The organism is Streptomyces millisiae, assembly GCF_031845425.1.
Taxonomy (GTDB): Bacteria; Actinomycetota; Actinomycetes; order Streptomycetales; family Streptomycetaceae; genus Streptomyces; species Streptomyces millisiae.
The window spans coordinates 57334-112890 of record NZ_JAVREM010000011.1; the positions used below are offsets into that span (position 1 = coordinate 57334).

Sequence of the window (55557 nt, forward strand, 5' to 3'; positions counted from 1 at the left end):
ATCGTCGGCACCGCCGCCGCGCTCGTCGGCTGGCTCAGCGGGCGCACCGCGGGCAGCGGCCTCACCGCCGCCGAACCGCTGCCCGAGCTGCCCGGCCTCTGACCGCGGGCCGCGCGGCTGTAGCAGACTGACGGCCATGGCCTACACCGGAAACGTCACGGTCGGACAGCCGGCCGACGCCCACGAGCTCGCCAAGCTGATCATCTCCAAGGTCGCCGTGGGACCCATGCAGAACAACGCCTACCTGCTGCGCTGCCGTGAGACCGGCGAGCAGCTGCTGATCGACGCCGCCGCCGAGCCCCGCACGCTGCTGAACCTGATCGGTGACGACGGCCTCGCCACCGTCGTCACCACCCACCGGCACGGCGACCACTGGCAGGCGCTGCGGGAGGTCGTCGACGCCACCGGGGCCCGCACCCTCGCCGGCCGGCACGACGCCGAGGGCATCCCGGTCCCCACCGACGTGCTCGTCGACGACGGCGACGAGGTCACCGTCGGCGCCTGCCGGCTCACCGCGCGCCACCTCGTCGGCCACACCCCGGGGTCCATCGCCCTCGTCTACGACGACCCCGACGGCCACCCCCACCTCTTCACCGGCGACTGCCTCTTCCCCGGCGGCGTCGGCAACACCCACGACGACCCCGAGGCGTTCGCCAGCCTGCTGCACGACGTCGAGACCAAGCTCTTCGAGCGGCTCCCTGACGAGACCTGGGTCTACCCGGGACACGGCAACGACACCACCCTCGGCGCCGAGCGCCCCAAGCTCCCCGAGTGGCGCGAACGGGGCTGGTGACTCACCAAGGTCACTGAGTGTCAGTCCCCGGCAGTAGGGTTGCGCACATGGCCGATCCCTCCAGCTACCGCCCGCAGCCGGGCGAGATCCCCGACTCGCCGGGCGTCTACCGCTTTCGCGACGAGCACCGTCGGGTGATCTACGTGGGAAAGGCCAAGAGCCTGCGCCAGCGGCTCTCCTCCTACTTCCAGGACATCGGCGGGCTGCACCCCAGGACCGCCACCATGGTCACCACGGCCGCCTCGGTGGAGTGGACGGTGGTCGCCACCGAGGTCGAGGCGCTCCAGCTCGAGTACTCCTGGATCAAGGAGTACGACCCCAGGTTCAACGTCAAGTACCGGGACGACAAGAGCTACCCGTCGCTCGCCGTCACGATGAACGAGGAGATCCCCAGGGCCCAGGTGATGCGCGGCCCCAAGCGCAGGGGCGTGCGCTACTTCGGCCCCTACGCCCACGCCTGGGCCATCCGGGAGACGGTCGACCTGCTGCTGCGGGTCTTCCCCATCCGCACCTGCTCGGCCGGGGTGTTCAAGCGCGCCGCCGCGGTCGGGCGCCCCTGCCTCCTCGGCTACATCGACAAGTGCTCCGCGCCCTGCGTCGGCCGCGTCACCCCGGAGGAACACCGCGCCCTCGCCGAGGAGTTCTGCGACTTCATGGCCGGGCGCACCGGCACCTACCTGCGCCGCCTCGAGCAGGAGATGCACGAGGCCGCGGAGGAGCTCGAGTACGAGCGCGCCGGCCGGCTGCGGGACGACATCGAGGCCCTCAGGCGCGCCATGGAGAAGAACGCGGTGGTCCTCGCCGACGCCACCGACGCCGACCTCATCGCCCTCGCCGAGGACGAGCTCGAGGCGGCCGTGCAGATCTTCCACGTCCGCGGGGGCCGGGTGCGCGGCCAGCGCGGCTGGGTCACCGACCGGGTCGCCAACATCTCCACGGCCGAGCTGGTCGAGAGCGCCCTCACCCAGCTCTACGGCGAGGAGAGCGGCGAGGCCGTGCCGCGCGAGGTCCTGGTGCCCGCGCTCCCCGACCCGCCCGAGCCGGTCGCCGACTGGCTCAGCGGGCGCCGCGGCTCCCGGGTCAGCCTGCGGGTGCCCCAGCGCGGCGACAAGAAGGACCTGATGACCACGGTCGAGCGCAACGCCCAGCAGGCGCTCGCCCTGCACAAGACCAAGCGCGCCTCCGACCTCACCACCAGGTCCCGTGCCCTGGAGGAGATCGCCGAGGCCCTCGGCCTCGACTCCGCCCCGCTGCGCATCGAGTGCTTCGACGTCTCCCACCTCCAGGGCGACGACGTGGTGGCCTCCATGGTCGTCTTCGAGGACGGCCTGGCCCGGAAGAGCGAGTACCGGCGGTTCGAGATCAAGAGCTTCGCCGGCCAGGACGACGTCCGCGCCATGCACGAGGTCGTCTCCCGGCGCTTCCGCCGCTACCTCAGGGAGCGCGAGAAGACCGGCGAGTGGGCCGTGGAGGAACCGGAGGACGAGGTTCCCGCGTCCCTCCGCACGGAGGACGGCCGCCCCAAGCGCTTCGCCTACCCGCCCCAGCTCGTCGTGGTGGACGGCGGGCAGCCGCAGGTGGCCGCCGCCCGCCGGGCCATGGACGACCTCGGCATCGACGACGTCGCCGTCTGCGGCCTCGCCAAGCGGCTCGAGGAGGTATGGCTGCCGGGCGAGGAGGACCCGGTGATCCTGCCGCGCACCAGCGAGGGCCTCTACCTGCTGCAGCGCGTCAGGGACGAGGCGCACCGCTTCGCCATCCGCTATCAGCGTGGAAAGCGGTCACAATCGATAAGGAAGGGTCCCCTCGACACCGTCACCGGACTCGGGGAGGCCCGCAAGAAGGCCCTGCTCAAGCACTTCGGCTCGGTCAAGCGGCTCCGCGCCGCCACGGTCGAGGAGATCTGCGAGGTGCCCGGCATCGGCCGCAAGACCGCGGAGACGGTCGCCGCCGCGCTCGCCGCGAGCGGCCCGGCCGCCCCGGCGGTCAACACCGCCACCGGCGAGATCGTCGACGACTGAGCCGACGGTCACGCCCGGCGGTCGGCGCCCGGCACGGGGCCCGGCCCACCACGCGACAACACCCAGGAAACGGAACAGGCGGGGGACAGCAGACATGAGTGAACAGACAAGAGGCGAAGAACAGGCCCCGTCGCCGCCCGGCGGCGACGAGGTCGTCACCATCCCCGAGCTGGTGATCATCACCGGCATGTCAGGCGCCGGCCGCAGCACCGCGGCCAAGTGCCTGGAGGACCTCGGCTGGTTCGTCGTGGACAACCTGCCACCGGCCCTCATCCCGACCATGGTCGACCTCGGCGCCCGCTCCCAGGGCAACGTGGCGCGCATCGCCGTCGTGGTCGACGTCCGCGGCCGCAGCTTCTTCGACAGCCTCCGGGAGTCCCTGAGCGACCTGGCGGCCAAGGGCGTCACCCGCCGCGTGGTCTTCCTCGAGGCCTCGGACAACGCGCTGGTCCAGCGGTTCGAGTCGGTCCGCAGGCCGCACCCGCTGCAGGGTGACGGGCGGATCGTCGACGGCATCGCGGCCGAGCGCGACCTGCTGCGCGAGCTGCGCGGCGACGCCGACCTGGTCATCGACACATCCAACCTCAACGTGCACGAGCTGCGCGCCAAGATGGACGCCCAGTTCACCAGCGGCGACGAGCCGGAGCTGCGCGCGACGGTGATGTCCTTCGGCTACAAGTACGGCCTGCCGGTGGACGCCGACCACGTCGTGGACTGCCGGTTCCTGCCCAACCCGCACTGGGTGCCGGAGCTGCGGCCCTACACCGGCACCAGCGAGGAGGTCGCCGGCTACGTGTTCAACCAGCCCGGCGCCAAGGAGTTCCTCGACCGCTACGCGGAGCTGCTCCAGCTGATCGCCGGCGGCTACCGCCGCGAGGGCAAGCGCTACGTCACCATCGCCGTCGGCTGCACCGGCGGCAAGCACCGCAGCGTCGCCATGTCGGAGCGGCTGGCCCGCCGGCTGGCCGCGGAAGGGATCGAGACGGTCGTGGTCCACCGGGACATGGGGCGCGAATAGGAATGCCGCGCAAGGGGCTCCGGCAGCGCCGGACAGCGGACGGGGTCGGTCGCGCCCGGCGCGGCGGCAGGCCGCGGGGCGGGCGCCGGGCCCAGCCCAAGGTCGTCGCGCTCGGCGGCGGCATGGGCCTGGCGGCCTCGCTGGCCGCACTGCGGCGGATCACCGGCGACCTGACCGCCGTGGTCACGGTCGCCGACGACGGCGGGTCGAGCGGCCGGCTGCGCGCCGAGCTCGGCGTGCTGCCGCCCGGCGACCTGCGCAAGGCGCTGGCCGCCCTGTGCGGCGACGACGACTGGGGGCGCACCTGGTCCGAGGTGGTGCAGCACCGGTTCAAGAGCGAGGGCGCCCTCCACGACCACGCCGTGGGCAACCTGCTGATCGTCGCCCTCTGGGAGCAGCTCGGCGACCACGTCCGCGCCCTGGACCTGGTCGGCAAGCTGCTCGGCGCGCACGGCCGGGTGCTCCCGATGTCCGCCGTGCCGCTGGAGCTCGAGGCGCTGGTCCGCGGCCACGAGCCCGGCCGCCCCGAGGAGTTGAGCCGGGTCAGGGGCCAGGTGGCGGTGGCGCTCACCCCCGGCGAGGTGCGCCAGGTCATGCTGGTGCCCGCCGCCCCGCCCGCGGTCCCCGAGGCCGTCGAGGCGGTCCTCGACGCCGACTGGGTGGTGCTCGGCCCGGGCTCCTGGTTCTCCTCCGTCATCCCGCACCTGCTGGTCCCCGAGCTGCTCGACGCCCTGACCCGCACCAAGGCCCGCCGCGTGCTCTCACTCAACCTGGCCCCGCAGCCCGGCGAAACTGATGGCTTCTCCCCGCAGCGTCATGTGGAGGTTTTGGTACAACACGCCCCTAAACTCGCCTTCGACGTGGTGCTGGCAGACCAGGCCGCCGTCCCGGACCAGGAGAGCCTGAGCCGGGCCGCCGAGCGTCTTGGGGCCAGGGTCGAGCTGGCACCGGTGGCCGCCGCCGGGGGCATGCCCGACGGGGCGGTGTCTCCCCGGCACGACCCGGAGCTGCTGGCGGCCGCGTACGACCGTATTTTTCGGATGCATGGAAGGATCGGCCCATGGCGATGACGGCTGCGGTGAAGGACGAGATCTCCCGGCTTCCCGTCACCCGCACCTGCTGCCGCAAGTCGGAGGTGTCGTCGATCCTGCGCTTCGCGGGCGGCCTGCACCTGGTCAGCGGGCGGATCGTGATCGAGGCCGAGCTCGACACCGGGATCGCGGCCCGGCGGCTGCGCCGGGACATCCTGGAGATCTTCGGCCACACCTCCGACCTGGTCGTGATGGCCCCCGGCGGGCTGCGGCGCGGCAGCCGGTACGTGGTGCGCGTCGTGGCGGGCGGTGACCAGCTGGCCCGCCAGACCGGCCTGGTCGACGGCCGCGGCCGGCCCATCCGCGGCCTGCCACCACAGGTGGTCTCCGGCGCCACCTGCGACGCGGAGGCCGCCTGGCGCGGAGCCTTCCTCGCCCACGGCTCGCTGACCGAGCCGGGCCGCTCCTCCTCGCTGGAGGTCACCTGCCCCGGGCCGGAGGCCGCCCTCGCCCTGGTCGGCGCGGCGCGCCGGCTGCAGATCGGCGCCAAGGCCCGCGAGGTGCGCAGCGTGGACCGCGTCGTCGTCCGGGACGGTGACGCCATCGGCGCCCTGTTGACGCGGCTCGGCGCCCACGAGTCGGTGCTCGCCTGGGAGGAGCGCCGGATGCGGCGCGAGGTCAGAGCCACCGCCAACCGCCTCGCCAACTTCGACGACGCCAACCTCCGCCGCTCCGCCCGCGCGGCCGTGGCCGCCGGCGCCCGCGTGCAGCGCGCGCTGGAGATCCTGGGCGAGGAGGTGCCGGAGCACCTGGCCGCCGCCGGTCGGCTGCGGATGGACCACAAGCAGGCGTCGCTGGAGGAGTTGGGCGCGCTGGCCGAGCCGCCGCTCACCAAGGACGCGGTCGCCGGCCGCATCCGCCGGCTGCTCGCCATGGCCGACAAGCGGGCGCAGGACCTGGGTATCCCGGGCACCGAGGCCAGCCTCACCGAGGAGATGGTGGGCTGACCGCGTCCCCTCCGAGGGCGCCGCGGCGATCGGCCGAGGGGTGTTCCGGCCCGGAATCACGGGCCGGAACACCCCATGGCCGATGTCATACGCGCCGGGTGGTCGCGGTAGGGTCGGAGATGGTCGGGGACATCCCAATACATCGTCGCCGGTGTCCGTTTCGCCGGCGTACCAACGAGGAGATCGGTTCGTGACGATCCGCGTAGGAATCAACGGCTTTGGCCGTATCGGTCGCAACTACTTCCGCGCGCTCCTTGAACAGGGAGCGGATGTCCAGATCGTTGGCGTCAACGACCTGACCGACAACGCGACCCTGGTGCACCTGCTGAAGTACGACAGCATCCTCGGCCGGCTGAAGCAGGAGGTCAGCCACACCGAGGACACCATCACGGTCGGCAACCAGACCTTCAAGACCCTGGCCGAGCGCGACCCGGCCAACCTGCCCTGGGGCGAGCTGGGCGCCGACCTCGTCATCGAGTCGACCGGCATCTTCACCAAGCGCGCCGACGCCGCCAAGCACCTGGCCGCCGGCGCCAAGAAGGTCCTGATCTCCGCGCCCGCCAAGGACGAGGACATCACGGTCGTCATGGGCGTCAACCAGGACAAGTACGACCCGGCCGCGCACGACGTCATCTCCAACGCCTCCTGCACCACCAACTGTGTGGCGCCGATGGCCAAGGTGCTCGACGAGAGCTTCGGCATCGTCAAGGGCCTGATGACCACGGTCCACGCCTACACCAACGACCAGCGCATCCTGGACTTCCCGCACAAGGACCTGCGCCGGGCCCGCGCCGCCGCGGTCAACATCATCCCGACCACCACCGGCGCCGCCAAGGCCACCTCGCTGGTCCTGCCGCAGCTCAAGGGCAAGCTGGACGGCATCGCGCTCCGCGTGCCGGTCCCCACCGGCTCCGTCACCGACCTGGTGGTCGAGCTGGACCGCGAGGTCACCAAGGAAGAGGTCAACGCGGCCTTCAGGACCGCTGCCGAGACCCAGCTCAAGGGCATCCTGGAGTACACCGAGGACCAGATCGTCTCCTCGGACATCGTCAACTGGCCGGCCTCCTGCACCCTGGACGCCTCGCTCACCATGGCGCAGGGCAAGCAGGTCAAGATCGTCGGCTGGTACGACAACGAGTGGGGCTACTCCAACCGCCTCGTCGACCTCACCGTCTACGTCGGCGAGCGTCTGTAAACAGGCGACGCGATTCCGTCGGAGCAGCAGGAGCTTTGGGGCCCGCGGCGCGCGCCGCGGGCCCGGGGCCTGTCTTCCGGATCTTCGCGGGCTCGCGACGGGCCCCCAGCCTGGCGGCTGGGAGGTGCCCCCAGGCATCCCGGCTGGCTGCGTTGCCGAATCGCGCGAGTACGGCCAAGTACGAGCTGCGCTGCGGCCGACATGCGGCTCCGCCGCGTGAGGCGCCTTGCCAGTCGGGCGTCAGCCGCCGCTCGCTGATCCACGAAGACCAAAAGACAGGCCCAGGCGCAACAGCCCTTCAGGAGCCGGAAGACACACCATGCAGACGATTGACGATCTCCAGGTCGCCGGGCAGCGGGTCTTCGTCCGTGCCGACCTCAACGTCCCGCTCGACGGCGAGACGATCACCGACGACGGCCGCATCCGCGCCGCCGTGCCGACGATCACCAGGCTCGCCGACGCGGGCGCCAAGGTGATCGTGGCCTCCCACCTCGGTCGCCCCAAGGGCGCGCCCGAGCCCAAGTACTCGCTGGCCCCGGTCGCCCGGCGGCTCGGCGAACTGCTCGGCAGGCCCGTCGCGTTCGCCACCGACACCGTCGGCGACAGCGCCGCCGCCACCGTCGCCTCGCTGGGCGGAGGACAGGTGGCGCTGCTCGAGAACCTCCGCTTCAACCCCGGCGAGACCAGCAAGGACGACGCGGAGCGCGGCGCCTTCGCCGACCAGCTCGCGGCCCTCGCCGACGCCTACGTCGGCGACGGCTTCGGCGCCGTCCACCGCAGGCACGCCTCCGTCTACGACCTCCCGGCCCGGCTGCCGCACGCCGCCGGCGGCCTGATCGCCACCGAGGTCGGCGTGCTGCGTCAGCTCACCGACGACGTGTCCCGCCCCTACGCGGTGGCGCTCGGCGGCGCCAAGGTCTCCGACAAGCTCGGCGTCATCGCCCACCTCCTCGAGCGCGCCGACCGCATCCTGATCGGCGGCGGCATGGCCTACACCTTCCTCAAGGCCCAGGGCCACGAGGTCGGCGACTCGCTGCTCCAGGAGGACCAGATCCCGGCCGTCCAGGGCTACCTGGAGCAGGCGAAGGAGCGCGGCGTCGAGTTCGTGCTCCCCGTCGACGTGGTCGCCACCAAGGAGTTCCCCGACCTGTCCACCAAGGCCCCGGTCGAGGCCAGCGTGGTGTCGGCCGACGCCATCCCGGCCGGTCTGATGGGCCTGGACATCGGCCCGGAGACCAGGAAGCTGTACGCGGCCAAGCTCGCCGACGCCGCCACCGTCTTCTGGAACGGCCCGATGGGCGTCTTCGAGCACCCCGACCTCGCCGAGGGGACCAGGGCCGTGGCCCAGGCCCTGGTGGACAGCTCCGCCTTCAGCGTCGTGGGCGGCGGCGACTCGGCCGCGGCCGTCCGCATCCTCGGCTTCGACGAGGCCGCCTTCGGTCACATCTCGACCGGCGGCGGCGCCAGCCTCGAATACCTGGAGGGCAAGACCCTCCCCGGCCTCGCCGCACTGGAGGACTGACCCATGGCCACCGCGTCTTCGCGCACCCCGCTGATGGCGGGCAACTGGAAGATGAACCTCAACCACCTGGAGGCCATCGCCCACGTCCAGAAGCTGGCCTTCGCCCTCTCCGACAAGGACTACGACGCCGTCGAGGTCGCCGTCCTGCCGCCCTTCACCGACCTGCGCTCGGTGCAGACCCTGGTCGACGGCGACAAGCTCAAGATCAAGTACGGCGCCCAGGACATCTCGGCCCACGACTCGGGCGCCTACACGGGCGAGATCTCCGGGCCCATGCTGGCCAAGCTCAACTGCACCTACGTCGTGATCGGCCACTCCGAGCGACGGCAGTACCACGGCGAGGCCGAGGAGACCTGCAACGCCAAGGTCAGGGCCGCCTACCGGCACGGGCTCACCCCGATCCTCTGCGTCGGCGAGCCGCTCGAGGTCCGCAAGGCCGGCACCCACGTCGAGCACACCCTCGCCCAGCTCGACGGGGCCCTCAAGGACGTGCCGGCCGGCCAGGCCGAGTCGATCGTCATCGCCTACGAGCCGGTCTGGGCCATCGGCACCGGCGAGGTCGCCACCCCGGAGGACGCGCAGGAGGTCTGCGCGGCGATCAGGGGCAGGCTCGCCGAGCTCTACGACGGCTCGCTGGCCGACCAGGTGCGGATCCAGTACGGCGGCTCGGTCAAGGCCGGGAACGTGGCCGCGATCATGGCCCAGCCGGACGTGGACGGGGCCCTCGTCGGGGGCGCCGCGCTGGACGCCGACGAGTTCGTCAAGATCGTCCGATTCCGCGACCAGTAGAATCCGCTGGATCGGCACCGCGCGGTACGCTGTCGGGGGCCGGCCGGCGCGGGCGGGTAGCCGTGCGGCCGGCCCAAGGCAAAGATCACTTGTCCGTGCGACGTTGTTGAGAGAGTTGGTCCAGTCGTGGAGACGGCGTTCCAGATCGCGCTGATCATCTTCAGCTTCCTGTTGGCCTTGCTCGTGCTCATGCACAAGGGGAAGGGCGGCGGTCTCTCCGACATGTTCGGCGGAGGCATGCAGTCCTCGGTCGGCGGTTCGTCGGTCGCCGAGCGGAACCTGGACCGGATCACGGTCGTGGTCGGGCTCATCTGGTTCGGGATCGTCGTGATCCTCGGCCTGTTGATGCGGTCCTGACGACGGCCTCGCCATGAACGGGTAAGTCAGTAACTCGAAGCACTGGACGTGCGTTGAGCCTTGCATAAACTGAGGACTTCGCAGGATGTCAGGCAGGAGTAACGACCGTGGCAGGTGGCAACGCGATCCGGGGTAGCCGGGTCGGCGCGGGGCCCATGGGTGAGGCCGAGCGCGGCGAGTCCGCTCCTCGGCTCAGGGTCTCCTTCTGGTGTGCGAACGGGCACGAGACACAGCCCAGCTTCGCGAGCGACGCACAGATTCCGGACACCTGGGACTGCCCGCGCTGCGGCTTCCCGGCCGGCACCGAGCGGGACTCGCCTCCGGACCCACCGCGCACCGAGCCGTACAAGACCCATCTCGCTTATGTCCGTGAGCGGCGCAGCGACGCCGACGGCGAGGCGATCCTCGCCGAGGCGCTGGCGAAGCTGCGCGGCGAGATCTGAGGGCGGTCCTCCCCCCTCCGCGCGGGTCTCTCGGGCCCGGGCTCCCGGTTCACCCACCGGGGCCCGGGCCCGTCGCGTACCCGCTCCCGACCGATCGACTAGCGTTGCGCGCGGGGTGGGAACAGCGAGACGGACGGATGGGTTGACCGGGTATGAGGCTCGATCGGACTGCTGAGTGGAGCGCGTTGGCGAAGCACCGGGATGACCTGGGGGAGGTGCATCTGCGGGAGCTGTTCGCCGGCGACGCCGGGCGGGCCGAGCGCTACCAGGCCCGGGTCGGCGACCTGCGCGTCGACTACTCGAAGAACCTGGTGACGGACGAGACGCTGCGGCTGCTGCGGGCGCTCGCCGAGGCCACCGGGGTCGCCGGGCTGCGGGACGCCATGTTCCGCGGCGAGCGCATCAACATCACCGAGGACCGTGCCGTGTTGCACACCGCGCTGCGCGCCCCGCGGGACGCCGTGATCGAGGTCGACGGGGAGAACGTGGTGCCCGCCGTGCACGCGGTCCTCGACCGGATGGCCGACTTCGCCGAGCGGGTGCGCTCCGGCGAGTGGACCGGCCACACCGGCAGGCGCGTCAGGAACGTGGTGAACATCGGCATCGGCGGCTCCGACCTCGGCCCCGCCATGGCCTACGAGGTGCTGCGGCCCTACGCCGCCCGGGAGTTGACCTTCCGTTTCGTCTCCAACGTGGACGGCGCCGACCTGCACGAGGCGGTGCGCGACCTGGACCCGGCCGAGACGCTGTTCATCGTCGCCTCCAAGACGTTCACCACCCTGGAGACCATCACCAACGCCACCTCGGCGCGCGAGTGGCTGCTCGCCGGCCTCGGCGGCGACCAGGCCGCGATCGCACGCCACTTCGTGGCCGTGTCCACCAACGCCGAGAAGGTCGCCGAGTTCGGCATCGACACCCAGAACATGTTCGAGTTCTGGGACTGGGTCGGCGGCCGCTACTCCTACGACTCGGCCATCGGCCTGTCGCTGGTCATCGCCATCGGACCCGAGCGGTTCCGCGAGATGCTGGCCGGCTTCCACCTCGTCGACGAGCACTTCCGCACCGCGCCGATCGAGTCCAACGTGCCGATGCTGCTCGGCCTGTTGGGCGTCTGGTACGGCGGCTTCTGGGACGCCCAGTCGCACGCCGTGCTGCCCTACAGCCACTACCTCTCCCGGTTCACCGCCTACCTCCAGCAGTTGGACATGGAGTCCAACGGCAAGTACGTCGACCGGCAGGGCGAGCCGGTGAGTTGGGGTACGGGACCCGTGGTGTGGGGCACCCCGGGCACCAACGGGCAGCACGCCTACTACCAGTTGCTGCACCAGGGCACCAAGCTGATCCCGGCCGACCTCATCGGCTTCGCCCGGCCGGTCGCCGAGCTCTCGCCCACCCTCGCCGCCCAGCACGACCTGCTGATGGCCAACCTCTTCGCGCAGGGCCAGGCGTTGGCGTTCGGCAAGACCGCGGAGGAGGTGCGGGCCGAGGGCGTCGCCGAGGAGCTCGTGCCGCACCGCACCTTCCCCGGGAACCGGCCCACCACCACCATCCTGGCCGCCGAGCTGACCCCGTCCGTGCTCGGTCAGCTCGTCGCCCTGTACGAGCACAAGGTGTTCGTCCAGGGCGCGGTCTGGGACATCGACTCCTTCGACCAGTGGGGCGTCGAGCTCGGCAAGGTGCTCGCCAAGCGCGTCGAGCCGGCCCTCACCGAAGGCGCGGACGTGCCCGGGCTCGACGCCTCCACGGCGCGGCTCGTCGCCACCTACCGCGAGTTGCGCGGTCGTTAGCTAGGCCCTGTCCTAGGAGAGGCGCTCCGGCGGCAGGGCCGAGGCGGCGGCGCGGTCGAGCAGCCACAGGGTGCGGGCCGTGCCGCGCGCGCCGGCCGCCGGCGCCTCGGCGGCGTCCGCCTCGTCGGCGAGCGCGGTGGCCACCGCCTTGGCCTTGTCCTCGCCGGCCGCCAGCAGCCACACCTGGCGCGCCGAGCGGATCGCCGGCAGCGTCAGCGTGATGCGGGTGGGCGGCGGCTTGGGGGCGTTCCGCACGGCGAGCACCGTCTGCTTCTCCTCCCGCACCGCGGGGAGCCCGGGGAACAGCGAGGCCACGTGGGTGTCCGGGCCCACGCCCAGCATCAGCACGTCGAAGGGGCCCGCCGCCACCGCCAGTTCGGCGGCGTAGGAGGTGGCCGCCGCGTCGACGTCGTCGCCGTGCCGGCCGTCGGACGCCGGCATCGGATGCACCCGCGCCGGGTCGAGCGGCAGCGCGTCGAGCAGCGCCTGCCTGGCCTGCGTCACATTGCGCTCCGGGTCGCCCTCCGGCAGGAAGCGCTCGTCGCCCCACCACAGGTCGACCCGCGCCCAGTCCACGGCCTCCCTGGCCGGCGAGACGGCCAGCGCGGCCAGCACCCCGTTGCCGTTGCGGCCGCCGGTCAGCACCACGGACGCCGAGCCGCGGGCCGTCTGCGCGTCCACGATCTCCGTGACCAGCCGGGCCGCCGTGGCCTGCGCCATCAGCTCCTTGTCGCGGTGCACCACCAGACGCGGCGTCGCCGTCATGCCTTCTTCTCCCTGCTCCGGGTGGACTTCGCGGACCTGCTCGACTTCGTGGCCGCCCGGCCGGGCCGGGGCCGGTCCTCGCCCGGCGAGCGCCTGGGCAGCGGTGCCCGCTCCTGGGCCCGCGCCGCGTCGGCCGGGTCGGCCGCGACCGACGCGGATCCGAGCCCGTCCGCGCCGCGCCGCACCGCATCCGCGTACGCCTCGTCCGGGTCGAGCCGGCGCAGCTCCTCGGCGATCAGCTCCGCCGTCGACCGCCGGTGCAGCGCCACGTGCCGGTCCGGCTGCCCGGGAACCGCCAGCGTGGCCAGCGAACCGTTCGCCCGGTCCAGGCAGATGACCCCGTCCTCCGTGATCAGCCGCACCGCCGTGATGCCGGGCCCCGGCGAGACCACCCGGTCCACCGGCACCGCGAGCCGCTCAGCGAGCCACAGCGCCAGCAGCTCGCTGCTCGGGTTGTACTCCTCGCCCGACACCTCGGCCGCCGTGATCCGGCCGTGCCGCTGGTCGAGCGCGGCCGCCAGCACGCTGCGCCACGGCGTGATCCGGGTCCAGGCCAGGTCGGTGTCGCCGGGCGCGTAGACCCTGGCCCGCTCGCCGAGCGCCGCCACCGGGTCCTCGCAGGCCGCCGCGTCCGTGATCCGCCGCTGCGCCAGCGTGCCGAGCAGGTCCTCCGCCGGATGCGGCGGCGCCTCGTCGGGCCACCAGACCACCACCGGCGCGTCCGGCAGCAGCAGCGGCAGCACCACGCTGTAGGCGTGGCCCGCCAGCTCGCCGTGCAGCCGCAGCAGCACCGTCTCGCCGTTGCCCGTCTCGCCGCCCACCCGCACCTCGGCGTCGAGCCGCGCGGTGGCGCGCTCGCGCGGCGAACGCCCGGGGCGCCTGATCACCACCAGGATCCGGGACGGGTGCTCCTTGGACGCCTCGCTCGCCGCCCGGAGCGCGTCGTAGTGGTTCCCCTCGTCGGTGACGATGACCAGGGTCAGCACCATGCCGACCGCCGCCCCCACCGCCCGCCTGGCCTCGACGAGCGCCGCGTTGACCTTGCTCGACGTCGTGTCGGTGAGATCGATGTTCATGGCCGGCGCCAGCTCCGTCCGTCTCGTGCCAGCATCTCGTCCGCCGCCGTCGGGCCCCAGGTGCCCGAGGCGTACGGCTCGGGCTTACCGTGCCGGTCCCAGTACTCCTCGACGGGGTCGAGGATCTCCCAGGACCGCTCCACCTCCTGGTGGCGGGGGAAGAGGTTGGCGTCGCCGAGCAGCACGTCGAGCAGCAGGCGTTCGTACGCCTCGGGGCTGGACTCGGTGAAGGACTCGCCGTAGGCGAAGTCCATGGTGACGTCCCTGATCTCCATCTGGGTGCCGGGCACCTTGGAGCCGAACCGCACCGTGACGCCCTCGTCCGGCTGCACCCGGATCACCAGCGCGTTGTGGCCCAGCTCCTGGGTGTCGGTGGCGTCGAACGGTGAGTAGGGCGCCCGCTGGAAGACCACCGCGATCTCCGTGACCCGGCGGCCGAGACGCTTGCCGGTGCGCAGGTAGAACGGCACCCCGGCCCACCGCCGGTTGTCGATCTCCAGCTTGACGGCCGCGTAGGTGTCGGTGGTGGAGTCGGCGTCGATGCCCTCCTCCTCCAGATAGCCGAGCACCCTCTCGCCGCCCTGCCAGCCGCCCGTGTACTGGCCGCGCACCGTGTGCCGGCCCAGGTCGTGCGGCAGGCGCACCGCCTCGAGCACCTTCAGCTTCTCGGTCACCAGCGCGTCGGCCTCGAACGAGGACGGCTCCTCCATCGCGGTGAGGGCGAGCAGCTGGAGGAGGTGGTTCTGGATGACGTCGCGGGCGGAGCCGATGCCGTCGTAGTAGCCGGCGCGGCCGCCGATGCCGATGTCCTCGGCCATGGTGATCTGCACGTGGTCCACGTAGGACCGGTTCCAGATCGGCTCGAACATCGTGTTGGCGAACCGCAGCGCCAGGATGTTCTGGACCGTCTCCTTGCCCAGGTAGTGGTCGATCCGGAACACCTCGTGCGGCGCGAACACCTCGTGCACCACCGCGTTCAGCTCCCGCGCGCTGGCCAGGTCGTGACCGAAGGGCTTCTCGATCACCGCCCGCCGCCACGAGCCGTCCGGCGCCTCCGACAGGCCGCTGCTGCGCAGCTGCCGCACCACGTCGGGGAAGTACTTCGGCGGCACCGACAGGTAGAACGCGAAGTTCCCGCCCGTGCCGCGCTCCTTGTCGAGCTGCTCGATCGTCTCGCGCAGCGTCGCGAAGGCGTCGTCGTCGCCGAAGACGCCGGGCACGAACCGCATGCCCTCGGCCAGCTGCCGCCAGACCTCCTCGCGGAACGGGGTGCGCGAGTACCGGCTCACCGACTCGCGCACCACCTCGGCGAAGTCCTCGTTCTCCCAGTCCCGGCGGGCGAAGCCCACCAGCGAGAAGCCCGGCGGCAGCAGACCCCGGTTGGCGAGGTCGTAGACCGCCGGCATCAGCTTCTTGCGCGACAGGTCACCCGTCACACCGAAGATCACCAGACCGGAGGGGCCCGCGATGCGCGGCAGCCGCCGGTCCTGCGCGGTGCGCAGCGGGTTGCCGCCGGCCGGGGGCCGGGACGACGCCGCCCGCTTCGATCCGCCGCTCACCCGCCGTTCAGCCCTTCCCACCGGCGAGGCGCTCGAGCTCCGCCCTGGTGGAGTCCAGCAGGCCGTCCCAGGAGTGGGCGAACTTCTCCACGCCCTCGTCCTCCAGGACCTGCACCACGTCGTCGTACGACACGCCGAGCTTCTCCAGCGCGTCCAGCACGCCGCGGGCCTCCTCGTAGGTGCCGGCGATCGTGTTCCCGCTGATCACGCCGTGGTCCTCGACCGCCCGCAGGGTGGCCTCCGGCATGGTGTTCACGGTGCCGGGCGCCACGAGGTCCGCGACGTACATGGTGTCCGGGTAGGCCGGGTCCTTGACGCCGGTGGAGGCCCACAGCGGCCGCTGCGGGTTGGCGCCCTCCCGCGACAGGGCCTGCCAGCGGTCGGCCGCCACGACCTCCTCGAACGCCTGGTAGGCCAGCCGGGCGTTGGCCACCGCCGCCTTGCCGCGCAGCGCCGTGGCCTCCGGCGTGCCCAGCGCGTCGAGCCGCTTGTCGACCTCGGTGTCCACCCGGGAGACGAAGAACGACGCCACCGAGTAGATGGCCGACAGGTCCAGGCCCTTGGCCTTCGCCTTCTCCAGGCCCGCCTGGTAGGCGTCCATCACCTCGCGGTAGCGGTCGAGCGAGAAGATCAGCGTCACGTTCACGCTGATGCCACGCCCGATGACCTCGGTGATGGCCGGCAGCCCGGCCCGGGTCGCCGGGATCTTGATGAACGTGTTGGGGCGGTCCACCAGCCAGGCCAGCTGCTTGGCCTCGGCGACGGTGGCCGCCGTGTCGTGCGCGAGCCGGGGGTCCACCTCGATGGACACCCGGCCGTCGAGACCGCCGGTCGCCTCGTGCAGCGGACGCAGCACGTCGGCCGCGTCCCGCACGTCGGCGGTGGTGATCATGCGCACCGCCTCCTCGACCGTCACCCGCCTGGCGGCCAGGTCGGCCACCTGCTCCTCGTAGCCGTCGCCGCCCGAGATCGCCTTCTGGAAGATCGTCGGGTTGGTCGTCACGCCCACGACATGCTGCTGGTCAAGCAGCTCACCGAGGTTGCCTGAGCTGATCCGGGCCCGGGACAGGTCGTCCAGCCAGATCGCCACGCCCTCTTCGGAAAGGCGTCCGAGTGCGTCTGTCATTGGAATCGCGTCTCCTGGTGTCTGTCGTGTGCCGTCGTCGTCGTTGACCGGTACGGGCGGGTGGTGGGTGCCGGCGGCGCTCGCCGCCGGCACCCCACGTCAGCGCGTCGAGGCCGCCAGGGACTCCTTCGCGGCCGACGCCACGGCCTCGGGCGTGATGCCGAACTCACGGTAGAGCGTCTGGTAGTCCGCCGAGGCACCGAAGTGCTCCAGCGAGACCACCCGTCCGTGCTGTCCGACATAACGGTGCCAGGTCAGGCCGATGCCCGCCTCCACCGCCACTCGGGCCGTCACCTCGGGAAGCAGCACGCTGTCCCGGTACGCCTGGTCCTGCTCCTCGAACCACTCCACGCACGGCATCGAGACCACCCGGGTGGGCACGCCGTCCGCCTGGAGTTCCTGCCGGGCGGCGAGCGCCAGGTGCAGCTCGGAGCCGGTGGCGATCAGGATGACGCGCGGGGTGCCGCCCTCCGCCTCGGTGTGCACGTAACCGCCCTTGGCCGTGCCCTCGTTGGGCGCGTAGGTCGGCACGTTCTGCCGGGTCAGCGCGAGGCCGTGCGGGGCGTTGTCGCGGCGCAGGATCTCGCGCCAGGCGATGGCCGTCTCGTTGGCGTCGGCCGGGCGCACCACGTTCAGCCCGGGGATCGCGCGCAGCGCGGCCAGGTGCTCCACCGGCTGGTGGGTCGGGCCGTCCTCGCCGAGGCCGATCGAGTCATGCGTCCACACGTAGGTGACCGGCTGCTTCATCAGCGCGGCGAGGCGCACCGCGGGCCGCATGTAGTCGGAGAACACCAGGAAGGTGCCGCCGTAGATCCGGGTGTTGCCGTGCAGCGCCACGCCGTTCATCACGGCGCCCATGGCGTGCTCGCGGATCCCGTAGTGCACGGTGCGGCCGTACGGGTTCGCCTCCGGCAGCGGGTTGCCCGCCGGGAGGAACGAGGAGGACGCGTCGATCGTGGTGTTGTTCGAACCGGCCAGGTCGGCCGAGCCGCCCCACAGCTCGGGGATGACCGCGCCGAGCGCCTTGAGCGTCTGGCCCGACGCCTTGCGGGTGGCCACCGAGGAGCCCTCGTCGAAGACCGGCAGCGCCTTCTCCCAGCCCTCGGGCAGCTTGCCCGCGCGGATCCGGTCGAACTCGGCGGCCCGCTCCGGGTTGGCCTCGCGCCAGACGGCCAGCTCCTTCTCCCAGGCGGCGCGCGCCGCCTGGCCGCGCTCCACCGCGCCGCGGGCGTGCGCCAGCACCGCGTCCTCGACCTGGAAGTGCTGCTCGGGGTCGAAGCCCAGCACCCGCTTGGTGGCGGCCACCTCGTCGGCGCCGAGCGCCGAGCCGTGCGCGGCCTCGGTGTTCCGCGCGTTCGGCGCCGGCCAGGCGATGATCGAGCGCGCGGCGATGATCGAGGGGCGCTCGGTCTCCGCCTTGGCCGCCTGGAACGCGGCGTGCAGCGCGGCCGGGTCCAGGTCGCCGTCCTCCTTGGGCGCCACCCGCTGCACGTGCCAGCCGTACGCCTCGAAGCGGCCCAGCACGTCCTCGGAGAACGCGGTGGCGGTGTCGCCCTCGATGGAGATGTGGTTGTCGTCGTAGAGCAGCACCAGGTTGCCGAGCTTCTGGTGGCCCGCGAGCGAGACGGCCTCGGCGGCCACGCCCTCCTGCAGGCAGCCGTCACCGGCGATGGTGTAGATGGTGTGGTCGAACGGGGAGGTGCCGGGGGCCGCGTCCGGGTCGAACAGGCCACGCTCGTAGCGGGCGGCCATCGCCATGCCCACCGCGTTGCCGATGCCCTGGCCGAGCGGGCCCGTGGTGGTCTCGACGCCCACCGTGTGGCCGTGCTCCGGGTGCCCCGGGGTCCTGCTGCCCCAGGTGCGGAACGCCTTCAGGTCGTCCAGGGTCAGGCCGTAGCCGGCGAGGTACAGCTGGACGTAGAGCGTGAGGCTGGTGTGACCGACGGACAGCACGAACCGGTCGCGGCCGGTCCAGTCGGGGTCCGAGGGGTCGTGCCGCATGAGCTTCTGGAAGATCAGGTAGGCGGCTGGCGCCAGGCTCATCGCCGTGCCCGGGTGGCCGTTACCGACCTTCTGCACGGCGTCCGCGGCCAAAACCCGGGCGGTGTCGACTGCCCGCTGGTCCAGGTCGGTCCATTCGAGGTCTGAAGTGGTCGGCTTGCTGCTCACCCTGCGTCAGGGCTCCTCTCCGCGTACGTTCCGCGTGTGTCAGGCCGGTGACGGGGACGATCCGCCAGGCGGCGGGTGGCTCACCGGACCGCCATCGAGCCTACCTCCGGGCAGGACCCGGGCCGGGAGCCCGCTCCTTCGCGGGGCCGCTGGCCGACACCTCAAGGGTGCCCCAGGGCGGCCGAGCCGGCATGTTCACCGGTCCCGCTGGGTGCCGGACACGGGCACCCCCGGTGACAAGCCGTGTAAGTCGGGCGTCTAGAGTGACTGGGCACAACCGATCGCCGATGTCGTACAACCAGGGGTGTCCGTGACGGCCGTTGATTCCCGTCCCGTGGCAGAGCCGCTCGGCTCCGCCTCGGGTCGTTGGACACCGGGGGCGAGGATCCGGGGCTTCGTGGCCCTCACCAAGCCCCGCATCATCGAGCTGCTGCTGATGACCACGGTCCCCGTGATGTTCCTCGCCGAGGGCGGGGTGCCGGACCCGTGGCTGGTGCTCTCCACCTGCTTCGCCGGCTACCTCTCGGCGGGCGGCGCCAACGCGCTCAACATGTACATCGACCGCGACATCGACGCCGTGATGCAGCGCACGAAGAACCGGCCGCTGGTGACCGGCGTGGTGCGGCCCACCGAGGGCCTCGTCTTCGGCATCACCCTCGCCGTCGTGTCCACGCTGTGGTTCGGCCTCCTGGTGAACTGGATGTCGGCCGCGCTGTCGCTGGGCGCGCTGCTCTTCTACGTCGTCGTCTACACGATGTGGCTCAAGCGCCGCACCTCGCAGAACATCGTCTGGGGCGGCATCGCCGGCTGCCTGCCGGTGCTGATCGGCTGGTCCTCGGTGACGGGCACGCTCTCCTGGGCCGCGGTCATCCTCTTCCTGGTGATCTTCTTCTGGACGCCGCCGCACTACTGGCCGCTGTCGATGCGGGTGCAGGACGACTACGCGAAGGTCGGCGTCCCGATGCTGCCGGTCGTCGCGGGCAACCTGGCGGTGGCGCGGCAGATCGTCGTCTACAGCTGGGTGATGGTCGGGGTCTCGCTGCTGCTGTGGCCGCTGGGGTACGCCGGCTGGTTCTACACGACGGTGGCGGCGGCGGCCGGCATCTGGTGGCTCTGGGAGGCGCACGCGCTCCAGGCGCGGGCCAGGGCGGGGGCGGCCAAGCTCAAGGAGATGCGGCTCTTCCACTGGTCGATCACGTACGTCTCGCTGGTCTTCCTGGCCGTGGCGATCGACCCGTTCCTCTCCTGACCGGGGCTCTCCGGGCGAGGCGTTCTCCGCGCGAGGCGCCGGGGCGCTCGGCGCCTCAGGCCCGGGACGCCGTGCCCCAGGACCGCACGGGCGACGGGTGGTCGGGGACCGAGGGCGGCTCGCCCAGGACGCGGACGGTGTTGGCGGCCGCGAGCGGCTCGCAGTGCTCGGTGAACAGCGCGGCCACGAGCTCGCCGCGGCTGGTGACGCCGACCTTGTCGAAGACGGCCTTCACATGGTCGCGCACCGTGTGGGGCGACAGATGCAGCCGGTCGGCGATGTCCCGGGTCGGCAGCCCGCGCGCGATCAGCCGGGTGATCTCGAGTTCACGCGGGGACAGTTCGTAGGCCGCCATGACCAGGGACGCCACCTCGGACACCTTGGCCGGCTCGATCACCATCGCGGTCGCGCCCGGCCGGCCGTCCGGCTCGCGGAGGCGTGAGCCGTGGCAGACGAGCCAGTGGCCGGTCCTGGTGGGTATCCGGATGCGGGCGTTCTCGTCGCCGGTGGCCGTCCGCGCATAGGTGGCCATGGTGAGAATCCACGCGGGAAGCGCGACGCCGAACCGGGTCGCCACCGACGGCCCGGGCGGCATCTCGGCCAGCAGCCGCCGGGCGTCCTCGTTGATCGAGACGAGAACGTCCGCCGAGTCGAAGAGCAGCAGGCCGGGACCGCCCTGGGCGGTGGACACCGGCGTCGGCGCGGGCTGGGCGTAGGAACGCAGCCGCCGCGCGAGCGGGGCCGAAAGGCTGCCGACGAAGCCGGCGTCCCCGGCGTCGAACGGTCGCCGCCCTCGCTCCCGGAACAGGCTCAGCATCCCCCACGGCTGTCCGCCCACCCGCAGCACCGCGCGGAGCTCGTCGTCGAAGCCCCGGGGAAGCATGAACTTCCGGTACAGCACGCTGAGCGCCTGTCGGTCGCCCGTGCTCTCCCGCAGCCCGACTGCCGGAACCTCGGCGCGCGAGAGATCACGGAACAGGTTGATGTTCTCGCCGAGCAGCTCGCACTCCCAGTAGGCGCCGCAGCCGCCCTCGTTGAGGTTCTCGACCAGGACGGGCGCGGTGGTCAGCCCGGTGAGCGGGTCCGTCGCACGCCAGACCGCGGCGTCGAACGGCATCAGCCGCTGGAGCCGGGTGGAGGTCTCGGCGAACAGGGCGAGCGCGTCCCGGGCGCGGTCGGCACCCGCGAGCACCGCCCGGTGCCCGGGCAGAGCGGACCTGGTCATGCCCGTGATCCTCCCCTCGGCGACGACGGACCCGCAACCCCTCGATCGAGGGGGGCGCGCGACCGGGTCGAACCCCGCGATCGAGGGATGGAAGGCCCCGCTTCGCCCAGCGAGGGTGAGTGACGAAACCTCAGCTGAAAGGGGTCATGGAGCGATGACCTTGGAGATCGGAATCGTCGGGGCGGGGGCGGCCGCCGTCGGGCTGCTCGACACGCTGGCGCGTGCGAACGCCGCCCCGGGCGGCATCACGGTGTTCGACGGGTCGCCGGCACCCTGGCGGGGGCGGGCCTACCAGGAGGACATCCCCGCGGCACGGGTGAACGCCCCGCCGATGATCATGTCCGTCCGGGCCGGAGACGCCGGCCACTACTCCCGGTGGCTGCACGACCGCGGTGAACGGGGGATCGTCGATCTCGCGGCGTACCAGGACCCTGGACTCGGCCAGCCGCTCGTTCCCCGGGCGGTCTACGGCGAGTACCTCGGCCACACGGCCCGGGCGGCGATCGACCGGCTCCGGCGGGACGGCTGGCGGGTGAGCGTCGTGCACTCGCGGGTCACCGGGTTCTCCCGGGACGCGGCCGTGCTGCACACCGAGCACGGCGGCCGCCATCGGGTCGACCGCGCGGTGCTCTGCGTGGGCGGCGGTCGTCCGCACGATCACTACGGTCTCGACGGCGCGCCGGGCTTCGTGCTCGAGCCGTACCCGCTCGCGCGCACGCTCACCGGAATCCCCGCGAGCGCGCACGTGGCCGTCATCGGCAGCGGGCTGACCGCGGTGGACATCGTCGCCGGGCTGATCGCGGGCGGGCACACCGGGCCCATCAGCCTGCTCTCCCGGCACGGAATGCTGCCCTGGGTCCAGCAGCGGCCGGTCGAGCTCAGGCCCAGGCACCTGACGCCAGGCCGCGTCGCGGCCCTTGCCCAGGAACTCTCCCTCGCCCGGCTGGTCTCCCTCATGCGTCAGGAACTCGCCGAGCTCGGCCAGGACTTCGACGCGTTCGCGTCCGAGGTGACCGAGACCGGGCACACCGTGGAATGGCTGCGCCGCCAGCTGGCCGCGGTGGACTCGCCGCACCTCGGCCGCCGGCTGCTGACGTTGGCCATCCGCACCGCGGGGCCGGCCGCCTGGCGGTCGCTGCCCCGGCACGAGAGAACGATGCTGCTGCGCCGCCACTTCCGCGCCGTCAACGGCCTGAGCTCGCCGATGGTGCCGCACAACGCGCACCTGCTGCTGCGGCTGTTCGACTCCGGCCAGCTGCGGACGCGGCCCGGCCTCGTCAAGATAGCGCCCGCCGAGGGCAAGGGGTTCCGCGTCCTCGACACGTCCCGGTGGACGGCCGATCTCGTCATCAACGCGGTCAACCCGCCCGCCTACGCGACACCTCAGGAGGCCGGGCCGCTGGTCAGCTCGCTGCTGGCCGAAGGCGCCGCCGAAGCGTGCGGGACCGGCGGCCTCAGCAGCGAGCCGGGCTCCGGCCGGCTCACCGTGGCGGGCCGGCCCGACCCGGTCTGGCACGTCCTGGGCAACCTCGCGGGTGACACGCTGTTCATCGCGACCAACCCGCCGGGGCTCGCCGCCGAGGGCGAGCGCGTCGCCCGGTCCCTGCTGGCACCGCACGCCTGACGGACGCCCCGGCGCAGGGCGGCGTACCGACGGGTAACCTGGGGCGCATGGTCGAGATTTCATCGTCACGCCACGCCCGGGCCGCCACCCGCACCGTCCGCCGGTTCGCCGAGGCGCACGGTGGGGCCGGCGGGCAGATCGCCTATCTGGGGGCCCGTGGGTACCGGCTGGTGCTGGTGGGGGCCGACGGCGAGTGGGGGGATGTCGTGGCGGCGCGCCGCGAGACGCTGGAGGAGGCCGCGCGGGCGGCCGGCGTCGAGGTGCGGGAGGCGCTGGACGGGGAGCTCGCGGCCCGGTTGCGGACCGGGCCGCGGGAGTGGCGTCGGATGGCCGGGATCCAGATCGGTTAGCCGGCGGCGAGCGGCGCCGGTTCCCGCGCCGGGGTGGCCGGTGCGTCCTCCGCCGCGGCGCCCCGCTCGCGGAGGGCGAGCAGCAGGCGCAGCGTGGCGATCCAGACCAGGGTGGCGCCGAACAGGTGCATGCCGACCAGCAGCTCCGGCTCGTCGAGGAAGTACTGGGTGTAGCCGAGCACGCCCTGCCCGAGCAGCACCCAGATCAGCTCCCGCGCCCTGGCCCGCGGGCCGGGCGGGGCGTCCATCAGGCGCATGCCGGCCCAGACGGCGATCGCGCCGAGCACCACGGCCCAGGCGAGCAGCGAGTGGACCCGGGTGACGGTCTCCCAGTCGAACGGCATCCGCTCGATGTCGCTGTCGTCGCCCGCGTGCTTGCCGCTGCCCGTCACAGCCGTGCCGACGACCACCAGGGCGGCGGACAGCGCCGTCAGGCCGAGCACCGCGCGCCGCACCGGCGGGCCCACCAGCGGGCGCGGCGGCGCGTCGCCCTCGCGGACGCGGATCCAGGCCAGCGTCGTCGTGGTGAGCAGGGCCATCGCGGCCAGGAAGTGGCCGGCGACGATGAACGGGTTGAGCTCGGTCAGGACCGTGATCCCGCCGACGACGCCGTTGAGCATCACCACCCAGAACTGGGCCCAGCCGAGCCTGGTCAGCGACCGCCGCTCCGGCTTGGCCGAGCGGGCGGCGATGATGAACCAGCCCACCGCGGCGGACACCACGTAGGTCATCATCCGGTTGCCGAACTCGATGGCGCCGTGCAGGCCCATCTCGCTGGTGGCGACCAGGCTGTCGTCGCTGCAGCGCGGCCAGGTGTCGCAGCCGAGGCCGGAGCCGGTGAGCCGGACGGCGCCGCCGGTGACGATGATGACGACGCTCATGACGAGCGCCGTGAGCGCCGCGCGCCGCACGGTCTCGGGCCGGGGCGTCCAGCGCTCGGCGATGTAGGCGAGGGGGTTTCGCACTGCTTTCAGCACCCGGTCATCGTATGCCCCCCGCTTGTGCAACTTTTCACGAGGGGTCCGCGGGGGCCGGCGGCCGCTACTCCCAGCGGAAGAAGCGGGCCGCCGCGGCCAGTGCCACGGCCGCCCAGGCGGCCAGCACGCCGGCGTCGGCCCACGGCATGGCGGCGCCGTCCCGCAGCACGTCCCGCAGCCCGTCGGAGAGCGCCGCGAGCGGCAGCAGTTCGAGGACCGTGCGCGCCCCGGCGGGGAAGTCGTCGAGCGGCACGATCACCCCGCCGAAGAACAGCAGCAGCACGAAGACCAGGTTGGCGGCGGCGAGCGTGGCCTCGGCGCGCAGGGTGCCGGCCATCAGCAGGCCGAGTCCCGAGCAGGCGGCCGTGCCGAGCAGCAGCAGGACGGCGACCGCCAGCGGGTTGCCGTGCGGGGACCAGCCGAGCGCCAGCGCGACCAGGCCGAGCAGCACCGTCTGCAGCGCGATGGTGACCAGCACCGCGCCGGTCTTGCCGCACAGCAGCGCCCAGCGCGGCAGCGGGGAGGCGGCGAGCCGCTTGAGCACGCCGTAGCGGCGCTCGAAGCCGGTGGCGATGGCCTGCCCGGTGAAGGCGGTGGACAGCACGGCCAGGGCCAGCACGCCGGGGGCCAGGAAGTCGATCCGCTCCCCGGCCACGTCCACCAGGTCGACGGTGGAGAAGAGGACCAGCAGCAGGGTCGGGATGACCACGGTCAGCAGCAGCTGCTCGCCGTGGCGCAGCAGCATCCGGGTCTCCAGCGCGGCCTGGGCGGCGATCATCCGGGGCAGCGGGGCCGCGCCCGGGCGGGGGGTGTGCCGGCCGGTCATGACCGCAGCTCCTTGCCGGTGAGTTCCAGGAAGACGTCCTCCAGGGTGTGCCGCCGGGTGCTGATCCGGTCGGCGAGCACCCCGTGCTGGGCGCACCAGGCGGTGACTGTGGCGAGCAGCCGGGGGCCGACGTCGCCGGTGATGCGGTAGTTGCCCGGGCTCGGCTCCTCGGCCTCGCTGCCGGCGGGCAGCGCGGCGCGCAGCGAGGCGAGGTCGAGTCCCGGGCGGCCGGAGAAGCGCAGCACGTCGGCGGTGCCGCCGCGGGCGAGCTCGGCCGGGGTGCCGTGCGCTATGACCCGGCCGGCGTCGACGATGGCCACGTCGTCGGCGAGCTCCTCGGCCTCGTCCATGAAGTGGGTGGTGAGCACGGTGGTCACGCCGTCGGCCCGCAGCTCGCGGATCAGGTCCCAGGTGGCGTGCCTGGCCTGCGGGTCGAGGCCGGCGGTGGGCTCGTCGAGGAAGACCAGCTCGGGGCGGCCGACGACGGCCAGGGCCAGCGCGAGCCGCTGCCGCTGGCCGCCGGAGAGCCGCCGGTAGGTGGTGCGGCCGCAGGAGCCGAGGCCGAGGCGCTCGGCGAGCTCGTCCACGTCCAGCGGGTGGGCGTGCAGCCCGGCCACGTGGCGCAGCATCTCCAGCGCCCTGATGCCGGGGTAGACGCCGCCCTCCTGCAGCATCACGCCGATGCGGGGCCGCAGCGCGGCGGCCTCGGTCGCGGGGTCGAGGCCGAGGACCCGCAGCCGGCCGGCGTCCGGGGTCCGGTAGCCCTCGCAGCACTCGACCGTGGTGGTCTTGCCCGCGCCGTTGGGGCCGAGGACGGCGGTGACGGTGCCGGTGCGCACGGTGAGGTCGAGGCCGTCGACGGCGGTCGTCGAGCCATAGCGTTTGACAAGGCCGACGGCCTCGACGGCGGGTGCGGCCCCTGCGGAGTGCATGGAGTGGAGTGTAGGTCGGCCGCCGGTGCGGGCCGACTCGTTGGCCGCCACGCCGGTCAGCACCGAGCGGATGCCGTCCCGGTAGCCGGCCTGGCGGGCCAGCGGGTCGTTCCCCGCGCCGCGGAAGACGTCGTCGAGGAGCAGCCGGTCGCCGCCGCCGTGGCCGCCGGCGCCCTGGACGATCGGGATCTCCTCGGGCTCCTTCCAGTGCTCGTGCAGGGTGAGCCGCTCGTAGGTGCCCTCGTCCTGGGTCTTGCCGTGCGCGGACGGGTCGACGGCCGCCTGCGGCGGGGTCCAGGCGCGCTCGCACACGTCGAGCACGATCCGGCCCCTGGTGCCGGTGAAGACCACCCGGTAGCCCTCGGACGGGGCGTGCGTGGTGAGCGAGTAGCTGAGCAGCGCCCGGTTCCCGTAGCGGACCAGGACCGACATGTTGTCCGGGATGGTGACGGGGTCGGTGAAGACGTCCTGGTCCCTGAGGTAGCCGTCCTCGTGCTCGGCGTCCAGGTAGAGGCGCTTGAGGTGCGGATCGGTCGAGATGTCGATGATGAACGGGTCGGTGCCGAGACCGGGGGCGCCCTGGCCGCGCTCGGGCCGGGGCCCGTAGAGCTCGGCGCCGGCGCCCGAGCCGCCGTAGAAGCGCAGGTCGGTCTGGGCGAAGACCAGTTCGGGGTGGGAGCCGAGCCACCAGTTCACGAGGTCGAAGTGGTGGGTCGACTTGTGGACCAGCAGACCGCCCGAGTTCTCGGCCTGCCGGTGCCAGCGGCGGAAGTAGTCGGCGCCGTGGATGGTGTCCAGGGCCCAGTCGAAGTGGACGGCGGTGACGTCCCCGATCCGACCGTCGGCCAGCAGCTCGCGCACCGCCGAGTTGCGGGGTGCGTAGCGGTAGTTGAAGGTGACCACCAACCGCCCCCGACCGCGCTCCGCGGCGGCCGCGATCTTGGCGCAGCTCTCCGCGTCGACGGTCAGGGGCTTCTCCACGATGACGTCCCGCCCGGCGTCCAGGGCCGCGCACACGTAGTGGGCGTGGGTGGAGTCCATCGTGGTGACGATGACGGCGTCGGCCAGTTCGAGCATGGCCGGGAAGCCGTCGGGCGAGAAGGTCGGCACCGGGTCCCGACCCGTCGCCGCGATGCGTTCGTTGTAGTAGTCCATCCGCGTCCGGTTGCGGTCGCAGAGCGCGGTGATCTCTCCGGTGTCGCTCCAGTCGCCCAGCAGGGCGTCGACGTACATCCGGGACCGGTGGCCAAGACCGACGATTGCGTAGCGGCGTGTCATCCGGGGTTCTCCTGTGGAGTGGTGGTGGTGCGGTGGTTCGTGGTGCCGCGTCAGCCGAGGGAGGAGTTGGCCTCGTCGATGAAGGCCTCGGCGGCCTCCTGCGGGCTCAGTCGGCCGAAGTTGACCTCCTCGCCGTAGCGCTGCAGCATGTCCGGGATCTCGCCCGCGCCGACGGGGTTGACCGACGGCGGGTCGGCCAGCTCGTCGGAGAGCTCGTCGATGAAGGCGAGCGACTGCTGGTCGGTCTCCGGCAGGTCGGCCGCTATCTGCTCGCGCACCGCGCTGTTGATCGGCAGACCACGGTCGGAGCCGAGGATGGCGGCCGCCTCCGGGTCGTTGATCAGGAAGTCCACCAGCTCGGCGGCGGCCTCCTTCTGGTCGCTGGACTCGGCGATGTTCCAGTACATGCTGGGCTGCAGGAACTGGCCGCCGCTGACGGCGCCGGAGTCCTGGGGCCAGCGCAGGATCTCGATCTCCGCGCCCGAGCCGGTGGTGACGGCCTGGAGCTGGTTGCTCCACCACATGCCGAAGGCGCCCTGGCCGGTGGCGATCAGCGACTGGTCGACGCTGGTGTTGCCGATCTCGGCGCTGAGCGAGGCGTCGGGGGTGGCCCCGGACTCGACCAGCTGGTTGTTGTACTCGAACCAGTCGGCGACGGTCTCGGCCGACATGCCGATCTGGTCGTCCTCGTAGAACGACTCGCCGCGCTGGGCCGCGTAGATGTTGAGGTAGGCGTCGTTCCAGCTGAGCTGGGTGCCGTAGGTGCCGTCGCCGACGGCCTCGGTCACCTGGGCGCTGAACTCGCGGTAGTCGTCCCAGGTCCAGGTGGTGTCGTCGGGCAGTTCGAGCCCGGCCTCCTCGATCAGGGTCGTGTTGGCCATGATCACGAAGGCGTTGGCCCCGGTGGGGATGGCGTAGAGGGTGTCCTCCACCTCCCCGGTGGCGAGGATCTCCGGGTCCAGGCTCTCGGTCTCCACCAGGGAGGAGAGGTCGGCGAGCGCGCCACGGGTGGCGAACTCGCCCATCCGGCGGATCTCGGTGGCGAAGACGTCGGGCGCGTCACCCGAGGCGAGCTGGGTGGTCAGCCGGTCGTAGTAGGAGTCCCAGTCGGCGTACTCCTGCTCGACGGTGATGTCCGGGTGGGTCTCCTCGAAGAGTGCGACGGCCTCGGCGGTGAGCCCCTGCCGTACGTCGTTGCCCCACCAGCTGAGGCGAAGGGTCACGGGGCCGCCGTCGCCGCCGCCGCTGTCACCGCCGCCACAGGCCGCGGTGGTGAGGACCAGGGCGCCGGTCGTCAGCAGCGCCGGGGCGAGCTTCCTCGCGCTGGTCCAGTGGTGCCTTCTGTTGCTCGTCACGGAGACCTCCTTGTCTGTTACGTGTCGTGAGTGCGTGTGGGGGTGGGCGGCGGGTGTCACCGCATGCCGGTGGTGGCGATGCCACGCACCAGGTACCGCTGGCCGGCCAGGAAGAAGCCGAAGATCGGCCCGAGGGAGAGCACCGAGATGGCGAACATCGGCCCCCACGAGGAATCCCCGCTGGAGTCCAGGAAGTTGCGCAGCGCCACCGGGACGGTCAGCTTGTCGGGGCTGGTGAGGAAGATCAGCTGGGACAGGAAGTCGTTCCAGGTCCAGATGAAGGTGAAGATCGCGGTGGTGGCCAGCGCCGGGGTGCAGAGCGGCATGATGATCCGCGAGAAGATCCGCCAGTGGCCGGCGCCGTCGATCACGGCCGCCTCGTCGAGCTCCCTCGGCAGGGTGCGGATGAACTGCACCATGAGGAAGATGAAGAACGCGTCGGTGGCGAGGAACTTGGGCACGATCAACGGGTAGAAGGTGTTGATCCAGTCCATTTCCGAGAACAGGATGTACTGCGGCACGAGCGTGACGTGCAGCGGCAGCATGATCGAGCCGAGCATCAGCGCGAACCAGAAGCGTTTCAGCGGGAACTCGAGCCGGGCGAAGGCGTAGGCGGCGAGCGAGCAGGCCACCAGGTTGCCCACGATCGAACCGGCGGTGATGATCGCCGAGTTCATGAAGTAGTGGCTGAACGGGTACTGCAGCGCGTCCCAACCGTTGGTGTAGTTCTCCGTGGTGACGTCGCTGGGTATCAGCCCCGGTTCCCGGAAGATGATCTCCTGCGGCTTGAACGAGCTCGAGACCATCCACAGCAGCGGATAGAGCATCACGAGACCGAAGCCGATCAACAGCGCGTGGGTGAGCAGCTTCTTGCCGGCGAGGGCGTGCAGCACCCGGCCGAAGACGGTGTCGTTGGTCTTGGCGCGCTGCGCTCGTTTGACGGCGGCGTTACTAGTCACTGTAGAAGACCCAATACCTCGACATCAGGAAGTTCACCCCGGTCAGCACGGCGATGACGACCACCAGGAACCAGGCCATCGCCGAGGCGTAGCCCATCTGGAAGTTCCCGAAGCCCTCCTGGTAGATGTGCATCGTCAGCAGCAGCGTGGAGTCGGACGGGCCGCCCTTGCCGCCGCTGACCACGAAGGCCTGCGTGAAGGACTGGAACGAGTTGATCAGCTGCAGGACCAGGTTGAAGAAGACGATCGGGGTCAGCAGCGGCAGCGTGATCGAGAAGAACTGCCGGATCTGACCGGCCCCGTCCAGGCCCGCCGCCTCGTAGTAGCTGCGGGGTATCTGCCGCAGGCCGGCGAGGAAGATGACCATCGGGGCGCCGAACGTCCAGACGTTCAGCACGATCAGGGTGCCGAGGGCGGTGTCCGGGTGGGCCACCCAGCTCTCGCCCTCCACCCCGAACCAGCCGAGGACCTCGTTGACCAGCCCCTCGGCGCCGAAGACCTGCCGCCACAGGATGGCGACGGCGACGCTGCCGCCGAGCAGCGAGGGCAGGTAGTAGATGGAGCGGTAGAACGGCAGGCCGCGGACGCCGCGGTCCAGCACCAGCGCCAGCGCGAGGGCGAAGGTCAGCTGGAGCGGCACCGAGACGAAGACGTAGACGGCCGTGTTGTTCAGGGCCTTCATGAACCGCGGATCGTCGGTGAACATCTCGACGTAGTTGTCGAAACCGACCCACTGCGAGTCACCGATGAGGCTGTAGTCCGTGAAGGACAGGTAGAGGGAGCTCAGTAGCGGACCCGCGGTGATGGCCACGAGCCCGACGAACCAGGGTGCGAGGAACAGGTAGGCGGCGATCGCCTCCTTGCGCCGCCGCTTTCGGAGCTGCGGGGCAAGGGTTCCCTGAGAGGTGGACATGCGGAAGAGCGCTCCTTTCCGTGACACCACGGCGGAGTTGGGTGCGAGCGCGCGTTGTTTTTACAACCGGTTGCAGGACTCTGGCCTACCCCCGCAGAAACGTCAAGGGTTCTCGCACGTACCAATCACAACCGCTTGCAGCTAGGGTTCCGGCCATGGCTAAGTACCGTGCAGCTGGATCGGATCGGGGGGCGGTGATCGGGTGGCCGTGACCATCAGGGAGGTGGCCCAGGCCGCCGGCGTGCACGTGTCGACGGTCTCTCGCACCTTCTCGGCGCCGAACCTGGTCAACGCCGAGACCAGGGAACGGGTCATCGCGGCGGCCGCGGAGCTGGGCTACCGGCCCAACCTGGCGGCCCGCGCGCTGACGACCGGGCGCACCAACAATCTCGGGCTGATCGTCGCGGACATCGCCAACCCCTTCTTCCCGCCGCTGATCAAGGCCGCGCAGTCCTACGCGAGGGTGCGCGGCTACCAGGTGTTCGTCGCCGACACCGACGAGGACCCGCGGGTCGAGGAGGAGCTGATCGGCACCCTCGCCCGGCAGGTGGACGGGGTGCTGCTGGTCAGCCCCCGACTGTCCAACGCGGCGATCGTCCGGCTCGGCGCCGACCTGCCGTTCGCCGTGGTGAACCGCCGGGTCAAGGGCATGCCCGCGGTGCTGATGGACGTCGGCACCGGCGCCGGCGCGGCCGTCGACCACCTGGCCGGCCTCGGCCACCGGCGCCTCGTGGTGCTCGGCGGGCCGCGCAACTCCTGGACCAGCGGCCAGATCCGCCGCGCGGCGGGCGCCGCGGCCGAGCGGCACGGCGTCGAGCTGTCGTACCACGGCCCGAACGCCCCCACCGAGCAGGGCGGCTACCGCGCCGCTGCGGCGGTGCTCGCGGCCGGCGCCACGGGGGTGATCGCCTACAACGACCTGATGGCGATCGGCGCCATCGAGGGCCTGGCCACGGCGGGCGCCGAGGTGCCGCGCGACGTGAGCGTGGTCGGCGTCGACGACACGGTGGCCGGCCGGTTGAACCGGCCCAAGCTGACGACCATCGCCATGCCGACCCAGACGGCCGGCCGCGCGGCCGTCGACCTGCTCCTCCAGGCCATAGACGAGGCGGCCAGCGGCACGGTCCAGATGATCCTGGAGACCGATCTCGTGGTCCGGGACTCGACGGGGCCCCGCGTGGCCGTCGAGCGGCGGGTCTGACGTCGGGCCGCCGGCCCCCCGAGGCCGGCGGCAGGTTAGGTTCGCCTTACGTGATGCACTGCATTCGGGCAGGTCAGACCGCGGCTTGCTCGCGTCGCGGGAATTACGCAACAATGACGTTGTGAAAAACCGGAGTGAGCAGCGGGAGGCGCCCGCGGCCGCTGAGGCGGCCGGGACGCGGCAGCGCGTTGCCCGCTCCATTCTCGATCACGGACCGTCCACCGCCGCTGAGCTCTCCGTGCGCCTCGGCCTCACGCAGGCCGCCGTCCGCCGCCATCTGGACGCGCTGGTCGCCGAGGGCCTGGTGGAGCCGCGCGAGAAGCGGGTCTACGGGGCGCGCGGCCGGGGACGGCCGGCCAAGGCGTTCGCGCTGACCGACGGCGGTCGGGACGCCTTCGACCACGCGTACGACGAGCTCGCCGTCGAGGCGCTGCACTGGATCGAGCGCGCCGCCGGCGGCGGCGAGAGCGGGGCGGCCGCCGTGCTGGCCTTCGCCAGGGAGCGCGCCGCGGCCCAGGCCGAGCAGTACCGTTCCTTCCTCGAGGCGGTCGCGCCCGAGGACCGGGCGCGGGCGCTCGCCGAGGCGCTGACGTCCTCCGGCTTCGCCGCCGCCGTCCGCGAGGTCGCGGCGCCGGCCGGCGAGCAGCTGTGCCAGCACCACTGCCCCGTGGCGCACGCCGCCCAGCGCTTCCCGCAGCTGTGCGAGGCCGAGGCCGAGGTCTTCTCCGACCTGCTCGGCAGCCATGTGCAGCGGCTCGCCACCATCGCCCACGGGGACGGGGTCTGCACGACCTTCGTGCCGAAGCCAGGGCACGTCCCCGCCAAGCCCACCACCGCAACCGAAAGCACTGCCGGGAGGAACCCAGCATGACGCTCCCCACGGAGACCGCCCACCCCGAGCTCGAGGGCCTGGGCAAGTACGAATACGGCTGGGCCGACTCCGACGTGGCCGGGGCCGCGGCCAAGCGCGGTCTGTCCGAGGCCGTCGTCCGCGACATCTCGGGCAAGAAGTCCGAGCCGGAGTGGATGCTGAAGCTGCGGCTGAAGGGCCTCAAGCTCTTCGGCAAGAAGCCCATGCCCAACTGGGGCTCCGACCTCAGCGGTATCGACTTCGACAACATCAAGTACTTCGTGCGCTCCACCGAGAAGCAGGCCCAGAGCTGGGAGGACCTGCCGGAGGACATCAAGAACACCTACGACAAGCTCGGCATCCCCGAGGCCGAGAAGCAGCGCCTGGTGGCCGGCGTCGCCGCGCAGTACGAGTCGGAGGTCGTCTACCACCAGATCCGCGAGGACCTGGAGAAGCAGGGCGTCATCTTCCTCGACACCGACACGGCGCTCAGGGAGCACCCCGAGCTCTTCCAGGAGCACTTCGGCACCGTGATCCCCGCCGGCGACAACAAGTTCGCCGCGCTGAACACGGCCGTCTGGTCCGGTGGTTCCTTCATCTACGTGCCGCCGGGCGTGCACGTGGACATCCCGCTCCAGGCCTACTTCCGCATCAACACGGAGAACATGGGCCAGTTCGAGCGGACGCTGATCATCGTCGACGAGAACGCCTACGTGCACTACGTCGAGGGCTGCACCGCGCCGATCTACAACTCGGACTCGCTGCACTCGGCGGTCGTCGAGATCATCGTCAAGAAGGGCGGCCGCTGCCGCTACACGACCATCCAGAACTGGTCGAACAACGTCTACAACCTGGTGACCAAGCGCGCCGTCGCCTACGAGGGCGCCACCATGGAGTGGGTCGACGGCAACATCGGCTCCAAGGTCACCATGAAGTACCCGGCCGTCTACCTGATGGGCGAGCACGCCAAGGGCGAGACGCTGTCCGTCGCCTTCGCGGGCGAGGGCCAGCACCAGGACGCCGGCGCCAAGATGGTGCACATGGCGCCCCGCACCTCCTCCAACATCGTCTCCAAGTCGGTGGCCAGGGGCGGCGGCCGCACCTCCTACCGCGGCCTGATCGAGATCGCCGAGGGCGCGGCCGGCTCCAAGTCCAACGTGCTGTGCGACGCGCTGCTGGTGGACACCATCTCGCGCTCCGACACCTACCCCTACGTCGACGTCCGCGAGGACGACGTGACGATGGGGCACGAGGCGACCGTCTCCAAGGTCAGCGACGACCAGCTCTTCTACCTGATGAGCCGCGGCCTGTCCGAGGACGAGGCGATGGCGATGATCGTGCGCGGCTTCGTCGAGCCGATCGCCAAGGAGCTGCCCATGGAGTACGCCCTGGAGCTCAACCGGCTGATCGAGCTGCAGATGGAGGGCGCGGTCGGCTGACCGGCGCCCCGCCCCCGAGACACGCAAACCCGTCCGATAACCCGTCCGATCAAGAGAGCGAGCACGACGACACCCATGGCTGAGGCCCAGAGTATTCCGGCCGGCGCCAGCGCGGGCGGAGCGGTCGCGGTGGCCGCCGAGTCCACCGTCGCCACCCGGATGAGCGCCCCGCCGTCCTTCGATGTGGCGGACTTCCCCGTCCCGCACGGCCGCGAGGAGGAGTGGCGCTTCACCCCCCTCGACCGGCTGCGGGGGCTGCACGACGGCACGGCCGTCGCCGACGGCTCGGTCAAGGTCGAGGTGGAGGCGCCGGACGGGGTGACCGTCACCCCGGTCGGCCGTGACGACCCCCGGGTCGGCAAGGCCGGCGCGCCCGTCGACCGGGTCGCGGCGCAGGCGTTCAGCTCCTTCGAGAAGGCCACCGTGATCTCGGTGCCGAAGGACGCGGTGTTGAAGGAGCCGGTCCGGCTCAGCCTGCACGGCGAGGGCGGGGTCACCTTCGGCCACACCGTCTTCGAGATCGGCGCCTTCGCGGAGGTCGTCCTCGTCCTCGACCACACCGGCGACACGGTCCGCGCGGCCAACGTCGAGTTCCTCGTGGGCGACGGCGCCAAGGTCACCGTCGTCAGCGTGCAGGACTGGGACGACACCGCGGTGCACTGCTCGCAGCACAGCGCGCTCGTCGGCCGGGACGCCACCTTCAAGTCCGTGGTCGTCACCTTCGGCGGGGACGTGGTCCGGCTGCACCCGCGGGTCGCCTACGCGGGTCCCGGCGGCGAGGCCGAGCTGTACGGGGTCTACTTCACGGACGACGGGCAGCACCAGGAGCACCGGCTGCTGGTCGACCACAACCAGCCCAACTGCCGCAGCAACGTGGCGTACAAGGGCGCCCTCCAGGGCACCGACGCGCACGCGGTCTGGGTGGGCGACGTGCTGATCCGCGCCGCGGCCACCGGCACCGACACCTACGAGCTCAACCGCAACCTGGTCCTCACCGACGGCGCCCGGGTCGACTCGGTCCCCAACCTGGAGATCGAGACCGGCGAGATCGTCGGCGCCGGCCACGCCTCGGCGACCGGCCGGTTCGAGGACGAGCAGCTGTTCTACCTGATGGCCCGCGGCATCCCCGCCGAGGAGGCCCGTCGCCTCGTGGTCCGCGGCTTCTTCGCCGAGCTGGTCCAGCAGATCGGCGTCCCGGACGTCGAGGAGCGGCTGATCGCCAAGCTGGAGGCCGAGCTGGAGGCGTCGATCGCATGACCACCGGCGGCTTTGTGAAGGTCTGCGCGCTGGGCGACCTCGAGGAGGACGTGCCCAAGCGCGTGGAGCTCGACGACACCCCGGTCTGCGTCGTCCGCACCGAGGGCGAGGTGTTCGCGGTCAACGACATCTGCTCGCACGCGAACGTCTCGCTCTCCGAGGGCGAGGTGGAGGACTGCCAGGTCGAGTGCTGGCTGCACGGCTCAAGCTTCGACCTGCGCACCGGCAAGCCCAGCGGGCTGCCCGCCACCCGTCCCATCCCCGTCTACCCCGTCAAGATCGAAGGAGAGGGGCCCGGCGCCGCCGTGCTCGTCTCCCTCACCCAGGAGTCCTGAGGCATCCCCATGGCAACGCTTGAGATCCACGACCTGCACGTCTCCGTCGAGACCGAGACCGGCTCCACCGAGATCCTGCGCGGTGTCGACCTGACCGTGAAGCAGGGCGAGACCCACGCCATCATGGGCCCCAACGGCTCCGGCAAGTCGACCCTGGCCTACTCGCTGGCCGGCCACCCCAAGTACACCGTCACCGGCGGCACCGTCACGCTGGACGGCGAGGACGTCCTGGAGATGTCCGTCGACGAGCGGGCCCGCGCCGGCGTCTTCCTCGCCATGCAGTACCCGGTCGAGGTGCCCGGCGTCTCGGTCTCCAACTTCCTGCGCACCTCGGCCACCGCCATCCGTGGCGAGGCCCCCAAGCTGCGCACCTGGGTGAAAGAGGTCAAGGAGGCCATGGAGCGCCTCGAGATGGACCCGGCCTTCGCCGAGCGCAACGTCAACGAGGGCTTCTCCGGCGGCGAGAAGAAGCGCCACGAGATCCTCCAGCTGGAGCTGCTGAAGCCGAAGATCGCCATCCTCGACGAGACCGACTCGGGCCTCGACATCGACGCGCTGCGGATCGTCTCCGAGGGCGTCAACCGGCTGCGGGAGGGCGGCGAGGTCGGCACCCTGCTGATCACCCACTACACGCGGATCCTGCGCTACATCAAGCCGGACCACGTGCACGTCTTCGCGGGCGGCCGGATCGTCGAGTCCGCCGGTCCCGAGCTCGCCGACAAGCTCGAGGCCGAGGGCTACGAGCAGTACACCAAGGGGGCTGTTTCGTGAGCCTTACGCTGCCGGGTCTCCTCGACACCGAGGCGATCCGCAAGGACTTCCCGATCCTGCACCGCACCGTGCACGACGGGAAGCCCCTGGTCTACCTGGACAACGCGGCCAGCTCCCAGAAGCCGCGCCAGGTGCTCGACGCGATCTCCGAGTACTACGAGCGCCACCACGCCAACGTGCACCGTGGCGTGCACGTGCTGGCCGAGGAGGCCACCGCGCTGTACGAGGACGCCCGCACCAAGGTCGCCTCGTTCGTCAACGCGCCGAGCAGGGACGAGGTGATCTTCACCAAGAACGCCTCGGAGGCGCTCAACCTGGTCGCCAACATGCTGGGCTGGGCCGACGAGCCCTACCGGGTGGACGACCGCACCGAGATCGTCATCACGGAGATGGAGCACCACTCCAACATCGTGCCGTGGCAGTTCCTGGCGCAGCGCACCGGCGCGAAGCTGAAGTGGTTCGGCCTCACCGACGACGGCCGGCTCGACCTGGCGAACATCGACGAGGTCATCACCGAGCGCACCAAGGTCGTCTCCTTCGTGCTGGTCTCCAACGTGCTGGGCACGGTCAACCCGGTCGAGGCCATCGTCAGGCGCGCCCAGCAGGTCGGCGCCCTGGTGGTGATCGACGCCTCGCAGGCCGCCCCGCACATGCCGCTCGACGTCCAGGCCCTGGGCGCCGACTTCGTGGCCTTCACCGGCCACAAGATGTGCGGGCCGACCGGCATCGGCGTGCTGTGGGGCCGCCAGGAGCTCCTGGAGGACCTGCCGCCCTTCCTCGGCGGCGGGGAGATGATCGAGACGGTCACCATGAGCTCGTCGACGTACGCGCCGGCGCCGCACAAGTTCGAGGCCGGCACGCCGCCGATCGCCGAGGCCGTGGGCCTGGGGGCGGCCGTGGACTACCTGACCGGCATCGGCATGGAGCGGATCGCGGCCCACGAGCACGCCATCACGCGCTACGCGCTGGAGCGCCTCGCCGAGGTGCCCGACCTGCGGATCATCGGCCCGGTCAGCGAGGAGGACCGGGGCGCCACGGTGTCCTTCACCCTCGCCGACATCCACCCGCACGACGTGGGGCAGGTGCTCGACGAGCAGGGCATCGCCGTCCGGGTCGGCCACCACTGCGCGCGGCCGGTCTGCCTGCGGTACGGAATTCCGGCGACCACCCGGGCGTCGTTCTATCTGTACTCCACGCCGGCCGAGGTCGACGCCCTGGTCCAGGGCCTCACCTACGTGCGTGGCTTCTTCGGATGAGGGTGGTGACCCATGCAGCTGGGAGCGCTTGAGTCGATGTACCAGGACGTGATCCTGGACCACTACAAGAACCCGCACGGGCGTGGGCTGCGCGACGGCGACGCCGAGGTCCACCACGTGAACCCGACCTGCGGCGACGAGATCACGCTGCGGGTGCGGTACGAGGGCGAGACCATCGCCGACGTCTCGTACGAGGGCCAGGGCTGTTCGATCAGCCAGGCGAGCGCGTCCGTGCTCAACGAACTGCTGGTCGGCAAGGACCTGGCGGAGGCGCTGGCCGTCCAGGACACGTTCCTGCGCCTGATGCAGTCCAAGGGGCAGATCACCCCGGACGACGCGATGGAGGAGGTGCTGGAGGACGCGGTCGCGTTCGCCGGCGTCTCCAAGTACCCGGCGCGGGTGAAGTGCGCGCTGCTGAGCTGGATGGCCTGGAAGGACGCCACCGCCCAGGCCCTGGGCGACGGCCTGGTGAAGGAGAGGACCACGTCATGAGCGACACCGAGACCGTCACGGCCAAGCCGGCGGGCGAGGAGGAGATCCGGGAGGCGATGATGGACGTCGTCGACCCGGAGCTGGGGATCGACGTGGTCAACCTCGGCCTGATCTACGGCATCCACGTGGACGAGGACAACGTCGCCACCGTCGACATGACCCTCACCTCGGCGGCCTGCCCGCTGACGGACGTCATCGAGGACCAGGCGCGGACGGCGACCGAGGGCCTGGTGTCCGAGCTGAAGATCAACTGGGTCTGGATGCCGCCGTGGGGTCCTGACAAGATCACCGACGACGGCCGCGAGCAGCTGCGGGCGCTCGGCTTCAACGTCTGAGGTTCGACCTCGGCCCTCCGGTGCCTCCCACCGCCCCCGACCGGGGCGGTGGGAGGCACCGGCGCGTTCAGGCGTGGTCGACCAGCTGGGCGTGTCCCTTGGCGCGGGCGCAGTGGGCGCAGCAGTAGAAGTGGCCGTCCTCCGTCTCCAGGCCGTGCCCCATGATCCGGGTCCGGCAGTTCTCGCAGATCGGGGCCATCCGCTGGACGGCGCACTCGAAGCTGTCGAAGACGTGGACCTCACCCGCCGCCCGTACCTCGAAGGCCATCCGGTAGTCGTTGCCGCAGACCTCGCACTCGGCCATCCGCTCCTCACTCCCTGTGATCCTGTGATGGTATTGCCGCTGTTCGCCGCAAGGATGACCGGAAGGTCGCAGGGGTTCGGGTCGGCGCGCGGGCCCTTCACTCCACCGGCTTCCGCCCACCCGCGATGTGTACTGCCGTACGCATCGATGTGTACCCTTGTACGCATGGTCTATCTGACGCTTGCCGCGGCCATCGCCTCGGAGATCCTGGCCACCACCCTGATGAAGTACAGCGACGGCTTCAGCCGGCTCTGGCCGAGCGTCGGCACCGTCGCCGGCTACCTCGTCGCCTTCGCGCTGCTCGCCCAGGTGCTCAAGTCCATGGAGGTCGGCTCCGCCTACGCCATCTGGTCCGGCGTCGGCACCGCCGTCGTCGCCCTCGTCGGCATGCTCTTCCTCGGCGAGGCGGCCTCACTGGCCAAGGTGCTCGGCGTGGCCCTGGTGGTCGCGGGCGTCGTCACGCTCAACGTCGGCGGAGCCCACTGATGGCCCGCCGCTACGACCCGGACCGGCGCCAGCGCATCGTCGACGCCGCCGTCCGGGTCGTCACCGAGCACGGCATCGCCGGGCTCACCCACCGCGCCGTCGCCGCCGAGGCCGACGTGCCGCTCGGCTCCACCACCTACCACTTCGCCGGCCGCGACGAGCTGCTCGCCGCGGCCCTGGAGCGGATGAACGACGCCTGGCTCGCCGACCTCGCCGAGCGCCTCGCCCAGCACTCGGACCTGCCGCCGGCCGAGCGGCTCGCCCGCTACGTCGCCCACAGCCTCGGCCCGGGCCGCGCCGAGACCGAGCTCTGCTACGAGCTCTACTTCGCCGGGCTGCGCCACCCGACCCTCCGCCCGCTCTCCTCCCGCGTCCTGGCGGGCGTCGCGGAGCTGCTGCGCCCGCTCGTGCCCGACCCGGTCGCCGCCCGGCTGCTGACCGCGGCGCTCGACGGGCTCCTCATCCAGCTGCTGCTGAGCGGCGACGCGTACGACGAGCGGGCGGCCGTCACCCTGTTCGAGCGAGTGCTCGCGGGGCCGCTGCCCGCCACCCGGACCGGTTCGTCCCCGGCCGGGGACACCCGTTAGCGTCTTCACCATGACCGACGTAGCAACCCCCGCCACCGGCGCCGTCGCCGCCGGCCTCGCCACCCTGACCACCGAAGGGACCGTTCTCGACACCTGGTTCCCCGCGCCCGAGCTCACCTCCGAGCCCGGGGTCGCCGGCACCGAGCGGCTGAGCGCCGAGCGCGCCGCCGAGCTCCTGGGCGAGGCGGCCACCCGCGCGGTGGGCCCCGACGCCCGCCGGGGCGTCGAGGTCGTGGCGGTCCGCACGGTCATCGCCTCCCTCGACGACAAGCCGCTCGACGCCCACGACGTCTACCTCAGGCTGCACCTGCTCAGCCACCGCCTGGTGCGCCCGCACGGCCTCAACCTGGACGGCCAGTTCGGGCTGCTCGCCAACGTCGCCTGGACCAACCTCGGGCCCGTCCCCGTCGACCGGATCGAGGAGACCAGGCTCGCCGCCCGCGCCGACGGTCTCGCGCTCAACGTCACCAGCGTCGACAAGTTCCCACGGATGACCGACTACGTGGTGCCCGCCGGCGTCCGCATCGGCGACGCCGACCGGGTCAGGCTCGGTGCCCACCTCGCCTCCGGCACCACCGTGATGCACGAGGGCTTCGTCAACTTCAACGCCGGCACCCTGGGCGTCTCCATGGTCGAGGGCCGGATCAGCGCCGGCGTGGTCGTCGACGACGGCTCCGACGTCGGCGGCGGCGCCTCGATCATGGGCACGCTCTCCGGCGGCGGCAAGCAGACCATCTCCATCGGCCGGCGGTGCCTGCTCGGCGCCCAGGCCGGCCTCGGCATCTCGCTCGGCGACGACTGCGTCGTGGAGGCCGGCCTCTACGTCACCGCCGGCACCCGGGTCACCCTGCCGGACGGCTCGGTCGTCAAGGCCCTGGAGCTCTCCGGCGCGGACAACCTCCTCTTCCGCCGCAACTCCACCACCGGCGTCGTCGAGGCCCTGCCGCGCACCGGCACCTGGGGCGGCCTCAACGAGGTCCTGCACAGCCACAACTGACCGGACGGGCTGTCAGCGGCGGGCGATAGGGTGACCGGCGTGAACGGATTCGCGGCGGGCCTGCGTTACCTGGCCCAGGGACAACGGTGGGTGTTCAGTCGCCCGCGCTGGCTGCTGTTCGGGCTGGTGCCCGCGTTGATCGCCTTCGTGGTCTACGCGGGCGCGCTGGTCGCCCTCGCCTACTTCGCCGGCGACATCGCCGTCTGGGCCACGCCGTTCGCCGACGACTGGGACGGCGCCGGGCAGTCCCTGATCCGCGTGGGGTTCGCGCTGCTGCTGGTCGCGGCCGGCGTGATGCTCGCCGTGGTCACCTTCACCGCCGTCACGCTGATCATCGGCGACCCGTTCTACCAGGCGCTCGGCGAGAAGGTCGAGGAGACCGAGGGCGGCGCCCCGCCCGGCCACGGGCGGGGCTTCTGGCAGGACATCGGGGTCTCCATCAGCGACAGCGTCCGGGTCCTGCTGCGGGTGCTGCTCTTCACCGTCCCGCTGTTCGTGCTGGGCTTCGTGCCGGTGATCGGCCAGACCGTCATACCGGCGATCGGCTTCGCCGTCTCCGGCTTCTTCCTCACCGTCGAGCTCACCTCGGCCGCGCTCGACCGCCGCGGCCTGCCGCTGAAGGAGCGGATACGGCTGCTCCGGCGCCGCCTGCCGGTGGCGCTCGGCTTCGGGGTGCCGCTCGTGCTCCTCTTCCTGATACCGCTCGGCGCCGTCCTGCTCATGCCGGGCGCCGTGGCCGGCGCCACGCTGCTGGCGCGCGGGGTCGCCGATTCGGCGACCCCGGGCCAGGCGCCGGCGGCGGTGGTGCTCGGCAAGGGCTGACGACTTCCGCGGGCGCTCGCGCCCGGTTCGGTCAGACGGGCGTCGGCTCGGTCAGCGCGGCGCGCAGCGCGGTCGTGAGGCGCTCGGTGAGCGCCTCGTCGGCCGGGAGGAGGGGTGGGCGGACGGGGCCGCCGGGGAGGCCGGCGGCCTGGAAGAGCGCCTTGACGCTCACCGTGCCCGGGACCCCGTGCATCACCGCCTCCACCAGCGGCAGCAGCGCCCGGTGCCGGCTCGCGGCCAGCGCCGTGTCGCCCGCGGCGAACGCGTCGAGCACCCCACGGACCTGGCGGCCGGCCACGTTGGCCACCGTGCTGACGCAGCCGACGGCCCCGAGCGCCAGCAGCGGCAGGTTCAGCTCCTCGCTGCCCGAGTAGTAGGCGAGCTCCGTGTCGCCCATGACCAGGCCGGACTTCAGCAGGTCGCCTGAGCACTCCTTGACGGCCACGACGCGGGGATGCTCGGCGAGCCGCCGCAGCGAGTCCGCCGTGAGCGCCGTGCCCTCGCCCGTCCGCACCGGGATGTCGTAGAGCATCACCGGCAGCTCGGTCGCGTCGGCCACCGTCCGCAGGTGCGTCACGATGGCCTCCTGCGTCGGCCGCGAGTAGTAGGGCGTCACCACCAGCAGGCCGTGGGCCCCCGCCTTCTCGGCCGCCTCCGCCAGGGCCACCGTGTGGCGGGTGTCGGCCGTGCCGACCCCCGCGACCACCTTGGCCCGGTCGCCCACCGCGTCGACCACCGCGCGCACCAGCGCGGTCTTCTCCACGTCCGTGGTGGTCGGCGACTCGCCCGTGGTGCCGCTCAGCACCAGGGCGTCGCAGCCGGCGCGGTCCACCAGGTGCGTGGCGAGCCGCTGGGCGCCGGACAGGTCGAGCCCGCCGTCGGCGGAGAAGGGAGTGATCATCGCGGCGGCGCAGCGGCCGAAGGGGGGAGTGGACATGCGGGCAGTCTGCACCCCTCCGGCCGCCGCCGGCCACCGGGAATCCGCGCCGGGGCCGGTCAGGGCCTGAAGCGCAGCACCTGCGGGTCGTGGTCGCTCGCCTGGTCGGCGAACTCCGCGTTGATGTGCACGATGTCGTACTCGAAGCGCCTGATCGAGGGGGACACCAGCGTCTGGTCCAGCACCTGCGAGTTCCCCTGGAACACGTACGTGTACCGCTCGTCGCGCGGCAGCGAGTCCAGCGCGCCGCGCAGCGCGCCGTCCTCGGTCAGGGCCCTGGTGGTGGGCGAGAACTCGAAGTCGTTGATGTCGCCGAGCACCACGACCCGGGCCTGGCGCTGCGCGGACCGGATGTCCTGGACGAAGGAGTTGACCACCCGGGCCTGCGCGATGCGCTGCGCCTCGGAGGACCGCACCGGCGGCTGGTAGCGGCCGTGCAACGGGTGGTCGCCGCCCTTGGAGGTGAAGTGGTTGGCGACCACGAACACCGTCTCGCCCCGGAAGGAGAACTCGGCGGCCAGTGGCTTGCGGCTGTCCTCCCAGGCCCAGTTGCCCGGGTCGACCCGGCCGGGGGAGGCGGTCAGCTCGGCCCGGCCGCGGTGCCGCACGACCTCGGTGCCGGTGGTCGAGTCCCCGCCGGCGCGGTCGACGAAGGAGACCCGCTCCGGGTTGAAGAGGAAGACGGTGCGGATGTTGCCGCCCGGCTGCCCGCCGTCCTCGCCGTCCACCGGGTCGATGCCGCGCCACTCGTACCGCGGCCCGCCCGCCGCCACGATCGCGTCGACGAACCGCCCCAGCGTCTCGTCCGCGCCCACGGTGCCGTCGTCCGTCGGGCCGCTGTCGTCCTGCACCTCCTCGATCGCCAGGATGTCGGGGGAGGCCAGGTGGGTCACCACGCCCGCCGCGAGCCGGTCGAACTTGGCCTGCTCGTTGCCCGGGTTGAGGTTCTCCACGTTGTAGGTGGCGATGGCCAGTTCGTCCCGCCGCTGCGGCCTGGTGGACTCGGGCGTCAGCCCGCCGGACTCCACCGTGCCCATCTCGCGGGCGGCGAGCAGGTAGCCGCCGAACTCGTCGTAGTCCAGCGGGCCCACCGTCGTGCCGGCGAGCACGTCGCCCACGTTCGCCCGGGGGAACGGCTGCTGCGCCACCGGCACCAGCGACTCCACCTTCAGCCGGCCCGCGTTCTGGTCGGTGTAGGAGGCGTACCTGGTGCCGCCGTTGGCGGTCGGGTTGGCGTGCGGGTCGAGGGTCACCCACAGCTCGTAGTACGGGGTGCTCGGGCCGACCACGGCGGTGTCCTCGACCGCCACCGTCATGCCCTCGAGGGACTCGAAGAGGTCGAGCGCGTAGCGGTTCGGCCGCAGGGTCAGGCCCTCGATGTCGCCGCCCTCCGCCGGGTCGCCCGCCGGCGCGTAACGCTCCGGCAGGTCCTCGGCGTCCAGGGTGACCGGCGCCGGCAGTTCGTTGCCCGAGGACACCACCGTCACGGTGGGCCGCGATATCTGGGTGACCGACTGGCCGCCGGTGTCCTCGCCGCCCGGGTAGTACTCGCCGACCAGGCCCGAGACCCGCACGTCGTCGCCGACCGCGACGCGCGGCGTGGAGCTGGTGAAGACGAAGATCCCCTCGCTGGTGGCGGGGTCGTCGTCCGGCGTCGGGTCCTGGATCCAGAAGCCGCGCGAGCCGTAGGTACGGACGCCGGTGACGACGCCCGGCACGTCGGTGACCTGCTGGCCGGCGTAGGGCGACGTCCTGGTGTCGCCCTGGATGTCGTGGACGCGCGGGGCCGCGAGGGCGCCCTGGTCGGCCGGCTCCTCGGCGTGCGAGGGCTTGACCAGCAGCGCGGAGCAGAGGCCGGCGACGACCAGTGCCCCCACGGCTGCGGATCTGTGGCGTGGACGGACTGAGGCGGACAAGGGACCCTCCAGGGCGGTAGCGGGCAGGGCATTCCTCCATGGCCTGCTCTACGCGCGTCAAGCTCCCGCAGCGGGGCGGGCCTTGTCAACGCCTCCCAGGAATCGGGACGGAGACGTTCCGGTTAATCGCCGCTCACGGCTCCGGAGGGCGCGGCGGGCGGGCCCCGATGGTGACGAGCCGTCACCGGCAGCCCCGCGCCTCATCTAGGCTGGGGGACGGCCTTCCGTGGTTTCGATGAGGAGCGATGGTGAACACCGCTGACGAGCGTCCCGTCATGCCGCCCGTGCGGCTGCCCTCCGAGGCCGAGTTGGCCCGAGAGGCCCTGGCCGCACCCCTGTTGTCCCGCGCCGCCCGGCTCGCCCGCTGGGCCGCGCCCGAGGTGCCGGTGGGCGCCGGCGGCGAACTGTCGGCGGAGCGACTGAAGTCCGCGGTCGCCGTGCTCGGCCTCGACGCCGACGAGGAGGGCGAGCTGCTGGCGGCCGAGGCGTGGAACTTCGCCGTCGACAGCGGCCTCGTCGTCGTGCTCGAGGACCCGGACGCCGCGGAGGGCGGCGGCGAGGAGGACGGCGGCGCCGAGGAGGACGGCGGCGCCGAGGCGGTCGCCGGCACCGCCTCGCCGGGGCCCGAGCTGAACCAGCTCACCGAGGGCCGCCCGGCCGACGTGCTGGAGATCTGGGCCGAGGGCCTGGACGCGGTGCTGGCCGAGGTCGCGACGCCCAGTTTCGAGGAGCTCCTCGGCGAACTCCCCGGCGGCTCGGACGAGGGCGGGGGCGCGTCGATCGACCCGTCGACCGTCGACCTCGACGCCCTGGACTGGGACCCGGAGGAGGAGGCCGACTTCCTGGACGCGGCGCTCGGCAGCCTCTACCTGTTCGCGCTCACCGACGACTCCGGCCAGGCCGCCTCCATGGTTCCGCTGCCGATGGTCGCCGCCGCCTCGGTGATCCCCGAGGACATGGACGAGCTGTCCGAGGCCGTGATGGACGAGCTGTCGGCCGCCGTGCTCAAGCTGGACGAGCAGTTCAGCGCCCTGGTCGACACCGGCCTGCTGGAGTACGAGCCGGTGGACGAGTCGGTGCTCGCCGAGGCGGAGGGCGCGGAGGCCGCCACCGAGGACGACGGCGAGGTGGACGACACGGAGGACCTGGCCCGCTACGGCCGGGCCAGGCTGACGCCGCTCGGGCTCCACGCGGTGCGCCGCCGCATGATCGAGGCCGGCCTCACCGCCCCGCTCGTCGGCGAGCTGGCCGACCAGGACGCGGCGGCGCTGCTGGCCGCCCTCCCGTACCGCCCGGAGACTGCCGCGCACGACGAGGCCGAGCTGTGGCTGGCCGCCCGCGAGCCGCTGTCCGCCGCCCGGGAGCTGCTGGCCGCCGCGCGGGGCGACGACCCGGCGGCTCCGGGCCGCCGACTCGGCTGTCAGCTGGTGCTCGCCATGCTCGACGGCCGCGCCGAGCCGGCGCTGCGCGAGGTGCTCGCCGATCCCCAGCTCGGCGGCCTGGCCCGGGTGTGGCTCGCCGAGCACGGCGTCGTGGACGTCCCGCCGCCGGCCGAGGACATGGTCTTCTGGCTGACCATCGACACCCTCGCCGCGCAGCTCGGCGGTGTGGAGCTGGAGGAGAACGCGCCGGAGCTGCGCGACCTGGTGACCGACCTGGCCGACCAGCACAGCGGCTTCTTCGACCGCGCCTGGCGCACCGACCACCCCGCCACCGCGGAGGTGCTGGAGGCGGTGGGCCGGCTCCACCCCGACAAGCAGTTGGCCAAGCAGGCCCGCAAGGCGGCCTTCAAGTCCCGCTCCAGGGACTGACGGTGGAGCCGGCCGGCGCGCCGATCCCGCCCCGCCTCCCGCTGGCCGAGCTGGTCGCCGTCCGGCACGGGCAGTCCACGGCCAACGTCCTCTTCGCCACGGCGCGGCGCGGCGGTCCCGTGGTGGTCCCGTCCGAGTCGCGCGACGCCGACGTCCCGCTCTCGGAGCCGGGCCGGGCGCAGTCCGTGGCGCTGGGCCGCTGGCTGGCCGCGCTCGCCCCGGGGAGCCGCCCCGAGCTCGTCCTCAGCTCGCCCTATCTGCGGGCGCGGCGCACCTGGACGCTGATGGCCGAGGCCGCCGGTGGGGGCTGGCCGGCGCCGCTGGTCGACGAGCGGCTGCGGGACCGGGAGATGGGCGTCTTCGGCCTGCTGCCCGAGGCGGTGATCCGCGAGCGGGCGCCCGAGGAGGCCGAGCGCCGTGACCGCCTGGGCGACTGGTTCTACCGGCCGCCGGGCGGCGAGTCGTTGGCCGACGTGGTGCTGCGGGTGCGGGACCTGCTCACCGAGTTGGCCGCCGCGGCGGCCGGCCGGCGGGTGCTGCTGGTGGCCCACGACGCGGTCGTGGCGGCGGTGCGACAGGTGGCGGCCGGCCTGGGCGCGCCGCCACCGCCCGGCGACGAGGAGCCGGTGCCCAACGCCTCGATCTCCCGCTGGGTGGGGGACGGCGGCCGGCTGCGGCTCGTCGGGTACGGGGCGACGGACCACCTGCCGGCGGCGTAGGGCCTCCTAGGCGGACCGATCACGGTTGGGCAAAGGAGACGGCGGGGTCGCAACCATCCGGGCGCGGCGGGCGTCCTGTCGGGGTCATAGCTGTCGCTGGTACGTACGCAACCGGAGTTCTCGCGTGCTCATTTTCGGCTCCACCACCAAGATCTTTCAGCTGGCGATGCTGAACCTGATCTGCAACTTCTGCGGCAACCCCTCGGCGCAGGCGCTGCGCAAGCGGGTCACCAAGTTCACCCTGTTCTTCATCCCGCTCTTCCCGATCGCGCCGTCCAAGCACACCCTGCAGTGCACGTTCTGCGGCGGGACCCAGGAGGTGTCGAAGGAGAACGCCGAGCACCTGTTGGCCAGCGCCGGACCGGCCGGCCCGGCGCAGCCGCCGGCGCAGGGCGGCAACCCCTTCGCGGGCCAGCCGCAGCCGGGCGCCCAGCCGTACCCGCAGCCCTATCCGCAGCCGGGCCAGCCGCCGATGCCGCCGCAGCAGGGGCAGCCTCGCCAGTTCGGCTGATCACCGCTCCCCGACGGGCCGTTCCGCCGCCGCCGGCGCCGGCCCGTCGAAGGCGCCCGCCGCGGCGGCGAGGGCGGTGGCGCGCGCCGCGTCACCCGGCAGCCCGGGATCGTCGGGCTGCCGCAGCAGCACCAGCCGGTGGTAGACCGGCGCGGTGGCGGCGATCAGCAGCCGCCGGGCGTCGGTCCCCGCCGGCACCTCCCCGCGCGCGACGGCCCGGTCGACCACCACCCCGCAGCGCGCGTACCTGTCCTCCCAGAACCGCCCGAGCGCCGTCGCGGCCGGGGCGGAGCGGAACGAGGCGGCGATCAGGGCCATGGTGAGCGGCGGGTCCTCGACGAGGGCCGCCCGCACCTCCTCGTTGAGCGCCGTCAGATCGCCCGCGAGCGTGCCGGTGTCGCGCGGTCGCCAGTCGTCGTCGAGCGCCGAGGCGAGCACGTCGGCCAGCAGGCCGCCCACGTCCCGCCACCGCCGGTAGACCGTGGCGCGGTGGACGCCGGACCGCTCCGCCACCGTGTCCACCGTGAGCGCGTCGTATCCCCGCTCCACCAGCAGCGCCCGCGCCGCGGTCAGCACCTGGGCGCGGATCCGGGCCGCGCGGCCCCCGGGGCGGCGGGCGGTGGCCGTCATGCCGAGAATCCGTTTGCGCGGTCCGCCGTCTCCATGGCAGCATCCTAATGCAACGGTTGTCGCAGTAATGGAGTCGATGGTGCTCATTCGAAGCGTTCCCCAGGTCATGGCCACCGCCACGCACTCGAACGCCTCGGAGCACCCGCATGTCCGTCCGCCGCACTGCCCGTCCCACCGCCCGTCCCACCCAGATCACCGCGCTCGGCGTCGGTAAGTCCTACGACGGCCGGGTCGTCCTCGACTCGGTCAGCTGCTCGCTCGGCGCCGGCGAGCGCACCGGCGTCGTCGGCGAGAACGGCTCGGGCAAGTCCACCCTGCTGCGGCTGCTCGCCGGCCGCGAGCGTCCCGACCACGGCGAGCTCGTCGTGCACGCCGAGGGCGGCATCGCCTACCTCGCCCAGGACGCCGCGCTCCCACCCGAGCGCACCGTGCGGCAGGTCCTCGACCACGCGCTGCGCGAGCTGCGCGACATCGAGGCCCGGCTGCGCCGCCTGGAGGCGGCGATGGCCGAAGGCGACGAGTCCGGGCTCGCCGAGTACGGCGACCTGCTCACCGCCTTCGAACTGCGTGGCGGCTACGAGGCCGACGCCCGTGTCGAGCGCGCCCTGCACGGCCTCGGCCTCGCCGGCCTGCCCCACGACCGGCCGGTCGGTGCCCTCTCCGGCGGCGAGCAGGTCAGGCTGCGGCTCGCCGCCGTCCTCGCCGCCGCCCCCGAGGTGCTGCTGCTCGACGAGCCCACCAACCACCTCGACGCCGCCGCCCTGGGCTGGCTCGAGGACCACCTCACCACCCGCCGCGGCACCACCGTCGCCGTCTCGCACGACCGCGACTTCCTGGAGCGCGTCGCCACCACCCTGATCGAGGTCGACGCCGACCGGCGCGGCGTCGTCCGCTACGGCAACGGCTACGCCGGCTACCTCGCCGAGCGGGCGGCGGCCAGGCAGAGCCAGGCCCAGGCGCACGCCAGGTGGCGCGACGAGGTCGACCGGCTCCGCGAGGCCACCCTCACCACGGCCCGCCGCGTCGCCCCCGGCCGCGCCATCAGGGACGGCAACAAGATGGCCTACGACCGGGCGGGCGGCCGGGTCCAGCAGTCGCTGGCCAGCCGGGTCCGCAACGCCGAGGAACGCCTGCGCCGGCTGCTCGCCGAGCCGGTTCGGCCGCCGGCCGAACCGCTGCGCTTCGCCGCCCCGTTGCGGCGCGCCGACGCGGCGCCGGAGGCCGCGCTCAGGGCCACCGACCTCGCCGTCGCCGGCCGCCTCGCCCCCATCAGCCTCGAACTGGGGCCCGGCGAGCGGCTGTTGGTCACCGGGCCCAACGGCGCGGGCAAGAGCACCCTGCTGCGGGTTCTCGCCGGCGAACTCGCCCCCGACGCCGGCAGCGTGACCCGGCGCGGCCAGATCGGCCACCTGCCGCAGGAACCGGGACCCGGCCGCCCCGGCCAGACCCTGCTCGCCGCCTTCGCCCACGGCCGGCCTGGCCCCGTCGAGGAGCACGCCGAAGAACTGCTCGCCCTCGGACTGTTCCACCCGGAACAGCTCGACGCGCGGGTCACCACCCTCTCCACCGGCCAGCGCCAACGCCTCGCCCTGGCCCGGCTGGTCACCGAACCGGCCGACGTGCTGCTGCTCGACGAGCCGACCAACCACCTCTCGCCCGCGCTGGTCGAGGAGTTGGAGGCCGCCCTCGCCGACTACCCCGGCGCGCTGCTCGTCGTCAGCCACGACCGCCGTCTTGGCCGCCGTTGGCGCGGCTCCCGGCTCGCCATCTGAAGATCGCAAGGAGCGACCGCACATGCCCACTCTGATCACCGTCTCCGACGCGACCGCGGGTCCCTACGGCATCACCGTGGGGCCGGACGGCGCCCTCTGGTTCACCCTGGTCCACGCCGGCGATCTGGGCCGCCTCGCCCCTGACGGCCGCGTCGACCGCTTCCCCGTGGGCGCCGGCCCGTCCCTCGTCACCACCGGCCGGGACGGCGCGCTGTGGCTCACCCTCAACCAGGGCAACGCCGTCGGCCGTGTCACGATCGACGGCGAGGTGACCACGTTCCCCGTGCCCACCCCCGGCGCCGGCCCCTTCGGCATCACGGCCGGCCCGGACGGCGCGCTGTGGTTCACCGAGCTCAACGCCGACCGGATCGGCCGGATCACGGTGGCCGGTGCGGTGACGGAGTTCCCGCTGCCGACGACCGGCGCCTACCCGTCGACCATCACCGCGGGCCCGGACGGCGCGCTGTGGTTCGTCGAGATCGCCGCCGGCCAGGTCGGCCGGATCACGGTGGCCGGTGCGGTGACGGAGTTCCCGCTGCCCGACCGCGCCTGCCGCCCCCATGCCATCGCCCCGGCCACCGACCGCCTCTGGCTCACCGAGTGGGGCACCGGCCGCCTGGCCGCCGTCACGCCGGACGGCGCCGTCGAGGAGTACGAGCTGCCGGGGCCGGCCGGTTCGGAACCCCACGGTCTGGTGGTCGGCCCGGGCGGTACGGTCTACGCGGCGCTGGAGACCGGCGCGATCGCGCGGCTGGGAGCGGAGGATCGGTGAACCACGAGGGCGTACGGCGCAGTTACGACACCGTGGCCGAGGAGTACGCCGCCCGGCTGCACGACGAGCTGGCCGGCAAGCCGCTCGACCGGGCGCTGCTCGCCGCGCTGTTGGAGCAGACGGAGCCTGGCGCGGCGGTCGCCGACCTCGGCTGCGGCCCGGGCCATGTCGCGGCCTGGCTCGCGGAGCACGGCGCGCGGACGGTCGGCGTCGACCTGTCACCCGGCATGGTGGCGGTGGGTGGCTCGCGTTACCCGAAGGTGGAGTTCAGGCAGGGCGACCTGCGGGAGCTGCCGGCCGGGGACGGCGAGTTCGGGGCCGCCGTCGCCCTCTACTCGATCATCCACCTGGCTCCCGAGGACCTCTCCCTCGCCTTCGCCGAGGCCCACCGCGTCCTGCGCCCCGCGGGCCTGCTGCTTCTCTCCTTCCACGTCGGCGAGGAGACCCGGCACCTGGACGAGTGGTGGGGCCACGACGTGGACGTGGACTTCCACTTCCTCGACCCGGCCCGGATCGTCACCCTGCTGGAAACCGCCGGCTTCACCGTGGAAGCCCGGCTGGAACGCGCCGCGTACCCCACGGAGGTGGACACCCGGCGCGCCTACCTCCTCGCGCGTCGCGCGTGACCGGTCAGGCCTTGACCGTGATCGGGCGGTGGGGGAGCGGGCTGGAGTAGACGACGCTGGTGGTGACCGAGCCGAGCCCGGCGATGCGGCCCATCGTCGACTCCAGGTCGCGCATCGAGCGGGCGACGACCTTCAGCACGAAGCAGTCCTCACCCGTCACGTGGTGGGCCTCCAGGATCTCGGGCGTGACCGCGACCAGGTCGTGGAACGGCTTGTAGTTGGGCGTCGGGTAGCGGAGGCGGACGAACGCCAGGATGCCGAAGCCGAGCTTCTCCGGGTCCACCACGGCCGCGTACCCCTGGATCACCCCGCTCTCCTCCAGCCGCCGCACGCGCTCGGTGACGGCGCTGGCGGACATGGAGACGGCCCGGGCCAACTCCGCGTAGCTGGCCCGGCCGTCCCGTTGGAGGGCCTCCAGGATGCGCATGTCGGTCTCGTCGAAGGAATCAGCGGTCATGAGCGATTCATAGCACGGAATCCCCGGTGGCTGCCCGCGAAGGCCGGCGATCACCCGTTCCCTGGCGCGGTCGAGCGCCGTAGCGTCCTTCCCATGACGAACAGCACCACCAGTCCCGCCCTGCGCACGCCGCCCGCCGCCCCCGCCGAGGCCGCCGCGTTCTTCACCGCCCGCCTCACCTTCCAGGCCGACGTCTCGGACGTCCGGGCCTCGCTCGTCTCCGGCGACCCCGGCTTCGTCCTGGTCGACTCGCGCGGCGAGGAGGGCTGGCGGCAGGGCCACGTGCCGGGCGCGGTCCACCTGCCCACCGCCGACATCCCCGCCCGGGCCGGGAGCCTGCTCGACCCGGCCGTCCCGGTCATCACCTACTGCTGGGGCCCCGGCTGCGACGGCGCCACCCGCGCCGCGCTCGCCCTCGCCCTGCTCGGCTACCGCGTCAAGGAGTTGATCGGCGGCATCGAGTACTGGATCCGCGAGGGCTTCCCGGTCGAGACCGCGACCGGCGCCATCGAGCAGCGCGAGCCCGACCCGCTGACGGTGCCGGTCGGCTCGGTCAGCTGCGCCTGCTGAGGCCGTCGGCGTCCCGCCACCAGACGAACACCTCGGTGCTCGGCTGCCGTTCGGAGAACCGCCCCGAGGGCGAGGCCGCGCTCAGGAGCCGGCGCAGCTCGGCCTCGAAGTCGTCCCGACCCGTACCGAACAGGTGCGGGGCCGAGAAGGACATCGAGAACACCCCGGCGACGACGTCGTCGACCGTGCGTTCCAGCGCCTGACCGCCGGGCACGACATGGCGATCGGGGCCGTGGAACCCCGCCCGACGGAAGACCTCGGCCTCCCCGCCGGGCGTGCCGTGCGTCAACACCCCGCGCCCGGCCCGTCTGACCGGCCCCAGGTAGCGCCTGACCAACTCGTCGACGGCCGCCTGAGGCACGGCCGGGTGCGGGAGCCCTTCGCTGGAGCGGGTCTCCGACTTGAGGTCCGAGACGTGCACCAGCGCCCCGCCGGGCCCGAGCAGCTCCCGGACCGTGGCCGCCACCAGGTCGCGGTCCATCCAGTGGAAGGACTGGGCGAAGACCGCGACGGTGAAGGTGCCGAGCCCGGCGGGCAACTCCTCGGCCCGGGCCCGCACCCACCGCGACCTGTCGGCCACGCCGACCTCGGTGGCCTCGCGCTCGGCCTCGGCGAGCATCCCACCGTCCGGGTCGACGCCGACGATCTCGGCGAAGAGGTGCGCCAGGCCCAGGGCTACCGTGCCGGGACCGCACCCCACATCGAGGAGCCGCCCCCGCCCGTCCAACCGCAGGGCGCCGGCGAGCGCGCCGGCGAGGCCGGGGGCGTACGGCAGCCGCCCGCGCCGGTAGTACGGCGCTGTGCCCGCGAACAACGTCTCGTCCCACTCCCAGCCGGCCCCCATGCCGCCACCGTCCTCCCCAAGATCATCCACCTGCCCGGCGGCCGATGGTCCCACGCGGGCCCGGGACGGCGCCGCCCGATTTCCGACCGGCGGCCCGAGAGGCGCCCGAGGACGCGGACGGCCAGGGCGTGGGCAACAGCTCACGCCACGGGCCGACCGTGGCGAACATGGCCTCCATGCTGGCGAGTGAGGGCCCGTGGAACCGCGCGGCGGCGGCCGTGCAGTCCGCGGCGACGGCGATGTCGAAGCCACGCTCGACGCCCGACCGCACCGTCGACTCGACGCAGTAGTTCGTCAGCACTCCGCCGACCACGAGCCGGTCGACCCCCAGCGCCCGGAGCATGGGCTCCAGATCGGTGTGGAGGAACGCGTCGTAGCGGCTCTTGTCGACGACCACGTCGCCGGGTTCGGGCCTGAGCTCGGCCACCACCTCGGCGTCCCAGCTGCCGCGGGCGAGCATCCGCGGGTCCACGGCGAGCACCGGGGCGAAGGCCGCGCGTATGCGGGGGGACATCTCCGGGGCGTTCTCGCGATAGACGTGCCGCGTGTAGACGACCGGCAGTCCGGTGGCACGGGCCGCTTCGACGAGCCCGACCATGGCGTCGACGACTGCGTCGACGCCGGGGACGCCAAGTCCGGCGCGGGGCACGGATCCGTCGGGGTGGACGAAGCCGTTCTGCATGTCGATGACGAGGATCGCGGTGGCGGACATCGTGGGCTTCTCCTCTTCCGGTGTGGCGGTGGGTCGGCTCAGGCCTGGGCGGTGGGGCGGACGACGATGTCCCCCACGTCCACCCCGTCCGGCTGCTCGACGGCGAACGCGATGGCACGGGCCACCGCTTCCGGAGCGAGTCCGATCTCGTCCATCCTCGCGACGATCCGGGCCTTGACCTCGGGGAGCAAGGGGTCCGCGAAGTTCGTGCGGACGTAGCCAGGTGACACGACGGTCACCCGCAAACTGCCCCCGGCCTCCTGCCGCAGCCCCTCCGATACGGCTCGGACGGCGTTCTTCGTGGCCGCGTACACCGACATCAACGGACTGACGGTCAGTCCCGCCACAGACAGCGTGTTGACGAAGTGCCCCGACCGCTGCTCGCGGAAGACGGGCAGCGCGGCGGCGATCCCGTACAGCACGCCCTTCAGGTTGACGTCGATCATCTCCTCCCAGTCCTCGACGCGGAGTTCGTCGAGCGGGGAGATCAGGCCGACGCCCGCGTTGCTGACGAGGACGTCGAGCTTTCCGAAGCGTTCGCGCGCCACGCGGACGAGGCCGGCCAGGTCCTCGCGCCGCCTCACGTCCGTGCGGACCCAGGCGACCTCGCCACCGGTCTCCTCGACGCGGGCGGCCACGGCGGCGAGGCGGTCCGGACGACGTGCTCCCAGGACGACGCTCGCGCCGCGCCCGGCGAGCAGGAGTGCGGTCGCCTCGCCGATGCCGCTGCTCGCGCCCGTGATGGCCACGACTTTGCCAGCCGTTCCCGACATGGTGAATGGTCCTTCCGAACGAGGGCAGCCCCGCGGGTGCCCCGGAGTGAAAGTGGAGGCATCGCCACTTAGGCGTGTAACGTAAGTGGAGACGCCTCCACTTGGCAAGCGGTAGCGAGAGGAGAGCCCGTGACTGCTCGGGACCCAGGACGCCCACTGCGGGCTGACGCGCAGCGCAACCGGGACAAGATCCTGGCCGCCGCGGTGCGCGTCTTCACCGAGGAAGGGCTGGACGCCCACTTCGAACGCATCGCCAGGGAAGCGGGCGTCGGGAGCGGCACGCTCTACCGCAACTTCCCGACGCGCGAGGCCCTCATCGAAGCCGCCTACCGCAACGAACTGGCCCAGTTGTGCGACGCGGTCCCCGGCCTGCTGGCGGCCCTGCCGCCGCGCGAGGCGCTCCGCGCCTGGACACGGCGCTTCATGGACTACGCCACGGCCAAGTTCGGGATGGCCGACGCCCTGCAGGCCGTCGTCGCCTCGGGGACCAACCCGTACGCCCAGAGCCACCAGTTGATACAGACCGCCCTCACCTCCCTCATGGAGGCCGGCGCCGCGGCCGGTGTGATCCGGTCCGACATCAGCCCGACCGACGTGTTCGCCGCGCTCACCGGCATCGCCCTCACCTCGGCCGGGCCGGACCAGCGGGACCAGGCCGAACGTCTCCTCGACCTCACCCTGGACGGGCTGAGGCCCGTGCCGCCGCGCCCCCCGAACACTGACGGGCCGCCGCCGGCTCCGGTCGGCGGGAGCGCCGCAAACGGCTGAGCCGACTGCGCCGTGTCCGGGCGGGGCACCATGACCGCGTGCTGATTCCCAGAGCGGTCGCGGTGGTCGTCGATGGTCGGCGGGCGTTGGTCATCAAGCGCTTCCTCAGGCGCGAGGCGGCCCGCTCCTGCGCGATGTGCGTGGGCACGGGGTGGGCGGGAGCGGTGTGCCCGGGGCATCGCTACGCGGTCCTGCCCGGCGGGCACGTCGAGGAGGGGGAGAGCGCCGAGACGGCGGCGGTGCGCGAACTCTCCGAGGAGA

Annotated in this window: 57 protein-coding genes and 1 pseudogene (2 of these 58 cut by a window edge); 37 read left to right on the forward strand and 21 right to left on the reverse strand. The window is 72.4% G+C overall.

All coding sequences use genetic code 11. From position 1 onward, the window contains the following. The 12 genes from RNC47_RS12250 to pgi form a co-directional block, all read left to right on the forward strand. Positions 1-102, forward strand: partial view of a maleylpyruvate isomerase family mycothiol-dependent enzyme gene (locus RNC47_RS12250; protein WP_311598182.1) — the 3' end only. It extends 588 nt beyond the left edge of the window; 102 of the gene's 690 nt are visible here — the last part of the coding sequence; the start codon falls outside the window, past its left edge; the stop codon is at positions 100-102. 34 nt (positions 103-136) lie between these two features. Beyond that, entirely contained in the window at positions 137-793 is a 657-nt protein-coding gene (locus RNC47_RS12255) for an MBL fold metallo-hydrolase (RefSeq protein ID WP_311598184.1), read from the forward strand. A gap of 47 nt (positions 794-840) precedes the next feature. Beyond that, a complete protein-coding gene (gene uvrC / locus RNC47_RS12260; RefSeq protein WP_311598186.1) occupies positions 841-2814 on the forward strand; it encodes an excinuclease ABC subunit UvrC in 1974 nt (657 codons plus the stop codon). 94 nt (positions 2815-2908) lie between these two features. Further along, entirely contained in the window at positions 2909-3832 is a 924-nt protein-coding gene (gene rapZ, locus RNC47_RS12265; protein WP_311598188.1) for an RNase adapter RapZ, read from the forward strand. A gap of 2 nt (positions 3833-3834) precedes the next feature. Beyond that, positions 3835-4902 carry a gluconeogenesis factor YvcK family protein gene (locus RNC47_RS12270; RefSeq protein ID WP_311598190.1) on the forward strand — a complete coding sequence of 356 codons (1068 nt, stop codon included), beginning with the start codon at positions 3835-3837 and terminating at the stop codon, positions 4900-4902. Continuing rightward, positions 4893-5870, forward strand: a complete 978-nt coding sequence (gene whiA, locus RNC47_RS12275) for a DNA-binding protein WhiA (protein ID WP_311598192.1) — start codon at positions 4893-4895, stop codon at positions 5868-5870. Before RNC47_RS12270 ends, whiA begins: the two co-directional genes overlap by 10 nt. 190 nt (positions 5871-6060) lie before the next feature. Next, positions 6061-7065: a type I glyceraldehyde-3-phosphate dehydrogenase gene (gene gap, locus RNC47_RS12280; protein WP_311598194.1), complete on the forward strand. Its 1005-nt coding sequence runs from the start codon at positions 6061-6063 to the stop codon at positions 7063-7065. Between the two features lie 319 nt (positions 7066-7384). Further along, the gene (locus RNC47_RS12285; protein WP_311598196.1) at positions 7385-8587 is read left to right on the forward strand and encodes a phosphoglycerate kinase; all 1203 of its coding nucleotides are present in this window, start codon (positions 7385-7387) and stop codon (positions 8585-8587) included. 3 nt (positions 8588-8590) lie between these two features. Continuing rightward, entirely contained in the window at positions 8591-9376 is a 786-nt protein-coding gene (gene tpiA, locus RNC47_RS12290; protein ID WP_311598198.1) for a triose-phosphate isomerase, read from the forward strand. A 126-nt stretch (positions 9377-9502) separates the two neighbouring features. Further along, complete coding sequence (gene secG, locus RNC47_RS12295) at positions 9503-9733, forward strand: preprotein translocase subunit SecG (RefSeq protein WP_132928653.1); 231 nt, start codon at positions 9503-9505, stop codon at positions 9731-9733. 107 nt (positions 9734-9840) lie between these two features. Continuing rightward, the gene (locus RNC47_RS12300; RefSeq protein ID WP_132819565.1) at positions 9841-10176 is read left to right on the forward strand and encodes an RNA polymerase-binding protein RbpA; all 336 of its coding nucleotides are present in this window, start codon (positions 9841-9843) and stop codon (positions 10174-10176) included. Positions 10177-10328: 152 nt separating this feature from the next. Further along, positions 10329-11963 carry a glucose-6-phosphate isomerase gene (gene pgi / locus RNC47_RS12305; protein WP_311598203.1) on the forward strand — a complete coding sequence of 545 codons (1635 nt, stop codon included), beginning with the start codon at positions 10329-10331 and terminating at the stop codon, positions 11961-11963. Between the two features lie 12 nt (positions 11964-11975). Here the strand turns inward: pgi and pgl are convergent, their stop codons facing one another. The 5 genes from pgl to tkt form a co-directional block, all read right to left on the reverse strand. After that, on the reverse strand, positions 11976-12728 hold the full coding sequence (gene pgl, locus RNC47_RS12310) for a 6-phosphogluconolactonase (RefSeq protein ID WP_311598205.1): 753 nt from the start codon (positions 12726-12728) through the stop codon (positions 11976-11978). Beyond that, on the reverse strand, positions 12725-13804 hold the full coding sequence (opcA, locus tag RNC47_RS12315) for a glucose-6-phosphate dehydrogenase assembly protein OpcA (protein ID WP_311598207.1): 1080 nt from the start codon (positions 13802-13804) through the stop codon (positions 12725-12727). Before opcA ends, pgl begins: the two co-directional genes overlap by 4 nt. Next, entirely contained in the window at positions 13801-15363 is a 1563-nt protein-coding gene (gene zwf / locus RNC47_RS12320; RefSeq protein ID WP_311598208.1) for a glucose-6-phosphate dehydrogenase, read from the reverse strand. The genes opcA and zwf overlap by 4 nt, the downstream gene beginning before the upstream one ends. Before the next feature lie 7 nt (positions 15364-15370). Further along, positions 15371-16489, reverse strand: a complete 1119-nt coding sequence (tal, locus tag RNC47_RS12325) for a transaldolase (RefSeq protein WP_311598209.1) — start codon at positions 16487-16489, stop codon at positions 15371-15373. Positions 16490-16588: 99 nt separating this feature from the next. Next, on the reverse strand, positions 16589-18658 hold the full coding sequence (gene tkt / locus RNC47_RS12330; RefSeq protein ID WP_311598211.1) for a transketolase: 2070 nt from the start codon (positions 18656-18658) through the stop codon (positions 16589-16591). Positions 18659-18968: 310 nt separating this feature from the next. Between tkt and RNC47_RS12335 the strand changes: the two genes are divergently transcribed. After that, the gene (locus RNC47_RS12335) at positions 18969-19907 is read left to right on the forward strand and encodes a heme o synthase (RefSeq protein WP_311598213.1); all 939 of its coding nucleotides are present in this window, start codon (positions 18969-18971) and stop codon (positions 19905-19907) included. Between the two features lie 55 nt (positions 19908-19962). On the opposite strand, the gene RNC47_RS12340 is transcribed toward RNC47_RS12335, so the two are convergent. Next, a complete protein-coding gene (locus tag RNC47_RS12340; RefSeq protein WP_311598215.1) occupies positions 19963-21132 on the reverse strand; it encodes a helix-turn-helix transcriptional regulator in 1170 nt (389 codons plus the stop codon). Between the two features lie 154 nt (positions 21133-21286). On the opposite strand from RNC47_RS12340, the gene RNC47_RS12345 reads away from it, so the two are divergent. Then, entirely contained in the window at positions 21287-22756 is a 1470-nt protein-coding gene (locus RNC47_RS12345; protein ID WP_311598216.1) for an FAD/NAD(P)-binding protein, read from the forward strand. Positions 22757-22803: 47 nt separating this feature from the next. After that, positions 22804-23106, forward strand: a complete 303-nt coding sequence (locus tag RNC47_RS12350; protein WP_311598217.1) for a type 1 periplasmic-binding domain-containing protein — start codon at positions 22804-22806, stop codon at positions 23104-23106. Here RNC47_RS12350 and RNC47_RS12355 read toward each other — a convergent pair. The 7 genes and pseudogenes from RNC47_RS12355 to RNC47_RS12385 all read right to left on the reverse strand — a co-directional run bounded on the left by RNC47_RS12355 (position 23103) and on the right by RNC47_RS12385 (position 30346). Continuing rightward, the gene (locus RNC47_RS12355; RefSeq protein WP_311598334.1) at positions 23103-24080 is read right to left on the reverse strand and encodes a COX15/CtaA family protein; all 978 of its coding nucleotides are present in this window, start codon (positions 24078-24080) and stop codon (positions 23103-23105) included. The two genes, RNC47_RS12350 and RNC47_RS12355, sit on opposite strands and share 4 nt — an antisense overlap. Positions 24081-24147: 67 nt before the next feature. After that, positions 24148-24909 (reverse strand): ABC transporter permease, encoded by a 762-nt coding sequence (locus RNC47_RS12360; protein WP_311598218.1) that lies wholly within the window; start codon positions 24907-24909, stop codon positions 24148-24150. Further along, positions 24906-26744 carry a Gfo/Idh/MocA family oxidoreductase gene (locus RNC47_RS37615; protein WP_394814765.1) on the reverse strand — a complete coding sequence of 613 codons (1839 nt, stop codon included), beginning with the start codon at positions 26742-26744 and terminating at the stop codon, positions 24906-24908. The genes RNC47_RS12360 and RNC47_RS37615 overlap by 4 nt, the downstream gene beginning before the upstream one ends. 3 nt (positions 26745-26747) lie before the next feature. Then, positions 26748-27119 (reverse strand): annotated as a pseudogene (locus RNC47_RS37620) (Gfo/Idh/MocA family protein); the annotation flags it as partial. Positions 27120-27169: 50 nt separating this feature from the next. After that, the gene (locus RNC47_RS12375) at positions 27170-28474 is read right to left on the reverse strand and encodes an ABC transporter substrate-binding protein (RefSeq protein ID WP_311598220.1); all 1305 of its coding nucleotides are present in this window, start codon (positions 28472-28474) and stop codon (positions 27170-27172) included. 56 nt (positions 28475-28530) lie between these two features. Then, positions 28531-29433, reverse strand: a complete 903-nt coding sequence (locus tag RNC47_RS12380; protein WP_311598222.1) for a carbohydrate ABC transporter permease — start codon at positions 29431-29433, stop codon at positions 28531-28533. Next, the gene (locus tag RNC47_RS12385) at positions 29426-30346 is read right to left on the reverse strand and encodes a carbohydrate ABC transporter permease (RefSeq protein WP_311598224.1); all 921 of its coding nucleotides are present in this window, start codon (positions 30344-30346) and stop codon (positions 29426-29428) included. Before RNC47_RS12385 ends, RNC47_RS12380 begins: the two co-directional genes overlap by 8 nt. Positions 30347-30548: 202 nt before the next feature. Between RNC47_RS12385 and RNC47_RS12390 the strand changes: the two genes are divergently transcribed. The 9 genes from RNC47_RS12390 (at position 30549) to RNC47_RS12430 (ending at position 38282) form a co-directional block, all read left to right on the forward strand. Beyond that, positions 30549-31547, forward strand: coding sequence for a LacI family DNA-binding transcriptional regulator (locus tag RNC47_RS12390; protein WP_311598226.1), 999 nt, complete (start codon positions 30549-30551; stop codon positions 31545-31547). Positions 31548-31668: 121 nt separating this feature from the next. Then, positions 31669-32418, forward strand: a complete 750-nt coding sequence (locus RNC47_RS12395) for a helix-turn-helix transcriptional regulator (protein ID WP_311598228.1) — start codon at positions 31669-31671, stop codon at positions 32416-32418. Continuing rightward, entirely contained in the window at positions 32415-33836 is a 1422-nt protein-coding gene (sufB, locus tag RNC47_RS12400) for a Fe-S cluster assembly protein SufB (protein WP_311598230.1), read from the forward strand. The genes RNC47_RS12395 and sufB overlap by 4 nt, the downstream gene beginning before the upstream one ends. Positions 33837-33911: 75 nt before the next feature. Beyond that, positions 33912-35093 carry a Fe-S cluster assembly protein SufD gene (gene sufD, locus RNC47_RS12405; RefSeq protein ID WP_311598231.1) on the forward strand — a complete coding sequence of 394 codons (1182 nt, stop codon included), beginning with the start codon at positions 33912-33914 and terminating at the stop codon, positions 35091-35093. After that, a complete protein-coding gene (locus tag RNC47_RS12410) occupies positions 35090-35428 on the forward strand; it encodes a non-heme iron oxygenase ferredoxin subunit (RefSeq protein WP_311598233.1) in 339 nt (112 codons plus the stop codon). The genes sufD and RNC47_RS12410 overlap by 4 nt, the downstream gene beginning before the upstream one ends. A gap of 9 nt (positions 35429-35437) precedes the next feature. Further along, entirely contained in the window at positions 35438-36199 is a 762-nt protein-coding gene (sufC, locus tag RNC47_RS12415) for a Fe-S cluster assembly ATPase SufC (protein ID WP_311598235.1), read from the forward strand. Beyond that, positions 36196-37455: a cysteine desulfurase gene (locus RNC47_RS12420; RefSeq protein ID WP_311598237.1), complete on the forward strand. Its 1260-nt coding sequence runs from the start codon at positions 36196-36198 to the stop codon at positions 37453-37455. The genes sufC and RNC47_RS12420 overlap by 4 nt, the downstream gene beginning before the upstream one ends. A gap of 12 nt (positions 37456-37467) precedes the next feature. Continuing rightward, positions 37468-37947 carry a Fe-S cluster assembly sulfur transfer protein SufU gene (sufU, locus tag RNC47_RS12425; RefSeq protein WP_311598239.1) on the forward strand — a complete coding sequence of 160 codons (480 nt, stop codon included), beginning with the start codon at positions 37468-37470 and terminating at the stop codon, positions 37945-37947. Then, positions 37944-38282, forward strand: coding sequence for a metal-sulfur cluster assembly factor (locus RNC47_RS12430; protein ID WP_311598241.1), 339 nt, complete (start codon positions 37944-37946; stop codon positions 38280-38282). Before sufU ends, RNC47_RS12430 begins: the two co-directional genes overlap by 4 nt. Before the next feature lie 67 nt (positions 38283-38349). Here RNC47_RS12430 and RNC47_RS12435 read toward each other — a convergent pair whose 3' ends face one another. Beyond that, the gene (locus RNC47_RS12435; protein ID WP_311598243.1) at positions 38350-38586 is read right to left on the reverse strand and encodes a hypothetical protein; all 237 of its coding nucleotides are present in this window, start codon (positions 38584-38586) and stop codon (positions 38350-38352) included. A gap of 165 nt (positions 38587-38751) precedes the next feature. Between RNC47_RS12435 and RNC47_RS12440 the strand changes: the two genes are divergently transcribed. From RNC47_RS12440 to RNC47_RS12455, 4 genes are read left to right on the forward strand one after another with little or no spacing between them, the layout of a single operon-like run. Then, positions 38752-39072 (forward strand): DMT family transporter, encoded by a 321-nt coding sequence (locus tag RNC47_RS12440; RefSeq protein ID WP_311598245.1) that lies wholly within the window; start codon positions 38752-38754, stop codon positions 39070-39072. After that, a complete protein-coding gene (locus tag RNC47_RS12445; RefSeq protein ID WP_311598247.1) occupies positions 39072-39659 on the forward strand; it encodes a TetR/AcrR family transcriptional regulator in 588 nt (195 codons plus the stop codon). Before RNC47_RS12440 ends, RNC47_RS12445 begins: the two co-directional genes overlap by 1 nt. Before the next feature lie 10 nt (positions 39660-39669). Beyond that, entirely contained in the window at positions 39670-40656 is a 987-nt protein-coding gene (gene dapD, locus RNC47_RS12450) for a 2,3,4,5-tetrahydropyridine-2,6-dicarboxylate N-succinyltransferase (protein WP_311598249.1), read from the forward strand. 39 nt (positions 40657-40695) lie between these two features. Continuing rightward, entirely contained in the window at positions 40696-41478 is a 783-nt protein-coding gene (locus RNC47_RS12455) for an EI24 domain-containing protein (RefSeq protein ID WP_311598251.1), read from the forward strand. Positions 41479-41509: 31 nt separating this feature from the next. Here RNC47_RS12455 and dapA read toward each other — a convergent pair whose 3' ends face one another. Both dapA and RNC47_RS12465 read right to left on the reverse strand, forming a co-directional pair. After that, the gene (gene dapA / locus RNC47_RS12460) at positions 41510-42415 is read right to left on the reverse strand and encodes a 4-hydroxy-tetrahydrodipicolinate synthase (RefSeq protein WP_311598253.1); all 906 of its coding nucleotides are present in this window, start codon (positions 42413-42415) and stop codon (positions 41510-41512) included. 59 nt (positions 42416-42474) lie between these two features. Next, complete coding sequence (locus tag RNC47_RS12465; RefSeq protein ID WP_311598255.1) at positions 42475-44331, reverse strand: endonuclease/exonuclease/phosphatase family protein; 1857 nt, start codon at positions 44329-44331, stop codon at positions 42475-42477. A gap of 245 nt (positions 44332-44576) precedes the next feature. On the opposite strand from RNC47_RS12465, the gene RNC47_RS12470 reads away from it, so the two are divergent. The 3 genes from RNC47_RS12470 (at position 44577) to RNC47_RS12480 (ending at position 47372) form a co-directional block, all read left to right on the forward strand. After that, positions 44577-46142: a hypothetical protein gene (locus RNC47_RS12470; protein WP_311598257.1), complete on the forward strand. Its 1566-nt coding sequence runs from the start codon at positions 44577-44579 to the stop codon at positions 46140-46142. 2 nt (positions 46143-46144) lie between these two features. Beyond that, the gene (locus RNC47_RS12475) at positions 46145-46861 is read left to right on the forward strand and encodes a histidine phosphatase family protein (RefSeq protein WP_311598259.1); all 717 of its coding nucleotides are present in this window, start codon (positions 46145-46147) and stop codon (positions 46859-46861) included. A 124-nt stretch (positions 46862-46985) separates the two neighbouring features. Beyond that, entirely contained in the window at positions 46986-47372 is a 387-nt protein-coding gene (locus RNC47_RS12480; RefSeq protein WP_311598261.1) for a zinc ribbon domain-containing protein, read from the forward strand. Here the strand turns inward: RNC47_RS12480 and RNC47_RS12485 are convergent, their stop codons facing one another. Next, positions 47373-48002, reverse strand: a complete 630-nt coding sequence (locus RNC47_RS12485; RefSeq protein ID WP_311598263.1) for a TetR/AcrR family transcriptional regulator — start codon at positions 48000-48002, stop codon at positions 47373-47375. A 146-nt stretch (positions 48003-48148) separates the two neighbouring features. Between RNC47_RS12485 and abc-f the strand changes: the two genes are divergently transcribed. Genes abc-f through RNC47_RS12500 form a run of 3 tightly spaced genes read left to right on the forward strand, consistent with a single transcriptional unit; the run spans position 48149 to position 51172 of the window. Continuing rightward, positions 48149-49774 (forward strand): ribosomal protection-like ABC-F family protein, encoded by a 1626-nt coding sequence (abc-f, locus tag RNC47_RS12490; protein ID WP_311598265.1) that lies wholly within the window; start codon positions 48149-48151, stop codon positions 49772-49774. 22 nt (positions 49775-49796) lie between these two features. Beyond that, on the forward strand, positions 49797-50546 hold the full coding sequence (locus RNC47_RS12495) for a Vgb family protein (protein WP_311598268.1): 750 nt from the start codon (positions 49797-49799) through the stop codon (positions 50544-50546). Beyond that, positions 50543-51172 carry a class I SAM-dependent methyltransferase gene (locus tag RNC47_RS12500; RefSeq protein WP_311598270.1) on the forward strand — a complete coding sequence of 210 codons (630 nt, stop codon included), beginning with the start codon at positions 50543-50545 and terminating at the stop codon, positions 51170-51172. The genes RNC47_RS12495 and RNC47_RS12500 overlap by 4 nt, the downstream gene beginning before the upstream one ends. Before the next feature lie 4 nt (positions 51173-51176). On the opposite strand, the gene RNC47_RS12505 is transcribed toward RNC47_RS12500, so the two are convergent. Next, entirely contained in the window at positions 51177-51629 is a 453-nt protein-coding gene (locus RNC47_RS12505) for an Lrp/AsnC family transcriptional regulator (protein ID WP_311598271.1), read from the reverse strand. A 93-nt stretch (positions 51630-51722) separates the two neighbouring features. On the opposite strand from RNC47_RS12505, the gene RNC47_RS12510 reads away from it, so the two are divergent. Continuing rightward, on the forward strand, positions 51723-52199 hold the full coding sequence (locus RNC47_RS12510; protein ID WP_311598273.1) for a rhodanese-like domain-containing protein: 477 nt from the start codon (positions 51723-51725) through the stop codon (positions 52197-52199). Here the strand turns inward: RNC47_RS12510 and RNC47_RS12515 are convergent. Genes RNC47_RS12515 through RNC47_RS12525 form a run of 3 tightly spaced genes read right to left on the reverse strand, consistent with a single transcriptional unit; the run spans position 52183 to position 54528 of the window. Beyond that, positions 52183-53043 carry a class I SAM-dependent methyltransferase gene (locus tag RNC47_RS12515; protein ID WP_311598275.1) on the reverse strand — a complete coding sequence of 287 codons (861 nt, stop codon included), beginning with the start codon at positions 53041-53043 and terminating at the stop codon, positions 52183-52185. The two genes, RNC47_RS12510 and RNC47_RS12515, sit on opposite strands and share 17 nt — an antisense overlap. Positions 53044-53065: 22 nt before the next feature. After that, the gene (locus tag RNC47_RS12520) at positions 53066-53755 is read right to left on the reverse strand and encodes an isochorismatase family cysteine hydrolase (RefSeq protein WP_311598277.1); all 690 of its coding nucleotides are present in this window, start codon (positions 53753-53755) and stop codon (positions 53066-53068) included. 38 nt (positions 53756-53793) lie between these two features. Next, positions 53794-54528, reverse strand: coding sequence for an SDR family oxidoreductase (locus tag RNC47_RS12525; RefSeq protein ID WP_311598279.1), 735 nt, complete (start codon positions 54526-54528; stop codon positions 53794-53796). 129 nt (positions 54529-54657) lie between these two features. On the opposite strand from RNC47_RS12525, the gene RNC47_RS12530 reads away from it, so the two are divergent. Both RNC47_RS12530 and RNC47_RS12535 read left to right on the forward strand, forming a co-directional pair. After that, the gene (locus RNC47_RS12530; protein ID WP_311598280.1) at positions 54658-55296 is read left to right on the forward strand and encodes a TetR/AcrR family transcriptional regulator; all 639 of its coding nucleotides are present in this window, start codon (positions 54658-54660) and stop codon (positions 55294-55296) included. A 38-nt stretch (positions 55297-55334) separates the two neighbouring features. Further along, positions 55335-55557, forward strand: partial view of an NUDIX domain-containing protein gene (locus RNC47_RS12535; RefSeq protein WP_311598281.1) — the start only. 239 nt of this gene lie beyond the right edge of the window; 223 of the gene's 462 nt are visible here — the first part of the coding sequence; it begins with the start codon at positions 55335-55337; its stop codon lies beyond the right edge, outside the window.

What these genes read in the sequence shown, in the direction of transcription:
- RNC47_RS12255 (WP_311598184.1), top strand. Translation starts at nt 137, where the DNA reads ATGGCCTACACCGGAAACGTCACGGTCGGACAGCCGGCCGACGCCCAC.
- uvrC (WP_311598186.1), top strand. Translation starts at nt 841, where the DNA reads ATGGCCGATCCCTCCAGCTACCGCCCGCAGCCGGGCGAGATCCCCGAC.
- rapZ (WP_311598188.1), top strand. Translation starts at nt 2,909, where the DNA reads ATGAGTGAACAGACAAGAGGCGAAGAACAGGCCCCGTCGCCGCCCGGC.
- RNC47_RS12270 (WP_311598190.1), top strand. Translation starts at nt 3,835, where the DNA reads ATGCCGCGCAAGGGGCTCCGGCAGCGCCGGACAGCGGACGGGGTCGGT.
- whiA (WP_311598192.1), top strand. Translation starts at nt 4,893, where the DNA reads ATGGCGATGACGGCTGCGGTGAAGGACGAGATCTCCCGGCTTCCCGTC.
- RNC47_RS12285 (WP_311598196.1), top strand. Translation starts at nt 7,385, where the DNA reads ATGCAGACGATTGACGATCTCCAGGTCGCCGGGCAGCGGGTCTTCGTC.
- tpiA (WP_311598198.1), top strand. Translation starts at nt 8,591, where the DNA reads ATGGCCACCGCGTCTTCGCGCACCCCGCTGATGGCGGGCAACTGGAAG.
- pgi (WP_311598203.1), top strand. Translation starts at nt 10,329, where the DNA reads ATGAGGCTCGATCGGACTGCTGAGTGGAGCGCGTTGGCGAAGCACCGG.
- pgl (WP_311598205.1), bottom strand. Translation starts at nt 12,728, where the DNA reads ATGACGGCGACGCCGCGTCTGGTGGTGCACCGCGACAAGGAGCTGATG.
- opcA (WP_311598207.1), bottom strand. Translation starts at nt 13,804, where the DNA reads ATGAACATCGATCTCACCGACACGACGTCGAGCAAGGTCAACGCGGCG.
- tal (WP_311598209.1), bottom strand. Translation starts at nt 16,489, where the DNA reads ATGACAGACGCACTCGGACGCCTTTCCGAAGAGGGCGTGGCGATCTGG.
- RNC47_RS12340 (WP_311598215.1), bottom strand. Translation starts at nt 21,132, where the DNA reads ATGACCAGGTCCGCTCTGCCCGGGCACCGGGCGGTGCTCGCGGGTGCC.
- RNC47_RS12345 (WP_311598216.1), top strand. Translation starts at nt 21,287, where the DNA reads ATGACCTTGGAGATCGGAATCGTCGGGGCGGGGGCGGCCGCCGTCGGG.
- RNC47_RS12350 (WP_311598217.1), top strand. Translation starts at nt 22,804, where the DNA reads ATGGTCGAGATTTCATCGTCACGCCACGCCCGGGCCGCCACCCGCACC.
- RNC47_RS12360 (WP_311598218.1), bottom strand. Translation starts at nt 24,909, where the DNA reads ATGACCGGCCGGCACACCCCCCGCCCGGGCGCGGCCCCGCTGCCCCGG.
- RNC47_RS12385 (WP_311598224.1), bottom strand. Translation starts at nt 30,346, where the DNA reads ATGTCCACCTCTCAGGGAACCCTTGCCCCGCAGCTCCGAAAGCGGCGG.
- sufB (WP_311598230.1), top strand. Translation starts at nt 32,415, where the DNA reads ATGACGCTCCCCACGGAGACCGCCCACCCCGAGCTCGAGGGCCTGGGC.
- sufD (WP_311598231.1), top strand. Translation starts at nt 33,912, where the DNA reads ATGGCTGAGGCCCAGAGTATTCCGGCCGGCGCCAGCGCGGGCGGAGCG.
- RNC47_RS12410 (WP_311598233.1), top strand. Translation starts at nt 35,090, where the DNA reads ATGACCACCGGCGGCTTTGTGAAGGTCTGCGCGCTGGGCGACCTCGAG.
- sufC (WP_311598235.1), top strand. Translation starts at nt 35,438, where the DNA reads ATGGCAACGCTTGAGATCCACGACCTGCACGTCTCCGTCGAGACCGAG.
- sufU (WP_311598239.1), top strand. Translation starts at nt 37,468, where the DNA reads ATGCAGCTGGGAGCGCTTGAGTCGATGTACCAGGACGTGATCCTGGAC.
- RNC47_RS12430 (WP_311598241.1), top strand. Translation starts at nt 37,944, where the DNA reads ATGAGCGACACCGAGACCGTCACGGCCAAGCCGGCGGGCGAGGAGGAG.
- RNC47_RS12435 (WP_311598243.1), bottom strand. Translation starts at nt 38,586, where the DNA reads ATGGCCGAGTGCGAGGTCTGCGGCAACGACTACCGGATGGCCTTCGAG.
- RNC47_RS12440 (WP_311598245.1), top strand. Translation starts at nt 38,752, where the DNA reads ATGGTCTATCTGACGCTTGCCGCGGCCATCGCCTCGGAGATCCTGGCC.
- RNC47_RS12445 (WP_311598247.1), top strand. Translation starts at nt 39,072, where the DNA reads ATGGCCCGCCGCTACGACCCGGACCGGCGCCAGCGCATCGTCGACGCC.
- dapD (WP_311598249.1), top strand. Translation starts at nt 39,670, where the DNA reads ATGACCGACGTAGCAACCCCCGCCACCGGCGCCGTCGCCGCCGGCCTC.
- dapA (WP_311598253.1), bottom strand. Translation starts at nt 42,415, where the DNA reads ATGTCCACTCCCCCCTTCGGCCGCTGCGCCGCCGCGATGATCACTCCC.
- RNC47_RS12470 (WP_311598257.1), top strand. Translation starts at nt 44,577, where the DNA reads ATGGTGAACACCGCTGACGAGCGTCCCGTCATGCCGCCCGTGCGGCTG.
- RNC47_RS12485 (WP_311598263.1), bottom strand. Translation starts at nt 48,002, where the DNA reads ATGACGGCCACCGCCCGCCGCCCCGGGGGCCGCGCGGCCCGGATCCGC.
- abc-f (WP_311598265.1), top strand. Translation starts at nt 48,149, where the DNA reads ATGTCCGTCCGCCGCACTGCCCGTCCCACCGCCCGTCCCACCCAGATC.
- RNC47_RS12495 (WP_311598268.1), top strand. Translation starts at nt 49,797, where the DNA reads ATGCCCACTCTGATCACCGTCTCCGACGCGACCGCGGGTCCCTACGGC.
- RNC47_RS12505 (WP_311598271.1), bottom strand. Translation starts at nt 51,629, where the DNA reads ATGACCGCTGATTCCTTCGACGAGACCGACATGCGCATCCTGGAGGCC.
- RNC47_RS12510 (WP_311598273.1), top strand. Translation starts at nt 51,723, where the DNA reads ATGACGAACAGCACCACCAGTCCCGCCCTGCGCACGCCGCCCGCCGCC.
- RNC47_RS12515 (WP_311598275.1), bottom strand. Translation starts at nt 53,043, where the DNA reads ATGGGGGCCGGCTGGGAGTGGGACGAGACGTTGTTCGCGGGCACAGCG.
- RNC47_RS12520 (WP_311598277.1), bottom strand. Translation starts at nt 53,755, where the DNA reads ATGTCCGCCACCGCGATCCTCGTCATCGACATGCAGAACGGCTTCGTC.
- RNC47_RS12525 (WP_311598279.1), bottom strand. Translation starts at nt 54,528, where the DNA reads ATGTCGGGAACGGCTGGCAAAGTCGTGGCCATCACGGGCGCGAGCAGC.